We start from the raw sequence: 41,499 nt of genomic DNA on the forward strand, positions 1-41,499 counted from the left end.
GTCTGGTTCGCCTACTCACCGGACCATCAGGGTAAACATCCGGAGCAGCACCTTAGTCCCTTCCGGGGTATCCTGCAGGCAGATGCGTTTAATGGTTACGATCGGCTGTTCAGTGCCGAACGAGAAGGCGGCGCGTTGACGGAAGCAGGATGCTGGGCTCATGCGCGGCGCAAAGTCCACGATGTATATATCAGTACCAAAAGCGCGACAGCGGAAGAAGCCCTGAAACTAATCGGTGAGCTGTACGCCATCGAGCACGAAATACGCGGGTTGCCGGTGTCTGAACGCCTGGCGGTCAGGCAAATGCAGAGTAAACCGCTACTGACTTCCCTGTATAAGCTGATGCAGGAGAAAGAACACACGTTATCGAAAAAATGCCGTCTGAGAGATGCGTTCCGGTATATCAGGAAGCACTGGGTTGCGTTGTGCAACTTCAGTGATGATGGTCTGGCTGAGGCGGATAATAATGCCGCGGAAAGAGCGCTTCGTGCAGTCTGTCTCGGAAAGAAAAACTTTATGTTCTTCGGCAGCGATCACGGTGGAGAGCGTGGTGCGCTACTGTACGGGCTGATCGGCACCTGCCGACTGAACGGTATCGATCCGGAAGCGTATCTGCGCTATATCCTGAGCGTACTGCCGGAATGGCCTTCCAACCGTGTTGACGAACTCCTGCCATGGAACGTAGCACTCACCAATAAATAAGCGTCAATACGGTGCTCCGTTGACGCTTACGACGGAAGTCACTGTCGTTCTCAAAATCGGTGGAGCTGCATGACAAGGTCATCGGGCATTATCTGAACATAAAACACTATCAGTAAGTTGGAGTCATTACCGGGAATGTAAATGAACAAATTTATTAAAGTTGCACTGGTAGGTGCAGTACTGGCTACGTTAACTGCATGTACTGGTCATATTGAAAACCGTGATAAGAACTGCTCTTACGACTACCTGCTGCACCCGGCAATTTCTATTTCTAAAATCATTGGCGGTTGCGGTCCTACTGCACAGTAAGTCTCTGACAGAAATCGGCTAACACCGGTTTAATTGCCCGACGCCCTCTGGATTTTCCGAGGGCGTATTTGTTTCTATATCCTTCTTGCTCCCCACCCGTAAAAATATTTTCACTTTAATTTCAATTGGATAACTACATTCATTAGCCACAGCGCGATCCTGTGCGAAATTTTGTGATCTTCCTCCGCATTACATAACATCATATGTTATTATATTCATCATGCATTGTCATGTTACCTTTTAAATGACTGCAAACTCTCCCCTACAACGTGTTGGACAAGAAAAAGGTATCGCTATGGGAAGCCAGGAACTCCAACGCAAGCTCGGATTTTGGGCCGTTCTTGCAATCGCCGTCGGGACAACCGTCGGCTCCGGTATTTTTGTATCTGTGGGTGAAGTGGCAAAAGCAGCGGGCACGCCGTGGCTTACGGTGCTCACGTTTGTCATTGGCGGGTTAATTGTGATCCCGCAAATGTGCGTCTATGCGGAACTATCCACCGCTTATCCGGAAAATGGCGCAGATTATGTTTATCTGAAAAATGCCGGAAGCCGACCGCTGGCTTTCCTCTCCGGCTGGGCCAGCTTCTGGGCCAACGATGCGCCGTCATTGTCGATTATGGCGCTGGCGATTGTCAGCAATCTTGGCTTTTTAACGCCTATCGATCCGTTGCCCGGTAAATTTATCGCCGCCGGATTAATTATCGCCTTTATGTTGCTACACCTGCGCTCCGTTGAAGGCGGCGCAGCGTTTCAGACGCTAATTACCATCGCCAAAATTATCCCGTTCACTATCGTCATTGGCCTTGGGATCTTCTGGTTTAAAGCGGAGAATTTTGCCGCCCCTACCACCACTGCGATTGGCGCAACGGGCAGCTTTATGGCGCTGCTGGCGGGGATCTCTGCCACCAGTTGGTCGTATACCGGCATGGCCTCTATCTGTTATATGACCGGCGAAATTAAAAACCCCGGAAAAACCATGCCACGAGCGCTGATTGGTTCCTGTCTGCTGGTTCTGGTGCTCTACACCCTGCTGGCGCTGGTGATTTCCGACCTGATGCCCTTCGACAAACTCGCCAATTCTGAAACGCCGATTTCCGACGCCCTGACCTGGATCCCCGCACTCGGCAGCACCGCTGGGATCTTTGTTGCCATCACGGCGATGATCGTCATTCTTGGTTCGCTTTCCAGCTGCGTGATGTACCAGCCGCGGCTGGAATACGCGATGGCGAAAGACAACCTGTTCTTTAAATGCTTCGGCCATGTGCATCCGAAATACAACACGCCGGATGTCTCCATCATCCTGCAAGGGGCGCAGGGGCTCTTCTTCATCTTCGTTTCCGATCTCACCAGCCTGCTGGGTTATTTCACCCTGGTGATGTGTTTCAAAAATACCCTCACCTTCGGCTCCATCATCTGGTGTCGTAAACGCGACGATTACAAACCGCTGTGGCGTACTCCTGCTTTCGGGCTGATGACCACCCTCGCCATTGCGTCAAGCCTCATTCTGGTCGCCTCAACCTTTGTCTGGGCACCGATTCCCGGCCTTATCTGCGCCGTCATCGTTATTGCTACTGGTCTGCCTGCTTACGCCTTCTGGGCGAAGCGTAGCCGCCAGCTCAACGCTTTGTCGTAATGTTATCTGGAGAAAATAAAATGTTGGATATTGATAAAAGCACCGTGGACTTTCTGGTCACCGAAAATATGGTTCAGGAAGTGGAAAAAGTTCTCAGCCATGACGTTCCGCTGGTGCACGCCATCGTGGAAGAGATGGTGAAGCGCGACATTGATCGTATTTATTTCGTTGCCTGCGGCTCGCCACTCAACGCGGCGCAAGCGGCGAAACATCTGGCGGATCGCTTTTCCGATCTTCAGGTCTACGCCATTTCCGGCTGGGAGTTCTGCGATAACACCCCGTATCGCCTCGACGATCGTTGCGCGGTGATTGGCGTTTCTGACTACGGTAAAACGGAAGAGGTAATCAAAGCGCTGGAGCTGGGCCGGGCCTGCGGCGCACTCACTGCGGCGTTCACCAAACGCGCGGACAGCCCGATTACCTCGGCGGCGGAATTTAGCATTGATTATCAGGCCGACTGTATCTGGGAAATTCACCTGCTGCTCTGCTACAGCGTGGTGCTGGAGATGATCACCCGCCTCGCGCCGAACGCGGAAATCGGCAAGATCAAAAACGATCTCAAGCAGTTGCCGAATGCGCTCGGTCATCTGGTACGCACCTGGGAAGAAAAAGGCCGCCAGCTTGGTGAACTGGCCAGCCAGTGGCCGATGATTTATACCGTTGCTGCGGGTCCGCTGCGTCCGCTGGGTTACAAAGAAGGCATTGTAACGCTGATGGAATTTACCTGGACGCACGGCTGCGTGATTGAGAGCGGAGAGTTCCGCCATGGCCCGCTGGAGATTGTCGAACCGGGCGTTCCGTTCCTGTTCCTGCTCGGCAATGATGAAAGTCGCCACACCACCGAACGCGCCATTAACTTTGTTAAACAGCGTACTGACAACGTGATCGTCATCGATTACGCCGAAATTTCGCAAGGGCTGCACCCGTGGCTGGCACCGTTCCTGATGTTCGTGCCAATGGAGTGGCTCTGCTACTACCTGTCTATTTACAAAGATCACAACCCGGATGAACGCCGCTATTACGGTGGTCTGGTGGAATATTAATCCCTCGCCCGGCCCGGCAACGGGCCGGATTTACGCAAGGAGTTACCCGATGAAAACAGGTATGTTTACCTGCGGCCACCAGCGGCTGCCTATTGAACACGCATTTCGTGATGCAAGCGAGCTGGGTTACGACGGCATCGAAATTTGGGGCGGTCGCCCGCACGCGTTCGCGCCGGACTTAAAAGCGGGCGGCATCAAACAAATCAAGGCGCTGGCGCAGACGTATCAGATGCCGATTATCGGCTATACGCCAGAAACCAATGGCTATCCGTATAACATGATGCTGGGCGATGAACATATGCGTCGCGAAAGCCTCGACATGATCAAGCTGGCGATGGATATGGCAAAAGAGATGAACGCGGGTTATACGCTGATTTCCGCGGCCCACGCGGGCTATCTCACGCCACCTAATGTTATCTGGGGACGGCTGGCAGAGAACCTAAGCGAACTGTATGAGTACGCGGAAAACATCGGCATGGATCTAATCCTCGAACCGTTAACGCCGTATGAATCGAACATCGTGTGTAATGCTAATGATGTGCTTCATGCGCTGGCGCTGGTGCCTTCGCCGCGCCTGTTCAGCATGGTCGACATTTGCGCGCCGTATGTCCAGGCGGAACCGGTGATGAGTTATTTCGACAAACTGGGCGATAAATTACGTCATCTGCATATTGTCGACAGCGACGGGGCCAGCGACACGCATTACATTCCTGGAGAAGGCAAAATGCCGCTGCGGGAACTGATGCGCGATATTATTGAGCGGGGCTATGAGGGTTACTGTACGGTGGAGCTGGTGACGATGTATATGAACGAGCCCAGACTCTATGCCCGCCAGGCGCTGGAACGCTTTCGCGCGCTGCTGCCGGAGGATGAGAGATGAAAACCCTGGCGACAATCGGCGATAACTGCGTCGATATCTACCCGCAACTGAATAAAGCGTTTTCTGGCGGTAATGCGGTCAATGTGGCGGTGTACTGCACTCGCTACGGCATACAGCCGGGATGCATTACCTGGGTGGGTGACGATGACTACGGCACAAAGCTGAAGCAGGATCTCGCCCGCATGGGCGTCGATATCAGCCATGTCCATACGAAACACGGCGTTACCGCACAAACTCAGGTGGAACTGCACGACAATGATCGCGTTTTTGGCGACTACACCGAAGGCGTGATGGCCGACTTTGCCCTGAGTGAAGAGGATTACGCCTGGCTGGCGCAGTATGACATTGTGCACGCGGCAATCTGGGGACATGCGGAAGACGCATTCCCACAGCTGCACGCTGCGGGCAAACTTACCGCTTTCGACTTCTCCGACAAGTGGGACAGCCCGCTCTGGCAGACACTGGTGCCGCATCTCGATTTTGCCTTTGCCTCCGCACCGCAAGAAGACGAAACGCTGCGTCTGAAGATGAAAGCGATTGTTGCCCGTGGCGCAGGAACAGTGATTGTCACGCTGGGTGAAAACGGCAGCATTGCCTGGGATGGCGCGCAGTTCTGGCGTCAGGCTCCTGAACCGGTGACGGTTATCGACACCATGGGTGCCGGAGATTCGTTCATTGCCGGATTCCTTTGCGGCTGGTCTGCGGGGATGACATTACCGCAGGCGATGGCGCAGGGAACGGCGTGCGCGGCGAAAACCATTCAGTACCACGGTGCCTGGTAGGTATAACGTTGGCGTGAGCATCTTCACGCCAACGTGCTGTTACTTGCCGGAAAACGACCCTATAATCCGAGTAATTCATTCTTTATTTCAGGGTCGATTATGTCAGCTACGGACCGCTACTCTCATCAACTCCTCTACGCTACCGTCCGCCAGCGACTGCTGGATGATATCGCGCAGGGGGTTTACCAAGCCGGGCAACAGATCCCTACCGAAAACGAGCTTTGTACACAATATAACGTCAGCCGCATTACCATTCGCAAAGCCATCAGCGACTTAGTGGCGGACGGCGTACTGATCCGCTGGCAGGGAAAAGGCACCTTTGTACAAAGCCAGAAAGTTGAAAACGCCCTGCTTACTGTCAGTGGTTTTACCGATTTTGGCGTCTCACAAGGCAAGGCGACGAAAGAGAAAGTGATCGAACAGGAACGGGTCAGCGCCGCGCCGTTTTGCAAAAAGCTGAACATCCCCGGAAACAGCGAAGTGTTCCATCTCTGCCGGGTGATGTATCTCGATAAAGAGCCGCTGTTTATTGATAGTTCATGGATCCCGCTGTCGCGTTATCCTGACTTTGATGAGATTTACGTCGAAGGAAGCTCCACCTATCAGTTATTTCAGGAGCGTTTTGACACGCGAGTGGTCAGCGACAAAAAGACCATCGATATCTTTGCCGCCACCCGCCCGCAGGCAAAATGGCTGAAATGCGAACTGGGCGAACCGTTGTTTCGCATCAGCAAAATCGCCTTTGATCAGAATGACAAACCGGTGCACGTCTCCGAACTCTTCTGCCGCGCCAATCGCATCACCTTAACTATTGATAATAAAAGACATTAACCGTAGGCCGGATAAGATGCGCCAGCATCGCATCCGGCGATGCTGGCGCGTTGAATTTTACATCCCGTACGTTCCCCTCACCCTAACCCTCTCCCCAAAGGGGCGAGGGGACCGTTCAGTACGGAATTTAGCTTGACGGTGCTATCCAGCATTAAATACTGGCAATACTCTCACGCAAAATCCGCAGCACCGTCTCTTCACCGCTGCGATTCGGGTTAATGCGAATCGCACAATGTTCTGATTGTGGATTCGCCTGGCGAAACGTTCCGGAAAGGCGATAAAAGAGCGGCGGGATTTCATATTTCGACTCTGCACCCACCGGGTAAGGCAAGGCACCGCGCTTTTGCGCCTCTTCCAGCACTCTGGCGGCAATCGGCTGATGAAACTCGACAATCAACACCTTCGACTGCGCATTAGCAATCACCGCGCTTTTCACTTCCGGCACCTCACCACCGTTAAGCAAAGCCAGCAACCGTTCAGATACCCCTGCCTGCACCGCGTGCATCACTGGCGCAAACACCAGACAACGCAATACTTCCAGCGCCTGTGCGCCCTGGATCTGGCTACCGCCGGAGTAAAGCGTGGCGCGAATACGGTTGATAACATCAGCATCGCCGACCACTGCACCAACACCCTCTGGCCCAAATAGCTTGAAGCAGGAAAATGTCGAGACATTCGCGCCGCATTCACAGCCGATTCGCGCCACCTTCATCACCGCATAGTTGTCATCGGTTAACGCTGGCGCAACGTTGCCAGCACATCTGCCAGCACGTAGCTGTCCTGCGGCTGCTGGCGCGTATGCTGCACCAGCGCCGCATCCGGTTGTTGCTCGTCGACGACCTGCTTCAGTGCCGACAGGTCATTGAAATCAACAGTAATAAGCGTCAGCCCCATCTGCTCAATAATAACCCGTGTCGTCGGGTAAACAGGCGCGTCATGCACCAGAAGACGCTGCCCCGGTTTGAGCAAAGCTGCCAGCCCGGCGCGAATCGCGCCAGTCCCCGCGCCCTGCACCAGCGCCGCAGCCTGTGCGTGAAATGCATCAGCCAGCACCTGCTCCACCCGTTGGGTAATACGCGGTTGATTCAGCCCCGGCGTTAAGCCCAAATCACCGCTGGTTAGAAACTCCGCGCCGGGAAAGTGACGGCAAATCGTGTCCACCAGCGCAAACTGCTTTTGCTGCGCCTCAATAAGCGTCAGGCTTTGCAGAGGAAACGTCTTCATAGGTGCCTTCCTTAAGCCGGAACGAACAGGCCAAGCCAGTAAAGAACATTCAGCAGAATACCGGTGATCATTACTGCCACGACCGGTGCCGCCATTTTCTGTACCGGACGGCCCAGGGATTCGTTGAGGAAGTAAATGGCAACCGCGATAGAGAATCCGGTATAACCCGCCATCTTAATTGCTGCGAAAATCGAACCGACCAGCAGCGCCACTTCCATCAGCATATTCATGGCGTTACGGATGTTATCCGACGCATTACGCACCGACGGGTAGCGTCCCAGCCATTTGCCGATAGAACGAAGCAGCAAGACTTCCGCCGAAATAACCACTGCGCCTAATACCGCTGCAACCATCGGATTCGGCGAGAGATAGCCCACCGCATAAACAAAGGTAAAGCCCGCAACTGCATACACACCCGTTGCTAAGGCGGTGGTGGCAATCAACGGTACAAAACCCAGCCCGCGCATAAATTCTGCCAGTGCCGCCTGGTTGATCAGCGTTTGCGATTGTTCCGGCGTTACGCCTGCGGAGTACGCTTTCTCCAGAGTGAAGATCGACACTTCACTGCCGGCGAAAATCTTCATGCTGGCAACGGCGGCAATCAATGCTCCCACGATGGCGATATAGGGTAAGTTTTTGATAATCCGCGACGTGCGTTCTTCAAACACCGAAAGCCCGCTGGCATCAATATCATTTTCATCACGATGACGCAGGTCGTGAGTTATCGCGATCCCCAGCAGCATCACCATGCCAATAAAGATTTCGATGGATTCAGGGTTAAGATGTGGGAAATAGCGCACGACTACCACACGGGTCATCAGAACAACCACGGCGGCGACCAGACTTTGCTTCCAGCCAAACTGGTAGAAAATCGCCACCAGCGGGAACAGTGCAAAAGCAGAAACTACCGGCGAGCTTAATTCCCCGAGGCTACCTAATACATCCACCGGCAGCGCGGTCAGCAGCTGGTTTACTGGCAACAGGCAAGTAAGGATCAACACGCCCCAGATAGCGCCAAGACCAAACGCCATCAGGCTGTTTATCGCCAGTACGCCGAGGATATCGGTAGGAAGAAAGAGTAACCATGCGTTGAGCAGCCCGGTTTTCAGGGTAAAAGAGATCCCCACCGAGGCCACAAAACCAATGCTCAGACCAAAAGCGATACTCCCCGCCTCGCGACGGTTCATATAGCCTTCAATCAGTTGCGGCAGGATCGGGCGGATGCCGTCATGAAAAACAGCCGCCGAGCTATGCGCCAGAAGCGATGTCATACCCGTCAGGCACGCCACCACGATAATCTGAATATACAGATCCATAGTCGTGCCTTTTATTTCAGATGGTTAATCAGCATCGGAATCGCGTGTTCGACGTGCTCAACGGAAAGGCCAAACGCCACTTTTCCTTCAGCGATCATTTTGGCGATATGCTCGTCTTTCGCTTTAATGCCTGGTTTGGCAATGGTGCAACTTTTGTTATAGCCAATCACCGCGATGGCAATCGACAATGCCGCGCCCGCACCGGTATTACACGCACCGATGTAGTAATCCAGTTGCCCGGATTTCACTTTCATTGCCGCTTCCATGTCGTTGTGAATGAAAACTTCAAAACTGCCAGGAGCCGTCGCTTCAATGGTTTTTTTAATCTGCTCACGCTGTAAGCCTGCAACGCCAATCTTTTTCATGAGTCTGTCCTTATTGGAAAAATTGAGAGGGAGTTTCACGTAACATCACATCCACATCGGCCTGACTGAATCCTGACTGGCGCAATTGCGGAATAAAGGTGGTCAATAAATAGTCATAGCCATAACCACCATTGGCTTTTAAATGGGAGCGGCGCGTAATATCCATCGACAGCATGACGCGGTTCAGCAACCCACGGTCACGTAGCGTGGAGCATCGCAATGCGCTTTTCGTCCAGGTAGTAACTGTTCTTACCAATGGTGTCGAACTGCACGTACGCGCCGAGATCGATCATCTTCAAAATGTTGTCGAGGTTGTCTTTCAGATCGCAGTGACCAACGGTGACGCGCGAAAGATCAACTCCGTGGGCTTGCAACAGAGCCAGTTGTTCCAGCCCCATGGTGCTGAACGACGTATGCGTGGAGATCGGGCGTCCGGTCTGGTTATGCGCCAGCGCAGCGGCAATAAATACCTTCTCTTCCAGCGGCGTAATCTTTCCTTCGCTGGAGCCGATCTCCGCGATGAGCCCGGCTTTCAGCTCCGTGCCATCGATACCCTGTTCAATTTCATCGACCATCTCCTGCGCCAGTTCCTGCACGCTGCGGGTCACCACATGTTCCGGGAAAAACGCATCCTGGTAATAACCAGTACAGGCCACCACGTTGATCCCGGTTTCGCGCATTACACCGAGCATAAATTGCGCATTGCGCCCCATGTAACGGTTGGTCATCTCAATCACATTACGTACACCCCGGGTCATCAGGTCGTTCATCTCCTGGCAAATGAACGCATACTGATCAAGGCGGCAGTCCACGTTGTTTTTAAAGCCGGAGAGATCAATATGCAGATGCTCATGGGCCAGGGTGTAACCCGTCGGATCAAAACTCATAGGGTGTCTCCTGCAAACCGGAGGGAGGAAAGAAAAGAGCGACCATTTTGTGGCGGTGGCGCACGGAAAAATTCACACACGGTAGCTCCCACATCAGAAAGCGTGGTGCGCACACCGAGCTGCGTAGCAGCCAGGCCTTGCTGATAAACCAGCAGCGGCACCACTTCGCGGGTATGGTGGCTGTGACCAATGGTCGGATCGTTGCCGTGATCCGCCATCACGACCAGGCAATCATCTGGCTGCATCGCATCAACAAGCCGGGCAAGGTTACGGTCAACGACCTGCAAACGTTCGGCATAACGTGCGACGTCTTCTGCATGACCAGCGAGGTCGGTTTCCTGGATATTGGTGCAAATAAACGCCGTCGGATGGGTGTTAAATTCGTCGAGGGTGATATCCATAATCCGCTGGCTATCCACCAGGTTTTGCCAGCTCACGCCATAAGGATTGCTGACGATATCTGCCACCTTACCCACCAGCACGGTTGGCACGCCCGCCTCATACAGTTTTTGCGGCACCTGCACTTTTTTATCGACACCGTAGCCCATATGCACGACCTGGAAGCCGTTGTCATAAGCGCCAGAACGCGGCGCATTGATACCAATAAAGCGCCCTTCTTTGCTTTCTGCGGCATCGAGAATGCGTTGACTGTCGGTTAACAGGCCACCAAATGTAATGACCCGACCGACCTGTACCTGCTCACGCACGATACGACCAATTTTGATTGCGTCGTCAAAAGAGATCACAGAGAGATTGGCGGTAATGTTATAGACTTGGCCTAAATCCGCCTCGAGATTATCGCCAATCGCAACCGCCTGATTGACCCACAGAAATTGCAGTTCATCGCCACGGCGCTCCACCTGCCAACCGGCGGATACTAATGCCTGCTCAACACGGTCAATCACATCGCAAAAAGGCATCCGCAGCGGCGGTAACGGGCGCGTGCCTAAAATTTCCTGATGCCCCATAAAGGTATCGCCACCTTCATGTTGCAGCTCTGCCACGCCCCAGGTTGCGGAATCTGACGGCTGCATATCGCCTGGCGCATAACCCAATGCGTTGATTAGCCCCAGCTTCTCCAGCGTTGGTAGCTGCAAATGCGGCAACTGGCTCAGGATGTGACCACATGTATTCGCTCCCGCATCTTGCGGACGCACCAGCGTGACATCTTTCATTGCCCCTACGCCAAAGCTATCAATCACTAACACCACAAATCGCGCCATTACGCCCCCAGAGAGTTTCCAAGACTGTCATAACGACCAACGATTTTCGGTTCGCCACGGTGAATACCGGACACCAGCACCACATCGCTACGGGTGACAAAAATCTGCGTGCGGAAACAGAGCACCACTGCACTGCTTACCGGAAACTCGCCTGCCAGCGACAGGGTGTAGTCGATACTGCTGTCATCCACAGTTTTGAGATTGGTTTCAGTAATCTTTTGATTTTCTGGCGTAAACACCAACGCATGTTGCGCATGACCACGACGGTAGTAACCGCCACCGTAGCAGTAGCTGTCGCCACGGAAATGATGGGAGATTTCACTCAACCAGAGCATCGCGATACGTTCAGACTGATCGCCCTGCTGGTTTGCCGGAATAGTGCCCGTCAGCGCATGACCGGGTTCGGCATGAGTCACACCGTATTGCGCCAGTAATGGCAGCGAAGTGCAGCTGGTCGCTGAAGGCGCGTTCAGTTGCTCAAGTGCAATACCAGATTTCGCCAGTTGATCCCGTGCCTGTATCAGCGTGTGAAGATTCGGTGTCGGCAAAACTTTTCCGGCAGCCTCATCCCAAAGCAGGCAAGGGAAATGGGTAAGTCCGGCTAAATGCAGACCCGGCAGTTTCTTAATTTCAGCAACCACCTCGTGCAGCGAATGCTGTACAAAACCGCTCTCCTGCCCCGGATAAAGAAAATCATCGTCGCTATAAACTTTGAGCAGCACAAACTGCACACGTCCGGCCTTCACCGCTGCCGCAGAAACTTCCCGCGCTTTGTCGAGAGTAAACACGGTGATGACGTCGGTGCCCTGTTCAACGGCGTCAGCAACCTGATGACAAGGGATTTGTACCAGATGCCCCTGATGCGCCACCGACAAACCAGCGCGGCGCATGACTCGCGCCTCTTTGTAATCCACCGCCACAATGCCGCTGTAACCTAATGCCAGCAATTTTTCCGCCAGCCATGGGTTACGGCCAAACTGCTTGGTCATCAGATACAGTTCAATGCCGTAAAGCCGCGCCGTCTCAATCAGTCGCTTACCGTTTTCCAGTACCTGATCCACGTCGATCACCCAGCTGTCCGGGGCGATCTTGCCCTGCTGCCACAAACTTAGTGCGGCGGAAATCAGCGCCGGGTTCTGGCGTTTCAATGCTTCTACAAACATCTTGTTGCCTCGTTTCTGTTCCTTGAATTAAATATTCATTTTTTTGAATATTTAGGTTGTGCGACGTGGATTTGTCGGGAGCTTCAAACCTCTTCGTTAGCAGCCATCCATAATCCATAAAGGTTGGCCAGCAAATAGCCTTCTTCACACGGATTAACTTCCAGTGCGAATTCCTTCAACAACACCTGATGCAATTGCACAACGGCTTGCCAGTGGCTGGATTGCGCCAGCTCTGCCAGCAATTCGTTATCCAGCGGCTCTATTTCTTCACCACGGCGACTGCGCATCAGTGCACTCGCCATATGTGTCATCGCCATCGTTCCTTGCTCACTGCGCACCGGCAGATGGCACTCTGTTTCCAGTACGTTGACGACCTGCATCATGCCTTTGCAGATGTCCTTATCAATAACGCCTGCCTCGCAAAGCAGGTTGAGTCTGGTTTCCATATCAGATGCCTTTCGTTTAATAACTCGGTTCCTGTTCCCCACTCACTACCCGTTGTTGATGGGCGAGCAGGGCGTGTTTATCTACAACGGCACGCAGCAGTTGTTGCATTGGGTAATCATCGACTCGCGTCAGGACCACGGCTTCGGTGGCCTGTAAAAATCGCGGATCGTCTGTGAGCGGCGTCGCCTCTAATCCCAGCATGGTCAGTTCGTTTTCCGCCACCACGTTCCAGATAACCGCATCGACATCGCCTTTAACAATGCGTTGTAAACTCTCGTGATAAGAGAGATCGACACGTTCCACATCACTATCGCCAAAAAAGACATCGGTCATGATTTTCTGATCCGCCGAACGACTATCGAGACCTACTCGCTTAACATTTCCAGACTCACCTTTGCGGCATATCAGTTGATGTTCACCAACATACGTATGCGGGCCAAGCTCGAGGGCGATGCACAAATTGTTTTGGCTGAGATAACTTTCCGCCGCCAGGCGGGAAACTACTGCCATGTCATAGACACCGTTAAGCAAACACTCCACACGAATATCCGCGCCACGCATATGCGCATAATAAAAAGGAATGCCATCAAACTGGGCTTTCAGCCCGCTTGCTAAACCTTCGTACAAGCGGGTATAGGGCAAAGGCATGGCACACACAACGTTATTGATATCCACATGACTCAGCAGCGCTTTGTTATCCATTTCGACCAGATAACTGCCATTGCGCCCACGGCGTTCAATCCGTATCGCTCCACTTGATTCCAACGTTTTCAACGCGGCCTGCGTCAGGCCAACCGATGAACGGCATTCAGTTGCCAGCTCATCTATGGTTTTCAGTCGATTACCGCATTTTTCACCCAACAAATAACGGGCCAGCGTCGTGATGACGACGCCTTCTTTTTTGATAAACGTTCGACGCATAATATATTTTCAATAAAATGAATGTTTATATCTTCATTAAAATGAAGATAAGTGGCAACTGTGAGATGTGGAAACGGCGAGGCGCTTCACATTTTTTCGGATTATTGCAAATGAGGATAAAAAAACCGGGTTTCCCCGGTTTCAGAGTGATGACGAAGTGATTTATTCGACAATGCGAGCAAAGGGTAATTCCCACTGGCGCTTGCCTGCTCCCCTCACCCTAACCCTCTCCCCAAAGGGGCGAGGGGACCGTCCGAGCGTTTTGATATTACGGCTTCGCCACAAAACCAATCGCTTCGTACACCGCTTTCAGCGTACGGGAAGCGTGTACACTGGCTTTTTCTGCGCCGTCTTTCATCACCTGTTGCAGGAAGGCTTCATCGTTGCGGAAACGGTGATAGCGTTCCTGCAATTCAGTCAGCATACCGGAAACGGCATCAGCCACTTCACCTTTCAGATGGCCATACATCTTGCCTTCGAACTGTTTTTCCAGTTCTGGGATGCTCTGGCCCGTTACCGCAGAAAGGATATCCAGCAGGTTGGAAACGCCCGCTTTGTTCTGCACATCGTAGCGAACTACCGGCGGCTCGTCGGAGTCAGTGACCGCGCGTTTGATTTTCTTCACTACCGATTTCGGATCTTCCAGCAGGCCGATAACGTTATTGCGGTTATCGTCAGACTTGGACATCTTCTTGGTCGGCTCCAGCAGCGACATTACGCGCGCGCCAGATTTCGGAATAAACGGCTCCGGCACCTTAAAGATCTCGCCATACAGCGCGTTGAAACGCTGGGCGATATCGCGACTCAGTTCCAGGTGCTGTTTCTGGTCTTCACCCACCGGTACCAGATTAGTTTGATACAGCAGGATGTCCGCAGCCATCAGCACCGGATAGTCAAACAGACCAGCGTTGATGTTCTCGGCATAACGCGCAGATTTATCTTTAAACTGGGTCATGCGGCTCAGTTCGCCGAAGTAGGTATAGCAGTTCAGTGCCCAGCCTAACTGCGCATGTTCTGGTACGTGGGACTGAACAAAAATGGTGCTTTTCTCAGGATCGATACCACAAGCCAGATACAAGGCCAGCGTATCCAGCGTCGCTTTACGCAGCTTCTGTGCATCCTGGCGCACGGTGATCGCGTGTTGGTCAACGATACAGTAAATGCAATGGTAGTCATCCTGCATGTTTACCCACTGACGCAGCGCACCCATGTAGTTACCAATGGTCAATTCACCTGAGGGCTGTGCGCCACTAAAAACGATGGGCTTAGTCATTTTTCGATTCCTGATTTTCGCTATGCGGAAGCCCTAATGCGGGCAGAAGGTCATTTATAGACTGATAAATTACATCAGGCTGGCTGAGATCGATAGCCTCGCCGTAGTTATATCCGTAGGTTAAGCCAACTGATGGGCAACCTGCCGCTTTTGCCGCCTGAATATCATTGCGTGAGTCGCCGACAAACAGCATCTGTTGTGGGGCAATTCCCATCCGCTCAGCCACCAGTAACAGCGGGTCCGGATGCGGTTTTTTGTTTTGCACATCATCGCCGCCGATAACCACGCTAAAGTATTTGGCAATATCTAAGGCTTCGAGCAGTGGCGCGACGAACGGCGTCGGTTTGTTGGTGACCAGGCCTAGCGGCAGGCCTTTAGCCTGCAACGCGCCCAACGTATCGGCAACGTGCGGGAACAAAAACGTCCCCTCTTCGGCAACCTCGCTATAGTAGCGATCGAACAGTTTACGCAGAATACGTACCTGTTCTTCTGCCGGAATGTCGTCATCAACGGGCGGTTTACCCATTGTTTTACGCAGAGTCGCACGTTCCTGACGCGCCCAGGCCAATGCACGCTCCATCAGAACATCTGCGCCGTTACCAATCCAGGTAATAACGCGTTCTTCACCTGCGACGGGTAACTCCAGCGCATACAGCGCCATATCTACCGCAGCAGCAAGACCGGGAGCACTGTCAACCAGCGTACCGTCGAGATCAAAAGCGACGCCGCGAATATCTTCAAACTTATTCATGACTTACCTTTGCCAGTTCACTGCGCATTTCATCAATGACTTTTTTGTAGTCTGGCTGGTCGAAGATTGCCGAACCGGCGACGAACATATCCGCGCCCGCCGCAGCGATTTCGCCAATGTTGTTCACCTTCACGCCACCGTCCACTTCCAGTCGAATGTCAAAACCAGACTCGTCGATACGACGACGTACTTCGCGCAGTTTATCCAGTGTTTGTGGAATGAACGACTGACCGCCAAAACCTGGGTTAACAGACATCAGCAGGATCACATCCAGCTTATCCATCACGTAATCCAGATAGCTCAGAGGTGTCGCCGGGTTAAATACCAGACCCGCTTTACAGCCATTTTCTTTAATCAGTTGCAGCGTGCGGTCAACATGCTCGGAGGCTTCTGGATGAAAGGTAATGATGCTGGCACCAGCGGCAGCGAAATCAGGCACAATGCGATCGACGGGTTTCACCATCAGATGTACATCGATAGGGGCGGTAATGCCATAGTTACGCAAGGATTTCAGCACCATTGGCCCAATCGTCAGATTGGGAACATAGTGGTTATCCATGACGTCAAAATGCACGACATCAGCGCCAGCTGCCAGGGCTTTTGCGGTATCTTCACCCAGGCGGGCAAAATCAGCCGACAGAATTGAGGGGGCAATCAAATACTGTTTCATCCGCTTCTCCTTGAGAATTATTTTTTCGCGGGTGAAACGACTCCTGGTTTGTACAAAGCCAGCAGTTCGTCCACCTTTTTACGTGTGCCGCCGTTGCTGCTTATACTGCGTCGAACTTTGACGACATGCAATTTTGCGCGCTGATACCACTCACGCGTTAACATCGTATCGTGATTGGAGATCAGCACTGGAATATGGCGCTCAACCAGACCTTCGGCGATCTCCGCCAGATGCGCTTGTTGTTCAAGCGTAAAACTGTTTGTGTGATACGCCGTAAAGTTGGCGGTCGCAGACAGCGGTGCATAAGGCGGATCGCAATAGACGACGGATGCATCATCTGCGCGCGCCATGCTATCGGCGTAAGACTCACAATAGAAAAAGGCATTCTGCGCTTTTTCAGCGAAGTGATACAACTCTGCTTCCGGGAAATAGGGTTTTTTGTAGCGGCCAAACGGCACGTTAAACTCACCGCGCAGATTGTAACGACACAGGCCGTTGTAACCGTAGCGGTTCAAATATAAAAACAGTACCGCCCGACGGAACGGATCCTGGCTTTTGTTGAACTCTTCGCGGAACTGATAGTAAACCTCGGCGCAATTTGTTTCGGGAACAAACAGCTCGCGTGCGGCCTGTACGTACTCATCAGTACGCATCTTCACAATGTTATAGAGACTGATCAGGTCGCTATTGATATCGGCAAGGATATAACGAGAAAAGTCGTGTTGAGAAACACCGACCCGGCACCTACAAAAGGCTCAACCAGACATTCGCCCTTGGGCAAATGCCGTTTAATATCATCAAGCAGGGGATACTTGCCCCCTGCCCACTTCAAAAAAGCGCGATTTTTCTTCATGCTGACTAACTAATTACACCTTCTCCGGCTGTGGAGAAAGCTCCGACAGCATCCAGCGCTTCAGGCAGCTCCCGCAACGATAAACCATTGCGGGAGATAACCTTGATTACTTCAGATCGGCCTGTACCTGACGCAGCGGTTTCGCCCACGGGTTTTTGGCCTGAACATCTGCTGGCAATGTAGATACCGCTTTTTTCGCCTCTTCTTTCGAAGCGTACACGCCAGAAACCAGGACATACCACGGCTGACCATTACGCGTCGTTTCATAGACAACGTAGTTTTTCAGATTCTCTTTCTTCGCCCAACCGTTCAGGTTGTCGTAGTTAGAGGAACTGCTCAGCTGCAGAGTGTAATGGCTGGACGGTGCCGATTTCAACGAACCAACATTACCTGCGGTCTTCCCTCCAGCGGCTGGTGTTGCCGTGGTTTGCGCCGGGGATGCCGTCTGTACTGGAGCCGTAGTCGCCGTCTCTTTTGGTGCTGGCGTAGAAGTCGCAGCCGGTGCCTTCGTGCTCGCCACAGGGGCAGCTGGTTCAGTACGCTTCGGCGTCTGTGCTACCGGCTTCGGCTCCGTTTTCACGGTTGCTTGCGGTTTTTTCGGTTCAATCACCGCCTGCTGACGAGCTGGGCGCGTAGTGGACGGACGTTCAGCGGTTTGCGTTTTCGCCGTGTCACGCGATGCATTGCCATTGCGAACAGGCGCGACAGTCGCGGGTTCGGTCGGCAATGTGGAATTGACCGCCACATTGTTCAACTGTTGCTGATTTTGTGGCTGAGTCAGCGCATTGTTCAGGTCACCCTGCACTTCAACACGTTGTTGACCATCCGTTGCCGCCGGGGTTTGCCCTTGAGTCGGCGTAGAAGAGATCGGTGGCAGAGAAACATCCTGCTGAGTATTTTCCGCAGACGTGGTTCCCGGCGCTGGCTGCACCCCATTCGCCTGATCGGTCGCATTGCCTGCAAGATCAATACTCTTATCGCCAGACGCGGTTTGATCGCTGGAAGAGGTCGAGGGGGCTTTTAGCGCAGAACCGATACCGATGATCAACAGCAGTAGAACCAGAATGCCGACGCCCATCATCATATACTGACGAGAAGCGGGTTTACTGGCTGCTTTTTTGCGCTTACGCGGACGACGCTCTACGCGCTCTTCATCCACGGTTTCATCTTCGGATTCGTCAATTTCTTCTTCGATTTCCGGTTCCTCATTGCGCTCTTTTTGCGCACGAGTCGGACGGCGATCGTCAGTGTCATCAAGTTCAATATCATCAAAATTGATCTGCGGTTCGCCACGTTCAGTACGCTCAGAACGTTCAGAAGATTGACGAGAACGACCAGTACGACGATCGCTGGGATCGGGTTTCAGCTCGTCTTCTGGTTTGAATTCATCCATTTAACACCCCACTAAAAGGTTAATGCTTACCACGTTGCAATTAACCTGAAGCTAATAGACCGCTTGATAAGCGGCCTGACCTTTCTTGTTGTTACGCTGATTGACAATCGGCAATGGCGTTAAGAACAAGCTCGTGCGAAACGCCGCTGCGAACTTCACTCTTACCAATTGCCAACGGAAGAATTAAGCGTATCTCTCCCGCAAGGACTTTCTTGTCACGCAGCATATGCGGTAAATACGCCTGCGCGGACATTTCGCGCGGCCCATTGACCGGTAACCCAGCCCGCTTGAGCAGGGTTATAATACGCTGCGTTTCGGCAGAACTAAACTGCCCGAGACGTTCCGACGTCCGCGCCGCCATCACCATACCCGCAGCGACCGCTTCACCATGTAACCAATTGCCATACCCCATTTCAGCTTCAATGGCATGACCAAAGGTGTGTCCCAGATTCAGTAAAGCACGTAACCCGGTTTCGCGCTCGTCGGCGGCGACAACTTCTGCCTTCAGTTCACAACAACGGCGAATACAGTACGCCATTGCCGGACCGTCCAGACTCAACAACGCATCCAGATTCTCTTCCAGCCAGTTAAAAAACGCACCGTCAAGAATAATGCCGTATTTGATGACTTCTGCCAGCCCCGACGCTAACTCACGCGGGGGAAGCGTTTTCAGACAGTCGAGATCCACCACCACTGAAGCAGGCTGGTAGAACGCGCCAATCATGTTTTTACCGAGGGGATGGTTGACCGCAGTTTTGCCGCCAACGGAGGAATCGACCTGCGACAGTAACGTCGTCGGGACTTGAATGAAACGAACACCGCGCTGATAACTCGCCGCCGCGAAGCCGGTCAGATCGCCCACTACGCCGCCGCCAAGCGCCACCAGCGTAGTATCGCGACCATGCGGCTTTTGTAACAACGCCGTAAAGACGGTATCGAGTACAGCCAGGCTTTTATACTGCTCGCCGTCAGGGAGGATAACGCTATCGACGTTAACACCCGCCTGTTCAAGTACGCCGCGGACCTTATCGAGATACAGAGGAGCCAGGGTTTCGTTGGTGACCAACATGACCTGCTCGCCCGATTTCAGCGGTAAGAATGAAGCTGGTTCATTAAACAAACCAGATGCGATGGTAATTGGGTAACTACGTTCCCCGAGAGTAACGACAATCCTCTCCATAACGCGACATCCACCTTAATTACTGTACCCGCAGACGAGTGTATATAAAGCCAGAATTAGTTGCTTTCCAGCATGTGAATAATCTGGTTTGCAACCACTTTAGCGCTTTGATCATCAGTACGAATGGTCACGTCGGCAATCTCTTCATACAGCGGATTGCGTTCATTGGCCAACGCTTCCAGAACTTCACGCGGCGGTGTTTCAACGTGCAGCAACGGGCGTTTTTTATCACGCTGCGTGCGTGCAAGTTGCTTTTCGATGGTCGTTTCAAGATAAACGACAACGCCACGAGCGGAAAGACGGTTACGCGTTTCACGGGATTTCACAGAGCCGCCGCCAGTAGCCAGCACAATACCCTGTTTCTCGGTCAACTCATTGATGACCTTTTCTTCGCGATCGCGGAAGCCTTCTTCGCCTTCTAAATCGAAAACCCAGCCCACATCAGCTCCGGTTCGTTTCTCAATCTCTTGATCGGAATCGTAAAATTCCATATTGAGTTGTTGAGCTAACTGGCGCCCAATAGTGCTTTTTCCGGCACCCATAGGCCCAACCAGAAAGATATTGCGTTTCTCTGCCATTTTTTCGGTACTACTAAGACTATTCGTTAATGATAAACCCGCTTCGCTCAGAGAGCGCCGCAGGACATGAACTGAAACCTCATAAGATATTGCGAGAGTCAGACTGAAAATTATCTCAATACTCCAGCGGGTTTGGCAACTGAATAAATCACCCATCCCTCTGCATATCTGGTCGCTGCAAGCGCGCTGCCTTGCTACCACCGCTCTGGCGATAAATCACCGGGTAAGATTAGCGTAAAAAAGACAGCAAAATGCCGCCTGAATGATAAATCATCATCATGGAACGCAGGCAGCGAAGAGCGCCAACTCTCAAATCGGTACTCCTTGTATGCTAAATACCTGCGCGCGTCAAATAGATGAAACACGTTCAGCATAAAAACATTACCGCTTTTACGGCTGTTTACTCACTGGAAACCAGTCGTGGCGTGATAAACACCACTAACTCGCGTCGTTCATATTCTTTTCCGTCATGACGAAATAATTGCCCGAACCAGGGAATGTCGCCAAGCAACGGTACGCTATCCTGACCCGATTTATTTTTACGGGTAAAAATGCCGCCCAGCGCCAACGTTTCTCCGCTTTTGACCTCGACCTGCGTTTCGATCTCCTGCTTATCAATCGCCAGCACTTCGCCATCGGCCTGCTGTAGCACCTGCCCCGGAACGTTCTGGCTGATGTGTAATTTCAGCCGGATGCGACCTTTTTGTAACACCGTGGGCGTGACCTCTATCCCCAGGACGGCCTCTTTAAATTCCACCGACGTCGCGCCACTTTCCCCGCTGGAAACCTGATATGGAATTTCGCTCCCCTGTTTAATGCTGGCAGGCTGAAGATGTGAGGCCAGCAGACGCGGACTGGCGATAATATCCAGCTGCTGTTTTTGTTCGAGCGCGGAAAGCTCAAGATCCAGCAAGCGTCCGTTGATGCGCCCAATGTTAAAACCGACATGCGTTGTCGCCGTCGCTACGGAGAGGTCGCTACCAAGCGTGGTGACTTGCCCAACGCCACCAGCGTGTTGCGCATCGGCCAGCGTCCATTTCACGCCTAACTCACGCAAACTTTTTTCATTAATGGTGACAATATGCGCCGACAGCTCAACCTGCCCGACCGGCAGATCCATTTGCGCTACCCACTGTTCAAGCGCGCTTAACGCCGTTTTGTTATCTCGTAGCAAAAGGCGATTGGTGCGTTTATCGACGGTCATACTCCCTTTGGCACTCAGTAGCTTCTCCCCCGCTTTCGCCAGTTCTCCCGCGTCGGCGTATTGCAGGGTTATACTGCGATTTTCCAGCGGCAGATTTGCCTGCGCCCGCGCCTGCTCCGCCTCCTGGCGGGCGATATTGTTATTCTGCCAGGCAATGGAATGCACTGAGAGAATGTTGCCTTCCTGCCGCGTTATCAGTCCAGCGCTTTTCACTACAGTTTGTAGTGCCTGCTTCCAGGGAACATCTGTTAGATGTAACGACACCGTACCGCTGACGTCTGGCGACACGACCAGGTTCAACTTCTCCTGTTCAGCCAGCGCCTGCAACACCTGAGCTACCGGAACGTCATCCACCATCAGCGTCACTTTTTGCGGCTTTGCCGCCTGTACGCCGGGTATCAGCATCAACAGTAGTGCGGCTATCCATTGCTTCATTTGTATCTCCTTGCCGTTGCCACAACCATTGTGGCGGTTCGCAGTTTGTCCCGGTACCCAGCGTTAGTACGTCTGGCGTCAGCTGTAAAATTGTCCAGCCGTTTTCCAGCACATCGTTTTGCTGCACCCGTCGCCATTTCTTTTGCCCGTCTTTTATTACACCGATGATGCGCTCGCCTCGCCCTACCATCCCCTGATAGCGCCACTGGCTAAGTTCGCTAATCCGGCATAGATCTTCCGGCGGTTTAAAAGGGTCACGCATACCGGTTAAAAGGCACAATGCAATACCTGCCAACAACCAGCGTTTAACCCTCATGCGGCGTCTCCAGTTGTAGCGTGAACAAAAGATCATCACCTTCCACGCTTAACGAAAAACGGCTCACGCTGACGTTGCGCTCTGCCAGCCGTGTGAATGCCGACGGCACTGCTTCCCACAGCGTTTTCAACGCCAACTCACCTCCCTGCGCGGATGGATGCCAGGAAACCAGTTGCGCGCCGGGCAACTGAAAATCCAGTGGCGAAAAGGGCAGCGTTTTTTCTTCGCTGAAGGGAGTGGTGTCAACCAGGCGATACAGTGTGGCCCACTGCTGGTGATGACTTGCCCGTAATCGAATTAATGCGTCGCGCTCTTCATGGTGTGTCGATGACAGAAAAATGAGCGTAACTAACATCAGCAACCAGAATGCCCAGCAAAACTGGCGGAGGCGGGGTGATGTGGCGAACCACCAGTCAAAGAACATGTTCATCGCTAACCTTCCTTGTTAACTGATACTCAAATTGCCAGCGTCCCTGCGCATCCTGCTGCGTGGCTCCCCGCTGATTGAGATGAAAAGACGCATCCTGGCGGAGTGACGTTTCTAGTGCGTTTAACGCGGTAATGCTTGTTGTCAGCCCCTTGATCTCCAGCGTTCCCTGCTGCCAGCTTATCGTTGTCAGCCAGGCGTGCTCGGGTAAAAGCGCCGCCAGTGCTTCCAGCGCAGATTGCCAGTCGCGGGTAAATTGTCGCTGGCGCTGCCGTTGCGAACGCTGTTTGCGTAACTGCTGTTGCTCCAGCAAACGTGGCTTCGTTATCTGTAAGCTGCGGGCGAGTTGTTGTTCCGCCTGAAGCAAAACTGCGTCTATGCGCGCTTCGGCGCTGCCTGTCAGACGCAGTATTAGCGTTATCCCGACGGCCAGCAGCAGAGGCGCAACGAACATCAGCAACCAGAAACACAGAAAAGCGGTCCGGCGTTGCTGTCGCCAGGGCAAAAAATTAATTGGCGGGTTCATCAGTACGCCTTCCCAAGCGCCAGCCCCAGCGCGATGGCAAAGTCTCCACCAGGCGGCGGTAGCAGCGGCTGACGAACAGAAACGGCCTCCCAGGGGTCAAATCCGCCTTCGCCACATATCGCGACGCTGTCGGGATCAACGAATAACGCTGCCGCCAGCTCCTTCGCGCTAGTCATCCCCACCGCCAGTTTGCGCCCCCAGCTATAGCGCGTCGCCCACAGCCACTGTTCGTTATCACGCCAGGCCAGACATTGCTGATGAGAAGGTAAAAAAGGCAGGAATCGCTGTAATGCACTGGCATCCGGGGTGATCGCACTAACATGAACACGCAACCTTTCTGCCAGAGTAAGCAGCGTTGCCAGCTCTTTGCTTTGCGCGGCAGTCACGTTATAGGCGGGACTGAGTGAGTCTTCGCTGTAATCGAAGCGCAGGGAGTCCGGATCCATATCCAGCTCGCGGGCCATCGTCCCTGACAGCCAGGCCGTTTGCTCCCGCTCACCAAGGGACATCGACGGGCGCGGAAATGACCGCTGTAATGTGCGACTGGCGGGAAACGCCAACATAATGTGATGACGCTGCGGCAGTTCGCGACTCCAAGGTAACAACGTTTTAGCCAGCTGCTGCGCATCAACAATCCGCCCATCTTTGATAATGTCGTTCTCCAGCGGCAACCGCCACCAGCGTTGCAAAAAGCATTCTTTTGCGCCCCGCACGATCGCAACCGCTACCGCTTCTTGCTGTTGTAAATGCAAACCAATTTGCCAGATCTTAAATGCCATTGTGATGATCTCCTTATCACCCGTCACTCTGACGGGTATATCAATGCGTCTGGCTTGCCTTTATACTACCGCGCGTTTGTTTATAAACTGCCCAAATGAAACTAAATGGGAAATTTCCAGTGAAGTTCGTAAAGTATTTTTTGATCCTTGCAGTCTGTTGCATTCTGCTGGGAGCAGGCTCGATTTATGGCCTATACCGCTACATCGAGCCACAACTGCCGGATGTGGCGACATTAAAAGATGTTCGCCTGCAAATTCCGATGCAGATTTACAGCGCCGATGGCGAGCTGATTGCTCAATACGGTGAGAAACGTCGTATTCCGGTTACGTTGGATCAAATCCCGCCGGAGATGGTGAAAGCCTTTATCGCGACGGAAGACAGCCGCTTCTACGAGCATCACGGCGTTGACCCGGTGGGGATCTTCCGTGCGGCAAGTGTGGCGCTGTTCTCCGGCCACGCGTCACAAGGGGCGAGTACCATTACCCAGCAGCTGGCGAGAAACTTCTTCCTCAGTCCAGAACGCACGCTGATGCGTAAGATTAAGGAAGTCTTCCTCGCGATTCGCATTGAACAGTTGCTGACGAAAGACGAGATCCTCGAGCTTTATCTGAATAAGATTTACCTCGGTTACCGCGCCTATGGTGTCGGTGCTGCGGCACAAGTCTATTTCGGTAAAACGGTCGACCAACTGACGCTGAACGAAATGGCTGTGATAGCCGGGCTGCCGAAAGCGCCTTCCACCTTTAATCCGCTCTACTCAATGGATCGTGCCGTCGCGCGGCGTAACGTCGTACTGTCGCGGATGCTGGATGAAGGGTATATCACCCAACAACAGTTCGATCAGACACGCACTGAGGCGATTAACGCTAACTATCACGCGCCGGAGATTGCTTTCTCTGCGCCGTACCTGAACGAAATGGTGCGCCAGGAGATGTATAACCGTTATGGCGAAAGTGCCTATGAAGACGGTTATCGCATTTACACCACCATCACCCGCAAAGTGCAGCAGGCCGCACAGCAGGCGGTACGTAATAACGTGCTGGACTACGACATGCGCCACGGCTATCGCGGCCCGGCAAATGTGCTGTGGAAAGTGGGCGAGTCGGCGTGGGATAACAACAAGATTACCGATACGCTGAAGGCGCTGCCGACCTATGGTCCGCTGCTGCCTGCCGCAGTCACCAGCGCCAATCCTCAGGGAGCGACGGCGATGCTGGCGGACGGGTCGACCGTCGCATTGAGTATGGAAGGCGTTCGCTGGGCGCGTCCTTACCGTTCGGATACTCAGCAGGGACCGACGCCGCGTAAAGTGACCGATGTTCTGCAAACGGGTCAGCAAATCTGGGTTCGTCAGGTTGGCGATGCATGGTGGCTGGCACAAGTGCCGGAAGTGAACTCGGCGCTGGTGTCGATCAATCCGCAAAACGGTGCCGTTATGGCGCTGGTCGGTGGCTTTGATTTCAATCAGAGCAAGTTTAACCGCGCCACCCAGGCACTGCGTCAGGTGGGTTCCAACATCAAACCGTTCCTCTACACCGCGGCGATGGATAAAGGTCTGACGCTGGCAAGTATGTTGAACGATGTGCCAATTTCTCGCTGGGACGCAGGTGCCGGTTCTGACTGGCAGCCGAAAAACTCGCCGCCACAATATGCTGGTCCAATTCGCTTACGTCAGGGGCTGGGTCAGTCGAAAAACGTGGTGATGGTACGTGCAATGCGGGCTATGGGCGTCGACTACGCTGCAGAATATCTGCAACGCTTCGGCTTCCCGGCGCAAAACATTGTCCACACCGAATCGCTGGCGCTGGGTTCAGCGTCCTTCACCCCAATGCAGGTGGCGCGCGGCTACGCGGTCATGGCGAACGGCGGCTTCCTGGTGGACCCGTGGTTTATCAGCAAAATTGAAAACGATCAGGGCGGCGTGATTTTCGAAGCGAAACCGAAAGTAGCCTGCCCGGAATGCGATATTCCGGTGATTTACGGTGATACGCAGAAATCGAACGTGCTGGAAAATAACGATGTTGAAGATGTCGCTATCTCCCGCGAGCAGCAGAATGTTTCTGTACCAATGCCGCAGCTGGAGCAGGCAAATCAGGCGTTAGTGGCGAAGACTGGCGCGCAGGAGTACGCACCGCACGTCATCAACACTCCGCTGGCATTCCTGATTAAGAGTGCTTTGAACACCAATATCTTTGGTGAGCCAGGCTGGCAGGGTACTGGCTGGCGTGCAGGTCGTGATTTGCAGCGTCGCGATATCGGCGGGAAAACCGGTACCACTAACAGTTCGAAAGATGCGTGGTTCTCGGGTTACGGTCCGGGCGTTGTGACCTCGGTCTGGATTGGCTTTGATGATCACCGTCGTAATCTCGGTCATACAACGGCTTCCGGAGCGATTAAAGATCAGATCTCAGGTTACGAAGGCGGAGCCAAGAGTGCCCAGCCTGCATGGGACGCTTATATGAAAGCCGTTCTTGAAGGTGTGCCGGAGCAGCCGCTGACGCCGCCACCGGGTATTGTGACGGTGAATATCGATCGCAGCACCGGGCAGTTAGCTAATGGTGGCAACAGCCGCGAAGAGTATTTCATCGAAGGTACGCAGCCGACACAACAGGCGGTGCACGAGGTGGGAACGACCATTATCGATAATGGTGAGGCACAGGAATTGTTCTGATTAAAAAGGCGCTTCGGCGCCTTTTCAGTTGGCTGACAAAGTGCATTTGTTTATGCTGGATGCGGGTGACCGCGTTACCCGGCTAACAAAATCGTGAAAAATCAATATATTGCAGGAACCCCATAAGCCTGATAAGCGTTGTGCATCAGGCAAACTTCACGCATTTACACTCGCCCCTGCCCTTTCAACCATTCGCGCACGAGGAACAGCGCGCTGACATTACGCGCTTCGTTGAAGTCAGGGTCTTCCAGCAAATCCATCATATGCGCCAGCGGCCAGCGCACCTGTGGTAGCGGCTCTGGCTCATCGCCTTCCAGCGATTCCGGGTAGAGATCTTGCGCGACCACGATATTCATTTTGCTGGAAAAGTAAGACGGTGCCATGCTGAGCTTCTTCAAAAAAGTCAGATCGTTCGCACCAAATCCAACCTCTTCTTTTAGCTCGCGGTTAGCGGCTTCGTAGACGCTTTCACCCGGATCAATTAATCCTTTCGAAAAACCTAATTCGTAGGATTCAGTTCCCACTGCGTATTCGCGGATCAGGATCAGGTGATCGTCCACAATCGGCACAATCATCACTGCTTCCCGGTTGGTTGGACGCATTCGTTCATAAACACGCCGCACGCCATTGCTGAACTCCAGATCCACGCTCTCGACGGTAAACAGTCGGGAACGGGCTACAGTTTCAACATTCAGAATGGTGGGTTTTTGTAATGATTTGCTCATCGTGGGATCTATGCTGTGAAATCAGCGGTTATTGTGCGATATCGGACACGCTTTCGGCAATGTGAATTGCATGTTATTTACATTTATGTAACTTAATAAATAATCGTCCTCAAATCAAATTAAAAGTCAATAGGTTGAAATAACTCTAGGAATTTGCTGATATTCCGCCTTCAGAGGGTTTGCTATGATCAGCGGTTACTGTGATGTGCTTAATGATGCTCAAGTTAAACTCCACGCTTGCCGATAGCCAACCGCAGAATCATGTATTGTGTCTGGTGCGACTGACCACGCCTGACAGACTAAGTAAGATGGGGAAAGCATGAGCACCATTGTGATTTTTTTAGCTGCTTTGCTGGCCTGCTCACTACTTGCGGGATGGCTGATAAAAGTGCGATCCAGACGGAGTCAGCTGCCCTGGACCAACGCCTTCGCGGATGCGCAAACGCGTAAACTCACACCTGAAGAACGTAGCGCCGTTGAAAATTATCTTGAGAGCCTGACGCAGGTATTACAGGTGCCTGGCCCAACGGGAGCTAGCGCGGCACCGATCTCTCTGGCGCTGAATGCCGAAAGCAACAACGTCATGATGCTGACACACGCTATCACACGTTACGGCATCTCTACCGACGATCCGAATAAATGGCGTTACTACCTCGATTCGGTAGAAGTCCACCTGCCCCCCTTCTGGGAACAGTACATCAACGATGAGAATACCGTTGAACTGATTCATACCGATTCGCTGCCGTTGGTTATTTCACTCAACGGTCATACGCTACAGGAGTACATGCAGGAAACGCGCGGCTATGCCTTGCAACCTGTTCCGTCCACGCAGGCGTCGATTCGCGGGGAAGAGAGTGAGCAAATCGAGCTACTCAATATTCGCAAAGAAACGCATGAAGAATATGCGCTGAGTCGTCCGCGCGGGCTGCGTGAAGCGTTGCTGATCGTCGCCTCCTTCCTGATGTTCTTTTTCTGCCTGATTACCCCGGATGTATTTGTTCCGTGGCTGGCAGGCGGCGCATTACTGCTGCTGGGCGCAGGTCTGTGGGGGCTATTCGCGCCCCCGGCAAAATCCTCCCTGCGGGAAATTCATTGTCTGCGCGGTACACCCCGTCGTTGGGGATTGTTTGGCGAAAACGATCAGGAACAGATCAACAATATTTCACTCGGTATTATCGACCTGGTCTATCCCGCACACTGGCAGCCATACATTGCTCAGGATCTCGATCAACAAACCGATATTGATATCTATCTCGACTGCCACGTAGTGCGTCAGGGGCGATATCTTTCGCTGCATGATGAAGTAAAAAACTTTCCGTTACAGCACTGGCTGCGCAGTACGATTATCGCTGCGGGCTCGCTGCTGGTGCTGTTTATGCTGTTATTCTGGATCCCGCTGGATATGCCGCTGAAATTCACTCTCTCATGGATGAAAGGCGCGCAGACCATTGAAGCCACCAGCGTAAAACAACTGGCTGACGCTGGCGTGCGGGTAGGCGATACATTGCGTATTAGCGGTACGGGAATGTGTAATATTCGCACTTCCGGAACCTGGAGCGCGAAAACCAATTCACCTTTTTTACCGTTTGACTGCTCGCAGATCATCTGGAATGACGCCCGCTCATTACCATTACCAGAATCTGAACTGGTCAACAAAGCGACGGCATTGACTGAAGCAGTTAATCGCCAGCTGCACCCTAAACCGGAAGATGAATCTCGCGTCAGTGCCTCATTACGTTCAGCGATTCAAAAATCCGGCATGGTATTGCTTGATGATTTTGGCGACATTGTACTGAAGACAGCGGATTTATGTTCTGCCAAAGATGACTGTGTGCGACTGAAAAATGCGCTGGTCAATCTCGGCAACAGTAAAGACTGGGACGCGCTGGTAAAACGCGCCAACGCCGGGAAGCTCGATGGCGTGAATGTGTTATTACGCCCGGTGAGTGCGGAATCGCTGGATAACCTGGTGGCAACCTCCACCGCGCCGTTTATCACGCATGAAACGGCGCGAGCGGCACAATCACTAAACAGTCCGGCCCCCGGCGGATTCCTGATTGTCAGCGACGAAGGCAGCGATTTTGTTGATCAGCCCTGGCCTTCGGCATCACTTTACGACTACCCGCCGCAAGAACAGTGGAACGCTTTCCAGAAACTGGCACAAATGCTGATGCATACGCCGTTTAACGCCGAAGGTATCGTCACAAAAATCTTCACTGACGCCAATGGTACGCAGCATATTGGCCTTCATCCGATCCCGGATCGTTCCGGCCTGTGGCGCTATCTCAGCACCACATTGCTGCTACTGACGATGCTGGGTAGCGCCATTTACAATGGCGTACAGGCCTGGCGTCGTTACCAGCGTCATCGCACTCGCATGATGGAGATTCAGGCCTATTATGAAAGCTGCCTGAACCCGCAACTGATCACCCCTTCAGAAAGCCTTATCGAATAACACGTTTGCGCGACAGGTTATGCTACCCTGTCGCGCAAATTGCTTCACTCTGGAGATTTCCCTCATGCATATCAACATTGCCTGGCAGGACGTAGATACCGTTCTGCTGGATATGGACGGCACGTTGCTCGACCTCGCCTTCGATAACTATTTCTGGCAAAAGCTGGTGCCTGAAACATGGGGCGCGAAAAACGGGGTTACGCCACAGGAAGCGATGGAATATATGCGCCAGCAATATCACGACGTACAGCATACGCTAAACTGGTACTGTCTTGATTACTGGAGTGAGCAACTGGGTCTGGATATCTGTGCAATGACCACCGAGATGGGACCGCGCGCCGTACTGCGTGAAGATACCATTCCGTTTCTTGAGGCACTGAAAGCCAGCGGTAAGCAGCGAATTTTGCTCACCAATGCTCATCCGCACAACCTGGCGGTAAAACTTGAGCATACGGGTCTGGACGCACACCTTGATTTATTACTTTCCACCCACACATTTGGTTATCCGAAAGAGGATCAGCGGTTATGGCATGCGGTGGCCGAAGCTACGGGTCTGAAAGCTGAAAGAACGCTGTTTATTGATGACAGCGAAGCGATTCTCGATGCTGCCGCGCAATTTGGTATTCGTTACTGCCTCGGCGTGACTAATCCTGATTCCGGGATTGCCGAGAAACAGTATCAACGCCATCCGTCACTGAATGACTACCGCCGCCTGATCCCCTCGCTAATGTGAAGGAGACGCCATGAAAGAGAAACCTGCTGTTGAGGTTCGACTGGATAAATGGCTATGGGCTGCCCGTTTTTATAAAACCCGCGCGCTGGCCCGTGAAATGATTGAAGGCGGTAAGGTGCATTACAACGGGCAGCGCAGCAAGCCGAGCAAAATCGTCGAGCTGAATGCCACGCTCACTCTGCGCCAGGGAAATGACGAACGCACGGTGATTGTAAAGGCGATTACTGAACAGCGTCGCCCCGCCAGCGAGGCAGCCTTGCTGTATGAAGAGACTGCGGAAAGTGTAGAGAAACGCGAAAAAATGGCGATGGCACGTAAACTTAATGCCTTAACCATGCCGCACCCGGACCGACGCCCGGACAAAAAAGAGCGCCGCGACCTGTTACGATTTAAACACGGCGACAGTGAATAACTGTCACCTGCAAGAGAGATGATTATGCCGCAACATGACCAATTACATCGCTATCTGTTTGAAAATTTTGCCGTTCGCGGCGAACTGGTAACCGTTTCGGAAACCCTGCAACAGATCCTTGAGAACCACGATTATCCGCAGCCCGTTAAAAACGTGCTGGCAGAACTGCTGGTTGCGACCAGCCTGTTAACCGCTACGCTGAAGTTTGATGGTGATATCACCGTACAGCTGCAGGGCGACGGTCCGATGAATCTGGCGGTTATTAACGGTAACAATAACCAGCAAATGCGCGGTGTGGCGCGCGTGCAGGGCGAAATTCCAGAAAATGCCGACCTGAAAACGCTGGTCGGCAATGGTTACGTGGTGATCACCATTACCCCGAGCGAAGGCGAACGCTATCAGGGCGTAGTTGGTCTGGAAGGTGATACCCTGGCGGCCTGCCTGGAAGATTACTTTATGCGTTCTGAACAGCTGCCGACGCGCCTGTTTATTCGCACCGGCGACGTAGACGGCAAACCGGCTGCAGGCGGTATGTTGTTGCAGGTAATGCCTGCGCAAAATGCCCAGCAGGACGACTTTGACCACCTGGCGACGCTAACCGAAACCATCAAAACCGAAGAACTGCTGACCTTACCGGCAAACGAAGTGTTGTGGCGTTTGTATCACGAAGAAGAGGTGACGGTTTACGATCCGCAGGATGTGGAGTTCAAATGCACCTGCTCGCGTGAACATTGCGCCGATGCGCTGAAAACGCTGCCTGATGAAGAAGTTGATAGCATCCTGGCGGAAGATGGCGAAATTGACATGCATTGTGATTACTGCGGTAACCACTATCTGTTCAATGCGATGGATATTGCTGAAATCCGCAACAACGCGTCTCCGGCAGATCCGCAAGTTCATTAATGAGTATGTCCGGCAGAGAGGGCTCTGCCGGATTTTACAACTTAATGGCCTGATGTGCTGCGCTTACCAGCGCCTATGAAATAAATCGCAAATTATTTTGGTCAGATACAGCGTCGTATCCGATAAAAGCGTTGTCACTTACTTAAGTTTATTTCCAGCGTTTCACCATCTACCGTCAGATCGCGCCACGCTTTCGGCCTCGTCCCCAGTTTTCCATCCTTCGCAGCTGTGAGTAATTTTTCTTTCGTTATTTCGTTCGGAAGTAAACTCATATCAAGCGCGTCCCATTCTTTTCTGTCTGAGTCAAAGCCATAGACAATGACTCTGTCATCATTAAAAGCAAACAGGATCCGCTCCGCCTGACCATCACTATTCAGATCTTGCTCGACCAGGACGCAGGCGTCTTTTTCAATACAGGTCATCACGTTATAGCGATCCTGGATTAAGGCCGACCAGAATGTCACATCCGGTTTAACAGAACCAGGGGCAATTAACACATTTTCGGCTAATACTTTTTCCGATACCTGTTCCTGAAGATGTTGCTCTCCATCTAACGCCATCAGCAGATCCCGCGCGCGTTTCGGGTCTTTCATAAACCCGGCATCGCTTTTCAGCGACTCAAGCGCCGCACGTCCATAGCGACCGCTCTGTTCGAGCATGTAGATAGTTACCTGGTCTGGCGTGTTTTTGCCGCTCTGATAACGCGCCATATGACTGTTCACGCTAATACGCATACTGTCCAGCACCGGCGAATTAAGAAGCACCAGTATCACCAACACCAATAACGAAACCGCAAGGTTCACTTTGCCCTGAAGAACAAGGGGATTTTGCCCATTACGCCAGACGATACTGACAAAATACCCCAGCGACCACACCAGTAACACCAGCACCGCCAGCGCGCCCTGCAAGCGGTCGACAGTCCAGCCGTACTGAGCGACCCGCAGCCATAACGCCCAGGCGGCGACGAACACATACAGCGGAGCAACCAGCAAAGCGGTTTTAATCAGGCAACGCAACGGCCCCGTCCAGGGAAGTGACGCTTTTTGCGGATCGCGGACAATAGCCATTAAGATCAATTGCAAAAAGGCCAGCGTTAACAGCAACCCGGCGGCGGAGATGTGGCGAGAAATCGCGCTCAGGCCCGTAAACGGCAGAGTGATGATAAACATCAGGGTTAGCAATGATACTAACGGCAGCAACCCCGTGGCGATTAACGTGAACAACTTTTGAATAGAGTCGATTAAACGTGACTGTGTGCGCGCGAGAATCACCGCCAGTGCGGTAACCAGACCTAATGTAAGATACATAAACCAGTCGGTTGCAAAAAAGAGCGTATTGAAAAACTTGATGCCAACAAGTTTAAACAACTCACCCCACAGTAAAAGCACCAGCCACGTCAGGCCATTGGCGAGAAAAATCACCAGTAATATAAGTACGTTATGCCATACTGACTGGTAAAAGTAGCTATAGCGGCTACTGCAATTGCGGATACGAAGGCTTTGTTGTATCCACGGTAGCAACAACATTGCCATCAACAGCAGATAGCAGCCAAAATCCCAAATCGCCTTTTCAGCTCTCCAGGGGTTCATGCCATCAGTTTGCCACTTCAGCCAACCGCTCATCCCTGTCGTGGCAATAAACACCAGCGCCAGCCATCCCCAAAGGCGCTTCTGTTTAAAAGAGATCACGGAGAAGAGTAAAACGGATGAAAACGCAACGGTCGCAGGCACGCCATAAACAATCCAACTGTGATTTTTTCCGGCAAGCCAGGCGATCAACAGGTAGCAAACCAGCCCCTGAAGTAATCCGGTAGCAATCATCCCCCAGCGTGTTGCCGGTGAAAGTTCAACGTTATCCATGTTGGTTATCCAGAATCAAAAGGTGGGTTAATTATCGCATCCGGGCAGTAGTATTTTGCTTTTTTCAGAAAATAATCAAAAAAAGTTAGCGTGGTGAATCGATACTTTACCGATTGAATTTGCATCAATTTCATTAAGGAATGCGATTCCACTCACAATATTCCCGCCATATAAACCAAGATTTAACCTTTTGAGAACATTTTCCACACCTAAAATGCTATTTCTGCGATAATAGCAACCGTTTCGTAACAGGAATCACGGGGTTTTTTGTCAAATATGAATTTCTCCAGATACGTAAATCTATGAGCCTTGTCGCGGTTAACACCCCCAAAAAGACTTTACTATTCAGGCAATACATATTGGCTAAGGAGCAGTGAAATGCGCGTTAACAATGGTTTGACCCCGCAAGAACTCGAGGCTTATGGTATCAGTGACGTACATGATATCGTTTACAACCCAAGCTACGACCTGCTGTATCAGGAAGAGCTCGATCCGAGCCTGACAGGTTATGAGCGCGGGGTGTTAACTAATCTGGGTGCCGTTGCCGTCGATACCGGGATCTTCACCGGTCGTTCACCAAAAGATAAGTATATCGTCCGTGACGATACCACTCGCGATACTTTCTGGTGGGCAGACAAAGGCAAAGGTAAGAACGACAACAAACCTCTCTCTCCGGAAACCTGGCAGCATCTGAAAGGCCTGGTGACCAGGCAGCTTTCCGGCAAACGTCTGTTCGTTGTCGACGCTTTCTGTGGTGCGAACCCGGATACTCGTCTTTCCGTCCGTTTCATCACCGAAGTGGCCTGGCAGGCGCATTTTGTCAAAAACATGTTTATTCGCCCGAGCGATGAAGAGCTGGCAGGTTTCAAACCAGACTTTATCGTTATGAACGGCGCGAAGTGCACTAACCCGCAGTGGAAAGAACAGGGTCTGAACTCCGAAAACTTCGTGGCGTTTAACCTGACCGAGCGCATGCAGCTGATTGGCGGCACCTGGTACGGCGGCGAAATGAAGAAAGGGATGTTCTCGATGATGAACTACCTGCTGCCGCTGAAAGGTATCGCTTCTATGCACTGCTCCGCCAACGTTGGCGAGAAAGGCGATGTTGCGGTGTTCTTCGGCCTTTCCGGCACCGGTAAAACCACCCTTTCCACCGACCCGAAACGCCGCCTGATTGGCGATGACGAACACGGCTGGGACGATGACGGCGTGTTTAATTTCGAAGGCGGCTGCTACGCAAAAACTATCAAGCTGTCGAAAGAAGCGGAACCTGAAATCTACAACGCTATCCGTCGTGATGCGCTGCTGGAAAACGTCACCGTGCGTGAAGATGGCACTATCGACTTTGATGATGGTTCAAAAACCGAGAACACCCGCGTTTCTTATCCAATCTATCACATCGATAACATCGTTAAGCCGGTTTCCAAAGCGGGCCACGCGACTAAGGTTATCTTCCTGACTGCTGATGCTTTCGGCGTGTTGCCGCCGGTTTCTCGCCTGACTGCCGATCAAACCCAGTATCACTTCCTCTCTGGCTTCACCGCCAAACTGGCCGGTACTGAGCGTGGCATCACCGAACCGACGCCAACCTTCTCCGCTTGCTTCGGCGCGGCATTCCTGTCGCTGCACCCGACTCAGTACGCAGAAGTGCTGGTGAAACGTATGCAGGCGGCGGGCGCGCAGGCTTATCTGGTTAACACTGGCTGGAACGGCACAGGCAAACGTATCTCGATTAAAGATACCCGCGCCATTATCGACGCCATCCTCAACGGTTCGCTGGATAATGCAGAAACCTTCACTCTGCCGATGTTTAACCTGGCGATCCCAACCGAACTGCCGGGCGTAGACACGAAGATTCTCGATCCGCGTAACACCTACGCTTCTCCGGAACAGTGGCAGGAAAAAGCCGAAACCCTGGCGAAACTGTTTATCGACAACTTCGATAAATACACCGACACCCCTGCGGGTGCCGCGCTGGTAGCGGCTGGTCCGAAACTGTAATGATTTGAAGCTGGAGAATATCTATCCAGTATCTTATAGAAAGCAAAACGGGAGGCACCTTCGCCTCCCGTTTATTTACCCTTCTTTTGTCGTGCCCTGCGCCCGCGTTACCGGCACTGGCAGCCAGGCGCGAATGGAAAGCCCGCCCCGCTCGCTGGTGCCAAGCTCCAGCATCCCGTTATGGTTATCCACGATACGCTGCACAATTGCCAGCCCTAATCCCGTGCCGCTAATGGTGCGTGCACTGTCGCCGCGGACAAACGGCTGGAACAGGTGCTTACGTTGTTCCGGCGCAATTCCCGGACCGTCATCTTCCACCTGGAACCAGGCGCGATTCGGCTCCGTCCCGCTGCTGACTTTGATCCAGCCATTGCCGTAACGGGCGGCGTTGACCACCATATTCGCCACCGCGCGTTTGATCGACAGCGGGTGCATTTTCACTTCAATGCTGCCGGGGTAAAGCGCGGTTTCAATTTCCCGCTCATAGCCACTTTCGGCAGCAATAACCTCACCGAGTACTGCGTTGAGATCCGCCATTTCCATCGGCATCTCCTGCCCGGTGCGCAGGTAGTCGATAAACTGCTCAATGATGGCGTTGCACTCTTCGATATCTTTATTGATCGATTCGGCCAGGTAGCCATCCTGTTCGCTCATCATCTCGGTCGCCAGGCGAATACGCGTCAGCGGCGTGCGTAAGTCATGACTTACCCCCGCCATCAGCAGCGTGCGGTCATCCGCCAGTTGCTTAACACCAGCCGCCATATGGTTAAAGGCGCGGGTAACCGAACGTACCTCGGACGCGCCATATTCACGCAGCGGCGGTGGAATAATCCCTTTACCGACCTGCAAAGCAGCATGTTCGAGATCGACCAACGGTCGGTTCTGGATACGAATAAACAGCCACGCCCCGCCTATCGCCAATAGCATAATCGCCAGCGTATAGCGGAACAGCGGAGAGAAATCGCCCTGATGAATTTCGGTCAGCGGCACGCGTACCCAGATATTGGGCGACAGCCAGGTTTTCAGCCAGACGACAGGCGAACTTTTGTTGACCTCAACGCGCACTTCCGTCGGGCCGCCCAGTTGCTGTGCCATCTGATGGCTTAAGAATTCATAGTGTTGCGCCCAACGCAGACCTGCCTCTTCGGCAGCCTCGTTGGAGTAGAGAGAGATCCCCAGCTCACGGTAGATCTCCCGACGGAAAGCGGGAGGCACAACCAACTGCGTGCCGTCCTCCAGTTGCAGTTTGTCGGTCATCAACATACGCACTTCGTACGCGAGGACTTTATTAAACTGCTGGAGGCTCGGCAAAATCGCGAAGTTCAGCACCACCAGATAAGTCGTCACCAGGCTGGCGAACAGCAAGGTGACGATGAGCAATAACGTACGGGCAAATGAACTTCGTGGCGAGAAGCGCAATCGCCTCATGCTTTAGAGCCGTCCGGTACAAAGACGTAGCCCAGGCCCCAAACGGTCTGAATGTAACGCGGATGCGCTGGATCTTCTTCTACCATGCGGCGCAGACGCGAAATCTGCACGTCGATGGAGCGTTCCATTGCGGAATATTCACGACCACGGGCAAGGTTCATCAGCTTATCGCGGGAGAGCGGCTCACGCGGATGGCTGACCAGTGCCTTCAGTACCGCAAACTCACCGCTGGTGAGCGGCATCGGCTCATCTTCGCGGAACATTTCGCGCGTACCGAGGTTAAGTTTGAACTTACCGAAAGCAATTACCGCCTCTTCCTGTGACGGTGCGCCTGGCAGTTCGTTCGCCTGACGACGCAGCACCGCACGAATACGGGCCAGCAGTTCACGCGGGTTAAACGGTTTTGGAATGTAGTCGTCAGCGCCAATCTCCAGGCCTACGATACGGTCCACTTCTTCCCCTTTCGCCGTCACCATAATGATCGGCATCGGGTTGCTCTGACTACGAAGACGTCGGCAAATCGACAAGCCATCTTCACCAGGTAACATTAAATCCAGTACCATAAGATGGAAAGATTCACGAGTCAGCAGGCGATCCATCTGTTCTGCATTAGCGACGCTTCGAACCTGGAAGCCTTGTTCGGTGAGATAACGTTCCAGCAGCGCACGCAGGCGCATGTCGTCATCGACCACCAGAATCTTGTAGTTCTCTTGCATTGTTTGTACTCCCAAAGGTTCGCAACAATTTGTAAGCGTGTATTCTTAAAAAAGCTCACGTTCGTCACCAGCTAAATCTGGTATGAATTTCAGCCTAAATTGTTACAAAGCATATTAAACAGCAGCTTAAGTATACAATTTATTCGGCGAAACATTATTGATTCTGTTGATATGATCACGTTATACCCAATGTGCGCATTATCAAACAGACAAAGGGAATCAACGAGATGAAAACGCCCCTGGTTACCCGGGAAGGGTATGAAAAACTCAAACAAGAGCTTAATTATCTCTGGCGTGAAGAACGCCCGGAGGTCACAAAAAAGGTGACCTGGGCCGCAAGTCTGGGCGACCGCAGCGAAAATGCTGACTATCAGTATAATAAAAAGCGTCTGCGTGAAATCGACCGTCGCGTGCGCTATCTCACTAAATGCATGGAAAATCTCAAAATCGTCGATTACTCCCCTCAGCAGGAAGGCAAAGTCTTTTTTGGCGCGTGGGTGGAGATTGAAAACGACGATGGCGTGACTCACCGTTTCCGTATTGTCGGCTACGATGAAATTTTTGGCCGTAAAGATTACATCTCTATCGATTCCCCGATGGCCCGCGCATTGCTGAAAAAAGAAGTCGGCGATCTGGCGGTGGTGAATACCCCTGCCGGGGAAGCGAGCTGGTATGTTAATGCTATCGAGTACGTGAAACCGTAAGGAAGAGTCTTAACCTCCTGCCGATGGCTGGCATTTTTGCCAGCCAGTCCGTATAACTATCCCCTGATTTTTGATCCGAAAAGATGAACTCAAACCATGATGAATGATTCGTTCTGCCGCATTATTGCGGGTGAAATTCAGGCGCGCCCGGAACAGGTTGACGCTGCCGTTCGCCTGCTTGACGAAGGGAATACCGTGCCGTTTATCACACGTTATCGTAAGGAAATCACCGGCGGTCTGGATGACACGCAGCTGCGTAATCTGGAAACGCGTCTGAGCTATCTGCGCGAGCTGGAAGAGAGACGTCAGGCGATCCTCAAGTCCATTTCCGAGCAAGGCAAACTCACCGATGATCTGGCGAAGGCCATCAACGCCACCCTAAGCAAAACCGAACTCGAAGACCTCTACCTGCCCTACAAACCTAAACGCCGCACCCGCGGGCAAATCGCCATTGAAGCAGGGCTTGAGCCGTTGGCTGACCTGCTGTGGAGCGATCCGTCACACACGCCAGAAGTCGCCGCTGCACAATATGTTGATGCCGATAAAGGCGTGGCAGATACCAAAGCCGCGCTGGATGGCGCGCGCTATATCCTGATGGAACGGTTTGCCGAAGATGCCGCGCTGCTGGCGAAAGTGCGTGATTATCTGTGGAAGAACGCGCATTTGGTTTCTACGGTGGTGAGCGGTAAAGAAGAGGAAGGGGCGAAATTCCGCGACTATTTCGATCATCACGAACCGTTGTCCACGGTGCCTTCTCACCGCGCTCTGGCGATGTTCCGTGGGCGTAACGAAGGCGTACTCCAGCTTTCGCTGAATGCCGATCCGCAGTTCGATGAGCCGCCCAAAGAGAGCTATTGCGAGCAAATCATCATGGATCACCTTGGCCTGCGCCTGAACAATGCCCCGGCGGATAGCTGGCGCAAAGGCGTAGTGAGCTGGACCTGGCGCATCAAGGTGCTGATGCATCTGGAAACCGAACTGATGGGTACCGTGCGCGAACGCGCGGAAGATGAAGCAATCAACGTCTTTGCCCGTAACCTGCACGATCTGCTGATGGCGGCCCCTGCCGGACTGCGTGCAACGATGGGCCTCGATCCGGGTCTGCGTACTGGGGTAAAAGTGGCGGTGGTCGATGCCACTGGCAAACTGGTAGCGACCGATACCATTTACCCGCACACCGGACAAGCCGCAAAAGCAGCGATGACCGTTGCTGCCTTGTGTGAAAAACATAACGTTGAACTGGTGGCGATCGGCAACGGTACAGCTTCCCGCGAAACTGAACGTTTCTATCTCGACGTGCAGAAGCAGTTCCCGAAAGTGACCGCACAGAAAGTGATCGTCAGCGAAGCTGGCGCGTCGGTTTACTCAGCTTCCGAGCTGGCAGCGCAGGAGTTCCCGGATCTCGACGTTTCGCTGCGTGGCGCGGTGTCTATCGCCCGCCGTTTGCAGGATCCGCTGGCGGAGCTGGTGAAAATCGATCCGAAATCTATCGGCGTAGGTCAGTATCAGCATGACGTCAGCCAGACGCAACTGGCCCGCAAACTGGACGCAGTAGTAGAAGACTGCGTAAACGCCGTTGGCGTCGATCTCAACACTGCTTCTGTTCCGCTGTTAACCCGCGTGGCGGGCCTGACGCGCATGATGGCGCAAAACATCGTGGCCTGGCGCGATGAGAACGGCCAGTTCCAGAACCGTCAGCAACTGCTGAAAGTCAGCCGTCTGGGGCCGAAAGCCTTCGAGCAGTGCGCGGGCTTCTTGCGCATTAACCACGGTGATAACCCGCTGGATGCTTCTACCGTCCACCCAGAAGCCTATCCGGTGGTGGAACGCATTCTGGCAGCAACACAGCAGGCACTGAAAGATCTGATGGGTAACAGCAGCGAACTGCGTAACCTGAAAGCGTCTGACTTTACTGATGAAAAATTCGGTGTGCCGACAGTAACTGACATCATCAAAGAGCTGGAAAAACCGGGTCGCGATCCGCGTCCGGAATTTAAAACCGCTCAGTTTGCCGATGGCGTCGAGACAATGAACGACCTGCAACCGGGTATGATCCTCGAAGGTGCGGTGACCAACGTCACCAACTTTGGCGCGTTTGTCGATATCGGCGTGCATCAGGACGGCCTGGTTCACATCTCTTCATTGTCGAACAAGTTTGTGGAAGATCCGCATACCGTGGTGAAAGCGGGCGACATTGTGAAGGTGAAAGTGCTGGAAGTGGATCTTCAGCGTAAACGTATCGCCCTGACTATGCGTCTGGACGAGCAGCCTGGCGAAACCAACGCCCGTCGCGGCGGCGGTAATGAACGCCCGCAAAACAACCGCCCGGCAGCCAAACCACGCGGTCGTGAAGCGCAGCCTGCCGGTAATAGCGCGATGATGGATGCGCTGGCGGCGGCAATGGGCAAAAAACGTTAAACGCCCGGACTGGCCCCTAAACCTGCGCGATAAGGCGTTCACGCCGCATCTGGCAACGAACGCCTTGCCTGACATAAAAGTGCCGGAGAATATCTCCGGCCTTTTTATTCCACAACCAGGTAATGCTGCCAACTTACTGATTTAGTGTATGATGGTGATTTTAAGGTGCTTGCGTGGCTTCCATTTCCATCAGATGTCCTTCCTGCTCCGCTACTGAAGGCGTGGTGCGTAACGGCAAAAGCACTGCCGGACATCAGCGCTATCTCTGCTCTCATTGCCGTAAAACATGGCAACTACAGTTCACTTACACCGCCTCTCAGCCCGGTACGCACCAGAAAATCATTGATATGGCCATGAATGGC

37 protein-coding genes and 4 pseudogenes are annotated in these 41,499 nt (G+C 52.8%); 17 read left to right on the forward strand and 24 right to left on the reverse strand.

The window, feature by feature from the left end:
• The 8 genes and pseudogenes from tnpC to frlR all read left to right on the forward strand — a co-directional run.
• Positions 1-702 (forward strand): IS66 family transposase (gene tnpC, locus BHE85_RS01795; protein ID WP_128832466.1); only part of this gene is annotated, 702 nt, incomplete at its 5' end.
• A 23-nt stretch (positions 703-725) separates the two neighbouring features.
• Positions 726-818, forward strand: a pseudogene (locus BHE85_RS01800) (IS1 family transposase); the annotation flags it as partial.
• Between the two features lie 25 nt (positions 819-843).
• Positions 844-1,011, forward strand: coding sequence for a YhfL family protein (locus tag BHE85_RS01805; protein WP_001031834.1), 168 nt, complete (start codon positions 844-846; stop codon positions 1,009-1,011).
• 295 nt (positions 1,012-1,306) lie between these two features.
• Entirely contained in the window at positions 1,307-2,644 is a 1,338-nt protein-coding gene (gene frlA / locus BHE85_RS01810) for a fructoselysine/psicoselysine transporter (RefSeq protein ID WP_039064289.1), read from the forward strand.
• A gap of 20 nt (positions 2,645-2,664) precedes the next feature.
• On the forward strand, positions 2,665-3,687 hold the full coding sequence (gene frlB / locus BHE85_RS01815) for a fructoselysine 6-phosphate deglycase (protein WP_004987035.1): 1,023 nt from the start codon (positions 2,665-2,667) through the stop codon (positions 3,685-3,687).
• 49 nt (positions 3,688-3,736) lie between these two features.
• Complete coding sequence (gene frlC / locus BHE85_RS01820; RefSeq protein WP_000847841.1) at positions 3,737-4,567, forward strand: fructoselysine 3-epimerase; 831 nt, start codon at positions 3,737-3,739, stop codon at positions 4,565-4,567.
• A complete protein-coding gene (gene frlD / locus BHE85_RS01825; RefSeq protein ID WP_000853355.1) occupies positions 4,564-5,349 on the forward strand; it encodes a fructoselysine 6-kinase in 786 nt (261 codons plus the stop codon). Before frlC ends, frlD begins: the two co-directional genes overlap by 4 nt.
• A gap of 99 nt (positions 5,350-5,448) precedes the next feature.
• Positions 5,449-6,180, forward strand: coding sequence for a DNA-binding transcriptional regulator FrlR (gene frlR / locus BHE85_RS01830; RefSeq protein ID WP_004986916.1), 732 nt, complete (start codon positions 5,449-5,451; stop codon positions 6,178-6,180).
• 151 nt (positions 6,181-6,331) lie between these two features.
• Here frlR and BHE85_RS01835 read toward each other — a convergent pair.
• The 20 genes and pseudogenes from BHE85_RS01835 to hofM all read right to left on the reverse strand — a co-directional run bounded on the left by BHE85_RS01835 (position 6,332) and on the right by hofM (position 24,111).
• Positions 6,332-7,404, reverse strand: a pseudogene (locus tag BHE85_RS01835) (aminotransferase class I/II-fold pyridoxal phosphate-dependent enzyme).
• Between the two features lie 11 nt (positions 7,405-7,415).
• The gene (locus BHE85_RS01840; RefSeq protein WP_039064291.1) at positions 7,416-8,720 is read right to left on the reverse strand and encodes a YhfT family protein; all 1,305 of its coding nucleotides are present in this window, start codon (positions 8,718-8,720) and stop codon (positions 7,416-7,418) included.
• 11 nt (positions 8,721-8,731) lie between these two features.
• The gene (locus BHE85_RS01845; RefSeq protein WP_001297518.1) at positions 8,732-9,085 is read right to left on the reverse strand and encodes a DUF2620 domain-containing protein; all 354 of its coding nucleotides are present in this window, start codon (positions 9,083-9,085) and stop codon (positions 8,732-8,734) included.
• A gap of 10 nt (positions 9,086-9,095) precedes the next feature.
• A pseudogene (locus BHE85_RS01850) lies at positions 9,096-9,972 on the reverse strand (phosphotriesterase-related protein).
• The gene (locus tag BHE85_RS01855) at positions 9,969-11,195 is read right to left on the reverse strand and encodes a phosphopentomutase (RefSeq protein WP_000090598.1); all 1,227 of its coding nucleotides are present in this window, start codon (positions 11,193-11,195) and stop codon (positions 9,969-9,971) included. The pseudogene BHE85_RS01850 and the gene BHE85_RS01855 overlap by 4 nt, the downstream one beginning before the upstream one ends.
• A complete protein-coding gene (locus BHE85_RS01860; RefSeq protein ID WP_000497373.1) occupies positions 11,195-12,358 on the reverse strand; it encodes a YhfX family PLP-dependent enzyme in 1,164 nt (387 codons plus the stop codon). Before BHE85_RS01860 ends, BHE85_RS01855 begins: the two co-directional genes overlap by 1 nt.
• A gap of 83 nt (positions 12,359-12,441) precedes the next feature.
• The gene (locus BHE85_RS01865; protein WP_001295165.1) at positions 12,442-12,804 is read right to left on the reverse strand and encodes a PRD domain protein; all 363 of its coding nucleotides are present in this window, start codon (positions 12,802-12,804) and stop codon (positions 12,442-12,444) included.
• A 16-nt stretch (positions 12,805-12,820) separates the two neighbouring features.
• A complete protein-coding gene (gene yhfZ / locus BHE85_RS01870) occupies positions 12,821-13,726 on the reverse strand; it encodes a GntR family transcriptional regulator YhfZ (protein WP_001254807.1) in 906 nt (301 codons plus the stop codon).
• 268 nt (positions 13,727-13,994) lie between these two features.
• A complete protein-coding gene (trpS, locus tag BHE85_RS01875; RefSeq protein ID WP_000165553.1) occupies positions 13,995-14,999 on the reverse strand; it encodes a tryptophan--tRNA ligase in 1,005 nt (334 codons plus the stop codon).
• Positions 14,992-15,750, reverse strand: coding sequence for a phosphoglycolate phosphatase (gene gph, locus BHE85_RS01880; RefSeq protein WP_001031715.1), 759 nt, complete (start codon positions 15,748-15,750; stop codon positions 14,992-14,994). The genes trpS and gph overlap by 8 nt, the downstream gene beginning before the upstream one ends.
• Positions 15,743-16,420 carry a ribulose-phosphate 3-epimerase gene (gene rpe / locus BHE85_RS01885; RefSeq protein WP_000816280.1) on the reverse strand — a complete coding sequence of 226 codons (678 nt, stop codon included), beginning with the start codon at positions 16,418-16,420 and terminating at the stop codon, positions 15,743-15,745. The genes gph and rpe overlap by 8 nt, the downstream gene beginning before the upstream one ends.
• Positions 16,421-16,437: 17 nt before the next feature.
• Positions 16,438-17,273 (reverse strand): annotated as a pseudogene (gene dam, locus BHE85_RS01890) (adenine-specific DNA-methyltransferase).
• Between the two features lie 106 nt (positions 17,274-17,379).
• Complete coding sequence (gene damX, locus BHE85_RS01900) at positions 17,380-18,666, reverse strand: cell division protein DamX (RefSeq protein WP_000343187.1); 1,287 nt, start codon at positions 18,664-18,666, stop codon at positions 17,380-17,382.
• Positions 18,667-18,757: 91 nt separating this feature from the next.
• The gene (gene aroB, locus BHE85_RS01905) at positions 18,758-19,846 is read right to left on the reverse strand and encodes a 3-dehydroquinate synthase (RefSeq protein ID WP_039064292.1); all 1,089 of its coding nucleotides are present in this window, start codon (positions 19,844-19,846) and stop codon (positions 18,758-18,760) included.
• Positions 19,847-19,902: 56 nt separating this feature from the next.
• Positions 19,903-20,424 carry a shikimate kinase AroK gene (aroK, locus tag BHE85_RS01910; protein ID WP_000818618.1) on the reverse strand — a complete coding sequence of 174 codons (522 nt, stop codon included), beginning with the start codon at positions 20,422-20,424 and terminating at the stop codon, positions 19,903-19,905.
• Positions 20,425-20,824: 400 nt separating this feature from the next.
• Positions 20,825-22,063, reverse strand: coding sequence for a DNA uptake porin HofQ (hofQ, locus tag BHE85_RS01915; RefSeq protein WP_000815981.1), 1,239 nt, complete (start codon positions 22,061-22,063; stop codon positions 20,825-20,827).
• Entirely contained in the window at positions 21,975-22,379 is a 405-nt protein-coding gene (gene hofP / locus BHE85_RS01920; protein ID WP_001264141.1) for a DNA utilization protein HofP, read from the reverse strand. Before hofP ends, hofQ begins: the two co-directional genes overlap by 89 nt.
• Complete coding sequence (gene hofO / locus BHE85_RS01925) at positions 22,369-22,809, reverse strand: DNA utilization protein HofO (protein WP_001055754.1); 441 nt, start codon at positions 22,807-22,809, stop codon at positions 22,369-22,371. The genes hofP and hofO overlap by 11 nt, the downstream gene beginning before the upstream one ends.
• The gene (hofN, locus tag BHE85_RS01930; protein ID WP_039064294.1) at positions 22,793-23,332 is read right to left on the reverse strand and encodes a DNA utilization protein HofN; all 540 of its coding nucleotides are present in this window, start codon (positions 23,330-23,332) and stop codon (positions 22,793-22,795) included. Before hofN ends, hofO begins: the two co-directional genes overlap by 17 nt.
• Entirely contained in the window at positions 23,332-24,111 is a 780-nt protein-coding gene (hofM, locus tag BHE85_RS01935; RefSeq protein ID WP_004986845.1) for a DNA utilization protein HofM, read from the reverse strand. The genes hofN and hofM overlap by 1 nt, the downstream gene beginning before the upstream one ends.
• A gap of 119 nt (positions 24,112-24,230) precedes the next feature.
• Here hofM and mrcA point away from each other — a divergent pair, with 119 nt between their 5' ends.
• Positions 24,231-26,783, forward strand: coding sequence for a peptidoglycan glycosyltransferase/peptidoglycan DD-transpeptidase MrcA (gene mrcA, locus BHE85_RS01940; RefSeq protein ID WP_039064296.1), 2,553 nt, complete (start codon positions 24,231-24,233; stop codon positions 26,781-26,783).
• A 164-nt stretch (positions 26,784-26,947) separates the two neighbouring features.
• Here the strand turns inward: mrcA and nudE are convergent, their stop codons facing one another.
• On the reverse strand, positions 26,948-27,508 hold the full coding sequence (nudE, locus tag BHE85_RS01945; RefSeq protein WP_000045744.1) for an ADP compounds hydrolase NudE: 561 nt from the start codon (positions 27,506-27,508) through the stop codon (positions 26,948-26,950).
• A 319-nt stretch (positions 27,509-27,827) separates the two neighbouring features.
• Between nudE and igaA the strand changes: the two genes are divergently transcribed.
• From igaA to hslO, 4 genes are all read left to right on the forward strand, one after another.
• Positions 27,828-29,963, forward strand: coding sequence for an intracellular growth attenuator protein IgaA (gene igaA, locus BHE85_RS01950; RefSeq protein WP_000104579.1), 2,136 nt, complete (start codon positions 27,828-27,830; stop codon positions 29,961-29,963).
• 64 nt (positions 29,964-30,027) lie between these two features.
• Positions 30,028-30,696, forward strand: coding sequence for a GMP/IMP nucleotidase (yrfG, locus tag BHE85_RS01955; RefSeq protein ID WP_001295168.1), 669 nt, complete (start codon positions 30,028-30,030; stop codon positions 30,694-30,696).
• Between the two features lie 10 nt (positions 30,697-30,706).
• On the forward strand, positions 30,707-31,108 hold the full coding sequence (hslR, locus tag BHE85_RS01960) for a ribosome-associated heat shock protein Hsp15 (RefSeq protein ID WP_000660485.1): 402 nt from the start codon (positions 30,707-30,709) through the stop codon (positions 31,106-31,108).
• A gap of 24 nt (positions 31,109-31,132) precedes the next feature.
• Complete coding sequence (gene hslO / locus BHE85_RS01965; protein ID WP_004987087.1) at positions 31,133-32,011, forward strand: Hsp33 family molecular chaperone HslO; 879 nt, start codon at positions 31,133-31,135, stop codon at positions 32,009-32,011.
• A gap of 134 nt (positions 32,012-32,145) precedes the next feature.
• Here the strand turns inward: hslO and BHE85_RS01970 are convergent, their stop codons facing one another.
• Positions 32,146-33,870, reverse strand: a complete 1,725-nt coding sequence (locus BHE85_RS01970; protein WP_000370824.1) for a DUF4153 domain-containing protein — start codon at positions 33,868-33,870, stop codon at positions 32,146-32,148.
• A 378-nt stretch (positions 33,871-34,248) separates the two neighbouring features.
• Here BHE85_RS01970 and pckA point away from each other — a divergent pair, with 378 nt between their 5' ends.
• A complete protein-coding gene (gene pckA, locus BHE85_RS01975) occupies positions 34,249-35,871 on the forward strand; it encodes a phosphoenolpyruvate carboxykinase (ATP) (RefSeq protein WP_001265681.1) in 1,623 nt (540 codons plus the stop codon).
• 75 nt (positions 35,872-35,946) lie between these two features.
• Here the strand turns inward: pckA and envZ are convergent, their stop codons facing one another.
• Together envZ and ompR are read right to left on the reverse strand one after the other, a co-directional pair.
• Complete coding sequence (gene envZ / locus BHE85_RS01980; protein ID WP_001253696.1) at positions 35,947-37,299, reverse strand: two-component system sensor histidine kinase EnvZ; 1,353 nt, start codon at positions 37,297-37,299, stop codon at positions 35,947-35,949.
• Positions 37,296-38,015 (reverse strand): osmolarity response regulator transcription factor OmpR, encoded by a 720-nt coding sequence (gene ompR, locus BHE85_RS01985; protein WP_001157751.1) that lies wholly within the window; start codon positions 38,013-38,015, stop codon positions 37,296-37,298. The genes envZ and ompR overlap by 4 nt, the downstream gene beginning before the upstream one ends.
• A 227-nt stretch (positions 38,016-38,242) precedes the next feature.
• On the opposite strand from ompR, the gene greB reads away from it, so the two are divergent.
• The 3 genes from greB to BHE85_RS02000 all read left to right on the forward strand — a co-directional run.
• Positions 38,243-38,719 carry a transcription elongation factor GreB gene (greB, locus tag BHE85_RS01990; protein WP_000856744.1) on the forward strand — a complete coding sequence of 159 codons (477 nt, stop codon included), beginning with the start codon at positions 38,243-38,245 and terminating at the stop codon, positions 38,717-38,719.
• A gap of 96 nt (positions 38,720-38,815) precedes the next feature.
• On the forward strand, positions 38,816-41,137 hold the full coding sequence (locus tag BHE85_RS01995; RefSeq protein ID WP_000980768.1) for a Tex family protein: 2,322 nt from the start codon (positions 38,816-38,818) through the stop codon (positions 41,135-41,137).
• 173 nt (positions 41,138-41,310) lie between these two features.
• Positions 41,311-41,499: IS1 family transposase (locus BHE85_RS02000; protein ID WP_047204290.1), on the forward strand; the 189-nt coding region annotated here is incomplete at its 3' end.

It is taken from the genome of Shigella sp. FC1567 (assembly GCF_001743015.1).
Taxonomy (GTDB): domain Bacteria; phylum Pseudomonadota; class Gammaproteobacteria; order Enterobacterales; family Enterobacteriaceae; genus Escherichia; species Escherichia coli.

Bases quoted from the DNA above. Each gene is read 5' to 3' on its own strand.
- BHE85_RS01865 (WP_001295165.1), bottom strand. From the start codon at position 12,804: ATGGAAACCAGACTCAACCTGCTTTGCGAGGCAGGCGTTATTGATAAG.
- envZ (WP_001253696.1), bottom strand. From the start codon at position 37,299: ATGAGGCGATTGCGCTTCTCGCCACGAAGTTCATTTGCCCGTACGTTA.
- gph (WP_001031715.1), bottom strand. From the start codon at position 15,750: ATGAATAAGTTTGAAGATATTCGCGGCGTCGCTTTTGATCTCGACGGT.
- frlR (WP_004986916.1), top strand. From the start codon at position 5,449: ATGTCAGCTACGGACCGCTACTCTCATCAACTCCTCTACGCTACCGTC.
- BHE85_RS01970 (WP_000370824.1), bottom strand. From the start codon at position 33,870: ATGGATAACGTTGAACTTTCACCGGCAACACGCTGGGGGATGATTGCT.
- pckA (WP_001265681.1), top strand. From the start codon at position 34,249: ATGCGCGTTAACAATGGTTTGACCCCGCAAGAACTCGAGGCTTATGGT.
- BHE85_RS01855 (WP_000090598.1), bottom strand. From the start codon at position 11,195: ATGGCGCGATTTGTGGTGTTAGTGATTGATAGCTTTGGCGTAGGGGCA.
- hofP (WP_001264141.1), bottom strand. From the start codon at position 22,379: ATGAGGGTTAAACGCTGGTTGTTGGCAGGTATTGCATTGTGCCTTTTA.
- aroK (WP_000818618.1), bottom strand. From the start codon at position 20,424: ATGGCAGAGAAACGCAATATCTTTCTGGTTGGGCCTATGGGTGCCGGA.
- hslO (WP_004987087.1), top strand. From the start codon at position 31,133: ATGCCGCAACATGACCAATTACATCGCTATCTGTTTGAAAATTTTGCC.
- BHE85_RS01840 (WP_039064291.1), bottom strand. From the start codon at position 8,720: ATGGATCTGTATATTCAGATTATCGTGGTGGCGTGCCTGACGGGTATG.
- hslR (WP_000660485.1), top strand. From the start codon at position 30,707: ATGAAAGAGAAACCTGCTGTTGAGGTTCGACTGGATAAATGGCTATGG.
- hofO (WP_001055754.1), bottom strand. From the start codon at position 22,809: ATGAACATGTTCTTTGACTGGTGGTTCGCCACATCACCCCGCCTCCGC.
- yhfZ (WP_001254807.1), bottom strand. From the start codon at position 13,726: ATGCGTCGAACGTTTATCAAAAAAGAAGGCGTCGTCATCACGACGCTG.
- BHE85_RS01860 (WP_000497373.1), bottom strand. From the start codon at position 12,358: ATGTTTGTAGAAGCATTGAAACGCCAGAACCCGGCGCTGATTTCCGCC.
- hofN (WP_039064294.1), bottom strand. From the start codon at position 23,332: ATGAACCCGCCAATTAATTTTTTGCCCTGGCGACAGCAACGCCGGACC.
- frlC (WP_000847841.1), top strand. From the start codon at position 3,737: ATGAAAACAGGTATGTTTACCTGCGGCCACCAGCGGCTGCCTATTGAA.
- ompR (WP_001157751.1), bottom strand. From the start codon at position 38,015: ATGCAAGAGAACTACAAGATTCTGGTGGTCGATGACGACATGCGCCTG.
- rpe (WP_000816280.1), bottom strand. From the start codon at position 16,420: ATGAAACAGTATTTGATTGCCCCCTCAATTCTGTCGGCTGATTTTGCC.
- nudE (WP_000045744.1), bottom strand. From the start codon at position 27,508: ATGAGCAAATCATTACAAAAACCCACCATTCTGAATGTTGAAACTGTA.
- hofM (WP_004986845.1), bottom strand. From the start codon at position 24,111: ATGGCATTTAAGATCTGGCAAATTGGTTTGCATTTACAACAGCAAGAA.
- greB (WP_000856744.1), top strand. From the start codon at position 38,243: ATGAAAACGCCCCTGGTTACCCGGGAAGGGTATGAAAAACTCAAACAA.
- frlB (WP_004987035.1), top strand. From the start codon at position 2,665: ATGTTGGATATTGATAAAAGCACCGTGGACTTTCTGGTCACCGAAAAT.
- igaA (WP_000104579.1), top strand. From the start codon at position 27,828: ATGAGCACCATTGTGATTTTTTTAGCTGCTTTGCTGGCCTGCTCACTA.
- frlA (WP_039064289.1), top strand. From the start codon at position 1,307: ATGGGAAGCCAGGAACTCCAACGCAAGCTCGGATTTTGGGCCGTTCTT.
- yrfG (WP_001295168.1), top strand. From the start codon at position 30,028: ATGCATATCAACATTGCCTGGCAGGACGTAGATACCGTTCTGCTGGAT.
- BHE85_RS01845 (WP_001297518.1), bottom strand. From the start codon at position 9,085: ATGAAAAAGATTGGCGTTGCAGGCTTACAGCGTGAGCAGATTAAAAAA.
- BHE85_RS01805 (WP_001031834.1), top strand. From the start codon at position 844: ATGAACAAATTTATTAAAGTTGCACTGGTAGGTGCAGTACTGGCTACG.
- hofQ (WP_000815981.1), bottom strand. From the start codon at position 22,063: ATGAAGCAATGGATAGCCGCACTACTGTTGATGCTGATACCCGGCGTA.
- trpS (WP_000165553.1), bottom strand. From the start codon at position 14,999: ATGACTAAGCCCATCGTTTTTAGTGGCGCACAGCCCTCAGGTGAATTG.
- damX (WP_000343187.1), bottom strand. From the start codon at position 18,666: ATGGATGAATTCAAACCAGAAGACGAGCTGAAACCCGATCCCAGCGAT.
- aroB (WP_039064292.1), bottom strand. From the start codon at position 19,846: ATGGAGAGGATTGTCGTTACTCTCGGGGAACGTAGTTACCCAATTACC.
- BHE85_RS01995 (WP_000980768.1), top strand. From the start codon at position 38,816: ATGATGAATGATTCGTTCTGCCGCATTATTGCGGGTGAAATTCAGGCG.
- frlD (WP_000853355.1), top strand. From the start codon at position 4,564: ATGAAAACCCTGGCGACAATCGGCGATAACTGCGTCGATATCTACCCG.